Raw genomic sequence first — 54,655 nt, forward strand, 5'->3', positions numbered from 1 at the left:
GAGCCGCTCCTGCGGGAACCAGTTGATCAGCTCCTCGGCGAGGGGTGGCCCCAGCCGGGTGATCGCCAGGTCGGCGTCGATGTACGTCCCCGTCCGCTCGGACAGTGCGACGTAGCAGGCATGGATGCCTGGGCGGGAATCGATGAGGGTCATGTCCAGGTCGAAGCCGACGGTGGGCGGGGGCGGGGTTGTGTAGGCCATATGGGCCATTGTGCCCAGTAGCTCGATCCAAAGTGTTGTGTGGCGGCTGCGGGTTTGTGGGGGCTTGTCGCGCCGTTCCCCGCGCCCCTTTAGGGGCGCTTCTGTGAGCGCCAGGCGATGAAAAGGGCCGATGCCAGCGCCGCGCCCCGTACTACCCACGGCCAAGTCTGGGCGATCGCTTCGTTCATGTGGCCCTGGGCTATGGGGGTGCCCCAGCGGCCGTCGTTCCTGCCCCACAGCCAGACGAGCCCGCCTGTGATCGCGAGGCTCGGCATGCCGATGACCGCCCACTTCGACTCGTTCGGGGTCAGCCGGCGGGAGGCGTAGGCGATGAGCCAGCCGAGCAGCAGGGCGAACCAGTTCCCGAGGATCGCGCCGACGACGAGCAGTCCGGCGGCGATCAGGAGGAGCGGGTTGCTCCAGCCTCCGGTGGGGAGGGCGAGGCGGCGACGCCCGGCGGGGGCCTCGGGTACGGCCTCCTCCTCGGCTGCCGCGGCCTTCTCGATGGCCGGTGGCTGCTCCTGGTCCTTCTCCGGCTCCATCGGGCGCGGCGGCTTGAGCAGGTCCGGGATCTCCACGCCGCCGGTGAATCCCGGGACGCTTTCGCCGAAGGGGGTGCTGTCGACCCGCCACCAGTCGGGCTGGGTCGCGCTGTTGCCGAGTTCCTCGGCGCTCGCCATGTGCGGTGGGGAGGGGGCGGGCCTCTCGGGCCGGGCGGGCTGGGCGGGGCGTGGGCGCGGTACCACCCGGCGCAGGCTCTTCGGCAGCCGCCTGCTGTCCTCCGGCTCGTCGTCCCGCTGTACCGGCACATGGGCGGGGGGCACCTGCGGCGCGGCGGCGGTGCCTCCCCCGGAGGGGGCACTCCCGGCGGCCGCGACGACCTCGTCGGGGGTGCCGAGCCGGGAGAGGATGCGGCGGACCGCGGCGGGGCTGTCGACGGTCGCCTTCGCCCGGCGCCGGTCGATCTCGCCCCGCAGCTCCGACACCAGGCGCATGCGTGCGGCCGACGGCAGCTGCCGCTGCTGCGCCACGTCGCCGACGCGGCTCAGATACTCGTAGACGACCTTGTCGCTCTCGATACCCACGAAGTCCCCTTTGGGGCGGGTGCGTTGGATTCCCCGGTTTCCTCGGATTCCCGTGGTGACGACGGTAGCGCAGGCCGTGGGTCAGGTCGGTCGGCACACCAGCGGGTATTCGGTCTCCGAGCAGGGGCGGTTGCCGTACTCGCGCAGGATGTCCTTGCCGCCCTGGTCGGTGACGTAGCGCAGGAAGGCCGCGGCGATGGAGTCGGCGGGCGGTTCGCCGTAGGTGTAGGCGTACTCGGTCTGCCAGTACGGGTAGGTGCCGTTCTCGACGCCGTCGAGCGTGGGCGGCATGTCGTCGATGCGGAGCTTGACGAGGTCGCCGGAGGTGACGCTGCTCGCCTCGCTGTAGCCGAGGGCGCCGGGCAGTGTGGCGGTCCGGTCCAGGAGGGTGTCGGTGCTGTCGACCTCGCAGACACCGGGCTTGCCGTGGGCGAGTTGGGCGCAGTCGTTGACGTCGGCCTCCGGGACGGACCTGCCCTTGAGGACGCGCTTCTCGAGCGCGTTGCGGGTGCCGGAGTCGCGGTGGCGGTCGACGAGGTGGACGGGAATCTTCGCGCCGCCCACCTCGGACCAGTTGGTGATCTTCCTGGCGTAGATGGCGCGGATCTGCGCGAGGGAGAGGTTGCGGACCTTCGCGTCCTTGTTCACGACGAGGGTGAACAGGGCGTAGGAGACCGGCCGGGGCAGGATCTCGGGGTGGCCCTCGTCGGCCGGTCCGTCGGTGAAGGCGATGCGGTCGGCGAGCCCCTCGGTGCCCTTGAGGCCGGCGGCCGTGCCGGTCCGCTCCAGCGCGGCGATGCCTTCCCCGCTGCCCTGGAACGCGCCGTCGTCGGCGGCGATCTTCGCTCCCTTGGCCTCGCAGAGCTTCGCGTACTCCTTGGCGGCCGCCTGCACCGCGGGCGCGAAGGCCGTGGAGCCCTGTATGTGCAGGGTGCCGCCGACGCAGTCGAGCGGGGCGGGTTTGGTGGGCCAGAACAGGGTCAGGCCCGCCTGCAGGAGGACGGCCGTCGCCAGCAGGACCAGGCCGACCTTCGCCGGTCTGGAGGCGAAGGTGTGGCTCTCGGTGTGGGCCAGCTTGAGCCGGGCGAGCCAGCGGACCCAGGCGAAGGAACGGCTGGTGCCGCCGGTCACCTCGGCCTGGAACTCCGGTTCGGGAAAGGCGGCGCCCGGGCTCCCGGACCGGCGCTCCAGGACCGCCAGCACCTTGTAGTGGGCGCCGGGGTTCAGTGTCACCTTGGGCAGCCTGATGAGGCCGGAGCCGTCCTGCTCGTCGATGCCGAAGCCGTCGGTCTCCTGCGTGACGCCCTGGCGGGTGCTGACGAAGAAGTGGCGCAGCGCGGGCTGGCTGAGTTCGGTGACCGCCATGCCGACGACCCTGCGGTCCCGGAACAGGACACGTATACCGGTCCGGTCGTCGGGCGGGGTCAGGTAGTCCCCGGCGACGATCTCCCGCCAGCCGGCGTTCTCGATCCGCACCAGGACGAACGAGGGCTCCGTCAGCGGCCTGCCGTCGTCGTGCATGCGCGCCAGGACGTCGGCGCTCGGGGCGTGCGCGGTGTCCGTGGCGAGCGTGTCCATCTGGAGGCGGTAGCCGAGCCGCTTGCGGCGGATGACGACGAACTCCCACACGAACGCCAGCACCGGGATCGCGACGCTGACCATCGCGACGATGTTGTTGAAGTCGAACTCCACGCCGAAGATCCCCACCGTCGGCTCCCCGTTGTTGAACTGCCCTGTTGAATGGCGTAGTTGGCAGGGAGCCCAGGGTGACGAGTGCGTGCCGAGTGCTGCCAGGGTTGTCGCAGACCTCCGGATGAAGTTCATCCGCAGGCCAACTGGGAAACGCCCCGTTAGCCAAATCAGCCCGTCCGGCGTTTGAGGACGAGGCCCCTCGGGCCGATCGGGGGTCTGGGGGCAGAGCCCCCAGGGACGCGAGCCCACCCGCTACCGTGAGTCAGATGAGCACCCCGGCCAATCCGCCACGCTCCCTCGCTGAGGCGCTGCGCGTCAGGGACGACGCATCCCTCGCGGAGCTGCTGCGCGCCCGCCCCGACCTCATCACGCCCGTCCCCACCGACCTCACCCAGCTGGCGACCCGGGCCGGCACGCGCGCGTCCGTCGTACGGGCGCTGGAGCGGCTGGACCGTTTCGCGCTGCAGACGGCCGAGGCGCTGGCGGTGGCCGCTGATCCGGCCGGGTACGAGGAGCTGTCCGGGCTGATGAGCGGTGACGGGGGCGACCCGGCGGTCGCCGCGGCGCTCCCCCGTGCCCTCGGCACCCTGCGTGGGCAGGCCCTGGTGTGGGGCGGCGACGACCGGCTGCGGCTGGTGCGGACGGCCCGTGAGCTGCTCGCGCCGTCGCCGCAGCATCCGTCGCCGACAGGCCTCGGGCCGACGGTGCAGGAGGCGGCGGCGGGCATGTCGCCGGGGCGGATCCAGGAGATCGTCACCGCGGTCGGGCTGCCCTCGACGCACGACTCCGTCTCCGCCGTGGCCTCGCTGACAGCCCTGTACGGCGACCGCGCCCGCATGGCGGCGCTGCTGGCCGAGGCGTCCCCCGAGTCGCGGGAGGTGCTGGACCGGCTGGTGTGGGGGCCGCCGTACGGGCAGGTCACCGCCGATCCGGCCGCGCGCCTGCGCTGGCTGCTGGACCGGGGGCTGCTGCTGCCGACGGCGCCCGGGACGGTCGTACTCCCCCGTGAAGTGGCCCTGCACCTGCGCGGCGGCCGTGCGCATCGCGCCGCCGAGCCGCTGCCGCCCGCCCTGGAGGCGACGGCCACGCACCGTCCACAGGTTGTGGACGCGACGGCGGCCGGGCAGGCGTACACCGCGCTGGCGACGGTGGAGGAGCTGCTGAAGGACTGGGACGAGGGCGGGCCCACGGTGCTGCGGGCGGGCGGCCTGAGCGTGCGCGACCTCAAGCGCACCGCCGTCGCACTCGACGTGTCCGAACCCGTCGCCGCCTTCTGGGTCGAGCTCGCCTACACGGCCGGGCTGCTGGCGTCCGACGGGGAGGCCGACGAGCGGTATGCGGCGACCCCGGCCTACGACGAGTGGCTGGAGCTGCCGGCCGCCGAACGCTGGGCGCAGCTGGCTCAGGCGTGGCTGACGGCGACGCGGACGGCCGGGGTCGTCGGCGGGCGGGACGCGAAGGAACGCACGTTGTCGGCGCTGGGACCGGGACTCGACCGCTCCGCCGCCCCGGAGGTACGGCACCGGGTGCTGAGCCTGCTGGCCGGGCTGCCGGAGGGTGCCTCCCCGTCCGCGCAGTCGGTCCTCGCCCGGCTGCGCTGGGAACGGCCCCTGCGCGGCCCCCAGCAGAACGACGACCTGCGCGGACGGCTCGCCACCTGGGCGCTGTCGGAGGCGGAGATGCTGGGCGTGACGGGGCGGGGCGCGCTGTCGGCGCACGGCAGGGCGCTGCTCGGGGCGCCCGCGCCCGCACCGAAGACGGCCGATCCCGCACAGGAGGGCCCCGGCGACAAGCTCCCCGTCCACCACATGCCGGTCTCCCTGGAGCCCCTCTCACCCACCGAACAGGCCACTGCCTCCGCCGCGGCCGGCCGTCTCCTCGCCCCTCTCCTGCCCGAACCCCTGGACCACGTCCTGCTCCAGGCGGACCTGACGGCGGTCGCCCCGGGCCCGTTGAAGCGCCCGCTGGCCGACATGCTGGACGTGCTGGCGGACGTGGAGTCGAAGGGCGGGGCGACGGTCTACCGCTTCACTCCGGGTTCGGTACGGCGCGCTCTGGACGCTGGCCGCACCGCCACCGACCTGCACGCCTTCCTGACCGCGCACTCGCGCACGCCCGTCCCGCAGCCGCTGACGTACCTGATCGACGACGTGGCCCGCAAGCACGGGCACCTCCGGGTGGGCGCGGCCTCGGCGTACGTCCGCTGCGACGACGACGCACTGCTGAACGAGATCATGGCCGACAAGCGCGCCGCGGCCCTGCGCCTGCGCCGCCTGGCCCCCACCGTTCTCGCCACCCAGGCCGACCCGGCGGCCCTCCTCGACGGCCTGCGCGCGATGGGCTTCGCACCGGCCGCGGAGTCGGCGGAGGGCGACGTCCTGATCACCCGCGCCGACGCCCACCGCACCCCGCACCGCACCGCCCCCGAGCCGGTCCCGGACGGCCCGCCGACCCCGGACAGCACGCTCCTGGCCGCGGCGATCCGCGCGATCCGGGCCGGCGACCTGGCCTCCACGACCCCGCGCAAGCAGCCCCCTTCGGCGAGCGGCGCCCTCCCGCGCACCAGCTCCGCCGAGACCCTCGCCACCATGCAGGCCGCCGTCCTCACCGGCGAGGCCCTGTGGATCGGCTACGTCAACGCCGAGGGCGCCGCCAGCCAGCGCGTCATCGCCCCGATCCGCGTCGAGGGCGGCTTCGTGACGGCGTACGACCATACGGCGGACGAGGTGCGGACGTATCCGCTGCACCGGGTCACGGGCGTGGCGGAACTCGCGGAAGACTGATCAGGACCGGTCACGACTGGTTCACGACCGGCCGTGATCGTCCCCGTATGCGGCACACTGGACGTTTGGCCGAGACCTCTGGCCTAGGGAAAGGGTGCCCCGCGTGAATGGTCCACTCATCGTCCAGTCCGACAAGACCCTGCTCCTCGAAGTCGACCACGAGCAGGCCGACGAGTGCCGTCGGGCCATCGCGGCGTTCGCGGAGCTGGAGCGGGCGCCCGAGCACATCCACACGTACCGGGTGACGCCGCTGGGGCTGTGGAACGCGCGGGCGGCCGGGCACGACGCCGAGCAGGTCGTGGACGCACTGGTGAAGTACAGCCGGTACCCCGTGCCGCACGCGCTGCTCGTCGACGTCGCCGACACCATGGACCGGTACGGGCGGCTGACCCTCAGCAAGCACCCCACGCACGGCCTGGTCCTCACGACCACCGACCGGCCGGTGCTGGAGGAGATCCTGCGGTCGAAGCGGGTCGCTCCGCTGGTCGGGGCGCGGATCGACCCGGACACCGTCGCGGTGCATCCGTCCGAGCGCGGGCAGATCAAGCAGACGCTGCTGAAGCTGGGCTGGCCCGCCGAGGACCTCGCGGGGTACGTCGACGGCGAGGCGCATCCGATCGAGCTCGACGAGGACGGGTGGGCACTGCGGCCGTACCAGAAGCAAGCCGTGGAGAACTTCTGGCACGGCGGGAGCGGGGTCGTCGTGCTGCCTTGCGGGGCCGGGAAGACGCTGGTCGGCGCCGGGTCCATGGCCCAGGCCAAGTCGACCACCCTCATCCTCGTCACCAACACCGTCTCGGCGCGGCAGTGGAAGCACGAGCTGGTGAAGCGGACCTCGCTGACCGAGGACGAGATCGGTGAGTACAGCGGTACGCGCAAGGAGATCCGGCCGGTCACCATCGCCACGTACCAGGTGCTGACCACCAAGCGGAAGGGCATCTATCCGCATCTCGAGCTCTTCGACTCCCGCGACTGGGGGCTGATCGTCTACGACGAGGTGCATCTGCTGCCCGCGCCGGTCTTCAAGTTCACGGCGGACCTGCAGGCGCGGCGGCGGCTGGGTCTGACCGCGACCCTGGTGCGGGAGGACGGGCGCGAGTCCGACGTCTTCTCGCTCATCGGGCCCAAGCGGTTCGACGCGCCGTGGAAGGAGATCGAGGCGCAGGGGTACATCGCGCCCGCCGACTGCGTGGAGGTCCGGGTCAATCTCACCGACTCCGAGCGGCTCGCCTACGCCACCGCCGAGCAGGAGGAGAAGTACCGCTACTGCGCGACCACGGAGACGAAGCGGAAGGTGACCGAGGCGATCGTGCGGCGGTTCGCCGGGCAGCAGATCCTCGTCATCGGGCAGTACATCGACCAACTCGACGAGCTGGGCGAGCACTTGAACGCGCCCGTCATCAAGGGCGAGACCTCCAACGCCCAGCGCGAGAAGCTCTTCGACGCCTTCCGGGAGGGCGAGATCAGCGTGCTGGTGGTGTCCAAGGTCGCGAACTTCTCCATCGACCTGCCGGAGGCGACCGTCGCCGTCCAGGTGTCGGGCACGTTCGGGTCACGGCAGGAGGAGGCCCAGCGGCTGGGGCGGGTGCTGCGGCCCAAGGCCGACGGGCACCAGGCCCACTTCTACTCCGTCGTCGCCCGGGACACGATCGACCAGGACTTCGCCGCACATCGCCAGCGGTTCCTGGCGGAGCAGGGGTACGCGTACCGGATCGTGGACGCGGACGAGATCCTGGCGGGGGGCTGACCGGACGGGGTGCGGTACGTCACTTACGGCGTACGCCCGCTTCCTCGCCGTACTCACCGAGGATGACCACGTCGAACGCGGCGCCCACGAACACCTTCACGGCGCGCAGGGCGTCGCCGAGGCGGTGGCGGTGACTGCCGAGGACTGGGGTGGCGCCGGGCGGGCCCGGCCTGCCGGGGCCTGGGGTGATGGTTGCTGCGCTCATGTATCCATGGTGGATCGCCAGGCATAAGGAGAGCATCGGCCCGCGGGCCGAACCTGAGTCGTCGCCGCGTACGACTTCGGGCGCGGCCATCCCTCCCTGGTACTACGGGGAAATCCCCTAGGGGACCCCCGGGGCGATGGGGGATGGAAAACCGTTGGCCCCCGTCTCCCCCGTTCACCTAGAATCTCCGCTCTTGCCCGCCTCCCTCCATGGAGCGCCGCCGCCCGGACGGAAACCGGACGGCACATCGCAGACTTCAGCCCGCAGGTCCTTCGGAGGCACCCCCTTGTCCACGCCCGTCGACGACGACCCCCTCTCCCGTGAGCGCTCCCATCTCGCCGACTCACGCGCCGCCCTGCGCGCGATGCGCGAGGACGTCGAGTCGCTCGACATCCGCGATGTCACCGCGAACTGGGTCAACGCCGAGGTCCTGGCCCGCCAGATCGACGAGCGGATCAAGGCGCTGGCCGACCTGAGCGACACCCCGCTGTTCTTCGGCCGCCTCGACTATCTGCACTCCCCCGGCGCCGACCGGGCCGAGGGCGCGGAGGGCGAGCGCTTCTACATCGGGCGCCGGCACGTCCACGACCACGACGGCGATCCGATGGTCATCGACTGGCGGGCGCCGGTCTCGCAGCCGTTCTACCGGGCGTCCAAGAAGGACCCGCTGGACATCGCGCTGCGCCGCCGCTTCGGGTACACCCGCGGCGACATCACGGCGTACGAGGACGAGCACCTCTCCGACCCTGCCGAGGCGGCCCGCACCAGCAAACTGCTCCAGCAGGAGATCGAGCGCCCGCGCGTCGGCCCGATGCGGGACATCGTCGCGACCATCCAGCCCGAGCAGGACGAGATCGTGCGGAGCGGGCTGGGCGGGACGGTGTGCGTGCAGGGAGGGCCGGGGACCGGGAAGACGGCCGTCGGCCTGCACCGGGTCGCGTATCTGCTCTACGCCCACCGCGACCGTCTCGCCCGCACCGGCACGCTCGTCATCGGGCCGAACAAGTCCTTCCTGCACTACATCGAGCAAGTCCTGCCCGCGCTGGGCGAGTTGACGGTCCAGCAGGCCACCGTGGACGACCTCGTGGCAGGAGGCCTCGAGATCAGGGGCGCCGACGACGCGGCGGCCGCGGTCATCAAGGGCGACGCGAGGATGGCGGAGGTGCTGCGGCGGGCCGTCCACTCCCACGTCACCATGCCGACCGAACCGGTCGTCGTCGTGCGCGGCTCACGCCGCTGGCGTGTCCCGGCGTACGAACTCGAGGACATCGTCCGGGAGTTGCTTGACCGCGGCATCCGCTACGGCGCCGCCCGCGAGGCCCTTCCGCAGCGCATCGCGCACGCCGTGCTGGTGCAGATGGAGCGGTCGGGGGAGGCGCCGGACGACCGGGTGCAGGACGCGGTGGCCCGCAACGCGGCGGTGAAGGCCGCCGTCAAACAGATGTGGCCGCCGGTCGACCCGGCGAAGCTGGTCCTGCGCCTGCTCGCGGACGCGGACTTCCTCGCCGTACACGCGGACGGAATCCTCACCGAGGACGAGCAGAAGACGATCCTCTGGACGAAGCCGGCCCGGAGCGTGAAGTCCGCCAAGTGGTCCGCCACGGATGCGGTGTTGATCGACGAGGCGACGGACCTCGTGCAGCGCACGCACTCCCTCGGACACGTCGTCCTGGACGAGGCGCAGGACCTCTCCCCCATGCAGTACCGCGCGGTCGGCCGCCGCTGCACCACCGGCAGCGCGACCGTCCTGGGCGACCTGGCGCAGGGCACCACGCCCTGGGCGACGCGGAGTTGGGACGAGGCCCTGTCCCACCTCGGCAAGGCGGACGGCGTCATCGAGGAACTGACCGCCGGTTTCCGCGTCCCGACGGACGTCATCACGTACGCCTCCCGGCTGCTCCCGCACATCGCCCCCGGCCTCACCCCGGTCGCCTCGGTCCGCGAGAACCCCGGCTTCTTCGCCCTGCGCGAGATCACCGACCCCACCCAAGTGATCGCCGCCTGCGAGGAGTTGCTCCGGAACGAGGGCTCGACCGGCCTGATCGCGGCCGACGCCCGCATCCCGGAGCTGGCGGAGTGGCTCACAGCGGCCGGGATCCCGTACCTCGCCCCCGGCGAGGAGACGACGGCCGAGACCCGCCTCACCCTGGTCCCGGCGTCCCTCGCGAAGGGCCTGGAGTACGACTACGTGGTACTGGACGAGCCGCAGGCGGTGGTGGACGGCGAGCCGGACGAACGGACCGGCCTGCGCCGCCTGTACGTGGCGCTGACCCGAGCGGTGTCCGGGCTGATCGTGACGCATGCGGCGCCGCTGCCGCCGCAGCTGGCCGAGTAGGGTGCTCTTCCGTTCTGACATGTCCCCTTGGAAAGGCCCGAGTTGAGCACGCCGCCGCCCCCGCACCCTGCCTACCAGCCGATTCCGGGGCCGTATCAGCACCCTTCCGGGCCGTATCAGCAGGCGCCGGGCCCAGGTCCGTACGCGCAGCCCTCCGGGGCGCACCCGCCCGCTCCCTCCTGGCCGCAGCAGCACGGCGGCGGCCCCTGGGGACCGGTGGGCGGGCCGGGGGCGGCCTGCCAGGTGTGCGGCGCGATGCCCGCCGCGCCGGTGACGGTCCGCGGTCACCAGGGCATGGTGGTGATGATGCGGTTCCTGCGGCGGGAGGGGATGTTCTGCCGTACCTGCGCGCTGGCGAGCTTCCGGGACATGCAGGCGGACACCATGGTGATGGGCTGGTGGGGACCGCTGTCGGTGTTCATCACGCCCTTCACGCTGTTGGCCAATCTCAGCACCCTGTCCGGCATCCGGCGCATCCCGGAGCCGGCCACGGCGGGCTTCCGGCCGCCGCTGGATCCGGGCAAACCGGTGTTCCGGCGGCCGGCGGGCGTACTGGCGCTGATCCCGCTGTGCCTGGTCGGCCTCGTGATGGTCGCGATTCCGCTGCTTCTGATCATCGGCCTGGTGGTCGGGCCGAGTCACGGCAGCGACAGCGGCTACAGCACCGACAGCAGCGTCGGCTACCCGACCCTGACGGTCGGCTCGTGCGCGCGTAACGCCACGGACTGGCCCGCACAGGATCTCAGGCCCGAGTCCTGTGACTCCCCGAGCGCGGAGCTTCGCGTCTACGCCCCGGCGAACGACTCGTGCGCGTCCGGGGACTACGTGGCCTACATGGGGTACAGCAAGGACGACGACACGGGTCTGTGCCTGCGGCCTCTGAAGGGCCACACACTCCCGCACCGCTAGGGAGTCCCGCTCAACGCCCGTCCAGGACCTGCCGCCACTCCCGTACCGACTCCGCCGAGACCGGTGCCTCCCAGCCGCCCGGCCTCGCAGCCCCGCCGATGTGAAACGCGTCGATCCCGGCGGCCTTGAGCTGCGGCACATGGTCCAGCCGCAGCCCACCGCCGACCATGATCTGCGGCTCGTACCCGGGCTCCCCTCGCCGTCCCGCCTCGGCGAGCAGCGTGGGGAGGCCGTCGTCCACCCCCGCCGCCGACCCGGCCGTAAGGTACGTGTCCAGCCCCGGCAGATCCGCCAACTGCTTCCGCAGCCCATCCCGGTCCGCAGCGCGGTCGATCGCCCGGTGGAAAGTCCAGCGGCAGCCGTCCAGTTCCCCCACGAGCCGCTCCACGACCGCCAGATCCACCCATCCGTCCGTGTCGAGAAACCCGAACACGAACTCCTCGGCCCCGGCGGCCCGCATGTCCCGTGCGACCCGGACCAGCTGCGTGACGTCCTCGGCGCCTCCGGCGGCGAACCCGTCCGCCAACCGCAGCATCACGCGCAGGTCGATGTCGACGGCGGCGCGGATCCCGGCGAAGGTGCGGGCCGACGGGGTCAGCCCGTCGGCCGCCATGTCGGTGACCAGCTCTAGGCGGTCCGCGCCTCCGGCCTGGGCGGCGACCGCGTCCTCGACATCGAGTGCGATCACCTCCAGGACTGCATGCGCCTTCATAGGACCCCTTCCGTCGGTGTTTCCCTGGAGCGGCTACAGGTCTAGTCCAATCTCAGGGTACGACGGCGGGGTGGACGACCGCGAGATCACCCCCCGGGGCGGAGGAGATGTTCAGGCCGTCATCCGAACATGTTCAGCTCGGCCGCCTCCGCTCCCACCAGCTCGTACGACGTGCCCTCCGGCACCGAACGGCCCGCGTAGAGCCGTACGAGGGTTGCCGCGTCGCCGATGAACCGCGCCGGGTTCCGCTCCCCGCTCGCCTCCCCCAGCAGCAGCGGCTCGTCCATGTCGTCGAGGTCGGCGTGCAGCGGCAGGCGGCCCCTCTCCCGGGTGATCCGGGCGAGGAGGGTGAGGGCGTCCGGGAGGCCGGCGCCCGCGTATGCGCCCGGTTCGCCCCAGACGTCACGCACGTCGCCCGCGTGCACCCACTCCCCCAGCGCGACCCTGTCCAGCACCCCGCCCGCCTTGGCGATCACCGGGCCCGCCTCGGTCATCCCGCGCTCCAGCTCGTCCACGACCTGCTGATTGCTCCACTCCGCACGCTCGGCGATGTCCCGGTCGTTGGCGGCGGGCGAGAAGACTCCCTCCTCGAAACGGCTCTCCACCACCCGCAGCAGCGCGGACGAACAGTGCGCGAGAACATCCCGCACCGTCCACCCCGGACACGCGGTGGTCGGCAGCGTGAAGTCCGCGTCCGGGCGGGCGCGGAGGATCGGGATCAGGGCGTCGCGCTCCACGGTCAGGAGGCGTCCGGGCAGTTCGGGGTCGCGTACCTCGGCAGTAGTCATGGGCTCCACGCTAGGGGTCACCCCTTGATCGGCGGGAGAATGCGCACATGGCCGATCACGCACCGCTCGACGCCCTGCGCACCCGCTGGACCCGCACGCTGGAGGGGGCCCGGGGCTCCTCCACCGGCCCCGACCCGGCCCCGTACGCCGACAACCTGCTCGCCCGCTGGCAGGAACCGCAGCGCCACTACCACACGCTTGCGCACCTCACGGCGGTCCTCGACCACGTCGACGTGCTCGAGAAGTACGCGGCCGACCCGGACGTCGTCCGCCTCGCCGCCTGGTTCCACGACGCGGTCTACTTCCCCGACCGTTCCGAGAACGAGGAGCGTTCGGCCCGCCTCGCCGAGCGTGCCCTCCCGGAGGCGGGGGTCTCCGCCGCGAAGACCGCCGAGGTGGCCCGCCTGGTCCGCCTCACCGTCACCCACGACCCGGCCGACGACGACCTGGACGGCCAGGTCCTGTGCGACGCGGACCTCGCGATCCTCGCCTCGCCGCCGTCCGCGTACGCCGCCTACACGGCCGCCGTACGCGAGGAGTACCACTTCGTCCCGAGCGACGCCTTCCGCGAGGGCAGGGCGGCCATCCTGCGCCAACTCCTCGACCTGCCACGGCTGTTCAGGACGCCGTACGGACAGGAGAAGTGGGAGGCTACGGCCCGCTACAACCTGGGCGCCGAGCTGGAAATGCTGTCGCCCCCGACGGACCCGGCCGCATAGTCTGCGCCCCATGCATGCATGGGGCGGGGACCAGGTGGAAGAGGCCGTGGCGGGCTGCGTGGCGGCGCTGCGGCCGGCGGTGGACCGGGACTGGACGGAGGTGAAGGCGGCCGGGCTGGACTGGAACTGCCACGTGACGGCGTTCCACATCGCGGAGGACCTCATCGCGTACGCCGCCAACCTGGCAGGACGCGCGAAGGACGACTACGTCCCCTTCGAGCTCACCCTCGACGAGGGCACCGACAACACAGGCCTGCTGCATGTCATCGAGACGACCGGCGCCCTGCTCGCCGCAGCCGTCCGCACCGCACCGCGCGAGGCCCGCGGCTTCCACCCGTACCCGTTCCGCAGCGCGAACCGCGAGGGCTTCGCCGCGATGGGCATCGCCGAGGTCCTCGCCCACACCTACGACATCACGGGCGGCCTGGGCCTGGAGTACGAACCCCCCGCCGCACTGGCCGAGTCCGTCCTCACCCGCATCTTCCCGCACGTCCAGCCGGGCCCCGACCACTGGCGCACGTTCCTGTGGGCCACCGGCCGCGGCGAACTCCCCGGCCGCGCCCGCCTCACCGAGTGGCGCTGGAACAACAACCTCGTCATCCCGACCGACCGCCTCACCCTGCAGGGCCTCACGCCCGCGGCCGCACACGACCTGGTGGCGGGCGGCGACGGCGGCTTCGAGTGGCTCGACGGCGGCCCGTTCGAGGGCACCCGGGAGGCCTCGGGCTTCATGCTGAAGGCGTACGAAGGAGGCGTGCACCGCCCGGAGTTCGGCGTCTTCGCCCTCGTACGCCGCGAGGACGGCCGCGCGATCGGCGGCATCGGCTTCCACGGCGTCCCCGACGAGGAGGGCCGCACCGAGATCGGCTACGACCTCACCGAGGCCGCCCGCGGCAACGGCTACGCGACCGAGGCACTGCGCGCACTCTCCGAATGGGCGCTGGCACGGGCCGACGTCCACACCCTCTTCGCGACGATCGACCGGGCCAACCTCCCCTCCCAGGCGGTGGTCACCCGCGCGGGCTTCAGAAAGGCGGGCGAGGACGAGGAGGAGCTCGCCTACGAACTGGGTCGCTGAGCCCGCCCTCTACGAACTGGGCCGCTGAACCCGCCCCTTCGGCTGCCGCAACCCGGCCCGGGTCAGCAGCTGCACCACCTCACGGCTGCTGACCTGCACGGCCCCCGCCGCCACCGCATCCGCATACCGATGCGACGGAATGTCGTAGTGGTCCCGTTCGAAGGCGCGCGGCGGCACGCCCAACTTCTCGGCGAACACGTGCAGTTCGTCGTACGAGACGTCGCTGACGAGGTGTGACCACATGCGCCCGTGTCCGGGCCAGGTCGGCGGGTCGATGTACACGGTCACGAGGGCGCCGACCCGCCCCTGGCCGAGCCCAGCGTCCCCACCGCCGCGACCTTCACGCCCGCCTTGTGGCAGACCCAGTGCGGATCGGGGCCGAGCTCCGGCTCGACGTCGAGGGCGTGCGGGTCGCCCCCGCCGCAGACCGGGCACAGGGGCCAGCGGCCGTACGTCTCCAGCAGGGCGTCCTGGACGTCCTGCGCGACGAGCCCGGCGACGTACTCGACGCCCTCCGGCCACTGCTCCACCCACCAGCGCCGCTGTACGACGGACTCCTCGACCATGGACACCACGTCCGCCGCGGCGACCTCGCCCGCGGCCAGATCGGCGAGCACGAGGGCGCGTGCCGCGTGCAGCGCCTGCTCCAAGGGACTGATGGGGTGCATGCCCCCATTGTGCGCACTCTTGACCGGGACACCGAGCCGAAAATATCTTTCACAGGTGACCCAGAACGTGAAGGAAATTTTCTCCGGCTCGGCAGGCCGGGCGAGTGCGCCTCCCGCTCCCGCTGCCCTCGCCGCCAAGGTGCGCACCCTCGCGCCCTCCATGACCCGCTCCATGCAGCGCGTCGCCGAGGCCGTCGCGGGCGACCCGGCCGGCTGCGCGGCCCTCACGGTCACCGGTCTCGCCGAGCTCACGGGCACCAGCGAGGCGACGGTCGTACGGACGGCCCGGCTGCTCGGGTATCCGGGATATCGCGATCTGCGCCTCGCCCTCGCGGGGCTGGCGGCGCAGCAGCAGTCCGGGCGAGCGCCTGCCATCACCACCGACATCGCGGTCGACGATCCCATCGCCGATGTCGTCGCGAAACTCGCCTACGACGAGCAGCAGACGCTGGCCGATACGGCGGCGGGCCTGGACACGGTGCAGCTGGGGGCGGCCGTGGCCGCGGCGGCCGTGGCCCGGCGGATCGATGTGTACGGGGTCGGGGCGTCCGGTCTCGTCGCCCAGGACCTCACACAGAAGCTGTTGCGCATAGGGCTGATAGCCCAGGCGCACAGCGATCCGCACCTGGCCGTGACGAACGCGGTGCAGTTGCGGGCAGGGGATGTCGCCATCGCGATCACGCACTCCGGCTCCACGGGGGATGTCATCGAGCCGTTGCGGGTGGCCTTCGAGCACGGGGCGACGACGGTGGCGATCACCGGGCGGCCGGACGGGGCGGTCGCTCAGTACGCCGACCATGTGCTGACGACATCCACCGCGCGGGAGAGCGAGCTGCGCCCGGCGGCGATGTCGTCCCGGACCAGCCAACTCCTCGTCGTGGACTGCCTGTTCGTGGGGGTGGCGCAGAAGACGTACGAGACGGCGGCGCCTGCGCTGGCCGCTTCTTACGAGGCCCTGGCGCACCGGCATCGCAGGTAAGAGACCGCACCGCACACTTGAAAGAGCCGCCCCTCATGACCTCAACATCCAACCCCCGTGATCTCCGCGCCGAGTTGGAATCGCTCACCACCGAGGCCTTCCGGCCCGAGCTCGCCGACATCGACCGACTGCCCACTCTCGACATCGCCCGGCTCATGAACGGCGAGGACGCGACCGTCCCGACAGCCGTTGCCCGGCAGCTTCCTTCCATCGCCGCCGCCATCGACGCCGTGGCCGAGCGGATGGCGCGCGGCGGGCGGCTGATCTACGCCGGGGCCGGGACCGCCGGCCGGCTCGGCGTACTGGACGCTTCCGAATGTCCGCCGACCTTCAACACCGACCCCGAGCAGGTCGTGGGCCTGATCGCGGGCGGCCCCGACGCCATGGTCACCTCCGTCGAGGGCGCCGAGGACTCCGCGGAGCTCGCCCGCAGCGACCTCGACGCATTGCGCCTCCTCGCCGCCGACACGGTGGTCGGGGTCTCCGCCTCCGGCCGCACCCCGTACGCGATCGCCGCCGTGCAACACGCCCGCAGACATGGCGCGTTGACCATCGGTCTCGCCTGCAACGCCGACAGCGCGCTCGCCGCGGCCGCGGAGCACGGCATCGAGATCGTCGTCGGCCCCGAGCTTCTCACCGGCTCCACCCGCCTCAAGGCGGGCACGGCCCAGAAGCTCGTGCTCAACATGCTCTCCACGATCACGATGATCCGTCTCGGCAAGACCTACGGGAACCTGATGGTCGACGTACGCGCCTCGAACGAGAAGCTGCGCGCCCGCTCGCGGCGGATCGTCGCCCTCGCGACGGGAGCGTCGGACGACGAAATCGAGCGAGCCCTCGCGGCCACCGACGGCGAGGTGAAGAACGCGATCCTCACGATCCTGGCCGACGTCGACGGCCCGACGGCGGCCCGCCTGCTGGAGGACTCCGACGGCCATCTACGAGCGGCACTGGCTGCGGCGGCCCGCTGATACTCATGCACGCCAGACGAGCGTGTACCGCCAGAACAACCGCCGCCGCAGCCGAGCGCCGGGAAGGATGCGGCGCGCCTCCCGCACGATCTCGGCGAACGCGGCGTCCGCGGGCCGGGTCACGGCGGTCATGGAGGCGGGCCGGGCCGCCGTACGCCCGCGGTTCTTCACCCACCCCGTGACGGCGTTGAGCGGAATCGACGCGTACCCCAGCAGATGGTCGACGAACGCCTCCTCACGGGCGAGCCCGACGACCAACAGCGTCCCGCCGGGGGCGAGTTGCTGCCGGAAGCGGGTGAGGGTCTCGGCGAGCGGCAGATGATGAAGTACGGCAACGCAGGTGATGACGTCGTACGACCCAGGAGGCAGCCCGCCCGGTGCACCGGCGACGGAGAAGGTGACATGGGGATACCGGTCGCCGGCCAGCTCCCTTGCCCTGTCCACGATCCCCGGATCCGAGTCGACCCCGCACACCTCCTTCGCCCGCCCCGCGAGCAGCCGCACCAGGTCGCCGGTCCCGCAGCCGACGTCCAGGGCGCGATCGATGCGGCGGGGCAACTGCCGTAGCAGCCATGGGTGGTAGTGGGCGTTGTGGTCCCAGGGGTGGGCGGCGTTGAAGCGTTCCAGGGCTCGCAGGACGCGCGGCGTGAGGATCTTCATCAGGGCAGTTCACCAAACAACTGGTGGGCTCGCGCATGAAGTAGCGTGCGACGACAGGTCCCGGGTGACGAGGAGATACAGGGTTTATGGGCGGGTTGATCGGCGCGGGAGTTCCGCTGCTGCTCGGGACGGTGTTCATGACAGTCGGCGTCATGGTCGGGCGCCGGTCACGCAGACTGCGGCAGGAGGGGACGCAGACCAGCGCAACTGTCGTCGGCTTCAAGACCCACCGCGACTTCGATTCGAACCGCACGATGTACCAGCCGGTAGTCCAGTGGGTGACCGGTGACGGCCGGACGGTGGAGACCGTGTCCTCGGTCGCCAGCAGTTCGGTCGGCGACCTCCGCCGGGGCGCGGCGGTGACCGTCTTCTACGACCCGGACAACCCGAAGCGGATGCTCATCGACGGCCACGACGGCGGCGTGCTGGTTGTCGTCTTCTGCATTCTGGGCGCCGTGGGCCTGGCGGCCGGCCTGCTCGTCGCCTGGTTCACCGCCACCTGACGCCCTCACGAGAGCCGCGCCTCCCGGTTCCGGCTCCGCACCCGAGCCCGCAACACCTCCTCCGGCGGCGCAGCCCCCACCGCCTCCGCCGGGCACTCCCACTCCCGCCCGCCGCCGACCGGCCGCAACTGCACCCCGCCGCCGCCATGCCCCATGACCTCACCGATCCGCCCGTCCCGAGCATCGATTGCGTACGCACCGACCGCCGGCCGCTCCCCCCGCAGCACGGACGCCAGCCTCTCGGCGGTGCGGACATTGCAGCGACCGAGGTCGACCAGAGCGAACGGCTCCTCGCTTGCGCCGGTCACGGGATCGACGCACAGGGACGGCAGGGCGACACCGACGCCCGTGAGAGCCTCCCGCAGGGTTTCCACGACTTCTTCGGTCGACCGCACGTTGCTCATACCTCCACGCTGAGTTTGCTGTTCGCAACACAGCGTGGCCACAACGCCCCTAACCTGGCCATACGAAACGTTCCAACAACGCCCTCCGTCAGACAGGGAGTTGCACATGCCGGGACCGAAGGACCTCGATCCGTCGTCTTCGCCGCGGGCCCTGCTGGGTGCGGAGTTGCGGCACGCGCGCGAGAAGGCCGGGTTGAGCCAGGAGGAGCTGGGGCTACGGCTGTTCGTGAGCGGGTCGTTCATCGGGCAGTTGGAGGCGGGGACTCGGCGGATGCAGCCGGAGTACGCGCGGATGCTGGACGAAGTCCTGGAGACGGGGGGCTTCTTCTTGCGGAACTGCAAGGCTGCCAACAAGTCCAAGCACGCGGAGCACTTCGCAGAGGCGGCGGAAGCCGAGGCTCAAGCTACGGCGATCAGGCAGTACGCACCGCTGCTGATTCCCGGACTGCTGCAGACGCCCGCGTACGCATGGGCCGTGAACCGCGCCTACGACCCGACGGCGCCAGAGGAAACCGTCGAGGAGTGGACGGAAGGCAGGATGACGCGAACCCGCCTGCTCGACCATCCAACAAGGCCGATGTTGTGGGTAGTGCTCGAAGAGGCGGCGTTGCGTCGGGAGACAGGTGGCCGGGTGGTAATGGCGGAGGCCTTGCGTCACATCGCCGGACTAGCCCGCCGGAGCCGGGTCATCGTGCAGGTACTGCCATTCAGCGCGGGTGCGCACGCGGCGATGCAAGGCGCCATGAAATTGATGGAGTTCGAAGACGCCCCTCCGCTTGTCTACTACGAAGGGGTGCGCACCGGGCGGCTGGAGGATGACCCAGCCACGGTCGCCCAACTGAGGTTCACGTTCGATCTCCTCGTGGCCTCCGCACTCTCGCAGGGGAAGTCCCTGGCTCTGATCGAGGCGCTGGCGCAGGATTACGCCCATGAGGAACATTCCTGACTACGACCTGAGCACGACCGTATGGCACAAGTCGAGCTACAGCGGCGGTGGCGGCGGCAACTGCCTGGAAGTCGCCCGCTGGCGCAAGTCGACGTACAGCGGCGGCGGTGGCGACGACTGCCTCGAAGTAGCCGACGGCCACCCCGCCATCGTCCCCGTCCGCGACTCCAAGAACCCCCACGGCCCGAAGCTCGTGTTCCGGGCGCAGGCCTGGGCCGCGTTCGTCGATGACGTGAAGGCCCGGTAGGACGGCCCCTTCCCCAAGCCCAGCCCCGTTGTCAGTGGCGGCTGCGATGGTGTGGGTACGGAGATCGGCGGGCCGGGGAGGGGCACGGGATGACGGGCAGGGACGCCAACGGCTGGGCGGGCATGGACTATCGGGGCTGGGAGGACCACGCGGACGTGGCGCGGCGCCTCGATGCGGGAGCCGACCCGGAGAGGTGGGGCGGCGGCGGCTCACGCCCCCTGCACCGGGCGGCGGTGTTCGGCTCGCCCGAGACCGTCACTGAACTGGCCCGGCGCGTGGCAGACGTCGACGCGCTGGAGAACGGGACGACGGCACTGTGGGACGCGGTGGTGGCCGACCGTACGGAGAACGCGCGAGCGCTGGCCGCCGCCGGAGCCGACCCGGGGTGGGTCGGGCACGGCGGCTGGACGCCGGGGCGGCTGAGCCTCGCCGGGCCGGAGCCCGACCTGTTCGCCGCGCTGCCCGAGGCTCAGCCCGGCCTGACGGCGGCGGAGCGCGCGGTGGTGGAGGAGGGCCGACGGCTCATCACGGCGCTCGGCGACTTCTACGACGACGGCTTGGGGCTGGCGTGCGTGGCCGGGATCGACGCCGAGGAGGCGATACGCCGCCTGGAGGCGACGCCGGCCGACGCCGCGCTGATGGCCGACCTGCTGGCGGACCCGTACGCCTACGACCTGGACGAGACACTGCGGCTCGTCGGCGTGACGACCGTGCCGGGCGGCGCCGTCCTCACCCAGCCGTGGGGATACGGCCCTTCGATGGCCGGCGTCCACACCCGCCTCTCCGCGGACACCGTCTCCTACGGCCTGTACGCCAACCCGAAGAGCGGCAACCAGGGCAGCATCCACCGCGACGGCGTCTGCGAGGGCTGGGACCTGCACCCGGGAGGCGGTCCGTACGCGGAGGAAGGCCCGGCGGAGGTCCTGTTCTCATACGTCCACAGCCACAGCGCGGTGGCCTACTCGCTCGCGTACGCCGGTCTGCGCCCGACCGACGCCCGCCCGGTCCTCGGCCCGCCGGACCACTGGGTCGAACTCCCGGATCGCGACTACTGGACGATCTGACGAAGGCTCCCGAAGCTCAAGCCCCCAGCCCCGAGCCCTCTTTCTGTGGAATGGGTGGAGGTCTCAACCCACCCTCCCACCCGGCGAGTTGACTTGACGCGTTCGGCTTGCCACGCACAGTGACGATCGTCTAGCGTGCCCGCATAACGAACAGCCCCCGCCAGGTGCTACCAACACCTGCGGGGGCTTGACCTACAAGATCGAAGGAACAGTTCGATCCCATGGCTGAAGCCAACCTTAGTGCTACCTCCCTGCCCGCGCACGCGCTCCCGCACCCCATGGCCAATCCGGGCTACGGCAAGCGCTCCGCCCCGGACCAACACCCCCGCACCGCACACGACTTCGCCCACCTCCCGCCCCGCGAAGCCGCCATCGCCGCGTATGTCGACCGCCTCCCCGACGGCGCCGACATCTCCGTAAAGACGCTGGCCAAGACGCTGCCGTACGGACAGTGCGCCCTCCGCACCGCCCTCAACAACCTGCAACGCGCAGGGCACTTACGCCGAGGCCGCGAACACCTCGCCGAGCCGGGCGGCATCTGCGGCGCATGCCGGGGCGAACGCGCCCCCGGTCGCGACCACACGCCTCTTCCGGCCTCCGCAGTCCACACCCGCGCGGCAGAAATCCGTGCCGCAATGTCCCAACAACAACAGAGGACACACCCGTGACGGAACGCCCGCACTTGTACCTCGAAGATTTCGAGGAGTTGGCCGACGTGGCCCCGCAACATGTGCAGCTCGAATTCGTCGACGGGCAGCTTCACACGAAGCGCCCTCTCAACGTTGAGGACTTCGAGGAACTTGAACGCCGGGCTCCCGAGACCGTTCGACTCGAGTACATCAACGGCAAGCTAGAGCTCAAAGCCATGTCGGACGGCAACCACAGCTGCATCTTCATGTGGCTTCTGCGCCAGTGCATGCAACAGCGTCCTGATCTCAGTCTCTACACCGGATCAGGAGTCAAGACCGAGGCCAACCGCAAGGGCCGCGCCCGTACAGACGGGGTTCTCGCGCCTCGGGGCCATTTCAGGGGCCATGGTGAGTGGTCCGACCCTGGTGGCATCCTCATGATCGTCGAGATCACCTCCCGTCATCCCGACACCAACCGCCGAGACCGCGTCGACAAGCCCGTCGGCTACGCGGAAGCCGACATCCCCCTCTACCTCCTTGTCGACCGCGAGAACAGCACGACCACCGTGTACCGCAGGCCGACGGATGGCCGTTATGAGCAGGCGCTCTGCCAGCCGTGGGGTGCCACCGTCGAGCTGCCTTTCCCCGTCAATATCACCCTGAGCACCGAGAGGCTGAAGGACTATGCCGACTGATATCGACACGCATCGACTCAGAAGCAGCCAAATGAACCCACTGCACACACCCGCAGATGTGTACAGTTTTCCCATGGACACGTACCCGCTCGTGGAAGCCCGCAACCAGCTCGGCCAACTGGTCGGCCGTGTCCGGCACGGCCAGGAGCACATCCTGATCACCGAGTACGGCAAGCCCGCCGCCGCACTCATCCCGATAAGCGAGCTGGAAGAGCTGCAGCGACTGCGTGACGAAGCCGACGTCGCCGAAGCCCGAGCCCGTGAGGCGGCTCCGGCCGGCCCACCGGTGTCCCACGACGAGTTCATGGCACAGCTGGAGGCAGAGGACCGCCGAGAGGCCGCTTCGTGACATACGCGGTGGTGTGGGAACACCATGCCATGAACGAGTTCCGACGACTCCGTGCCATTGACCCCACAGGAGCCAAGGCGACTGCCGTGGCGGTACGAGCGCTCGCCGACGACCCCCGCCCGGAGGCGGCCCGCGCTCTGGGCGGCTCCGGGTACTACCGGCTGCACGCGGGAAGTTGGCGTGTGCTGTACCGGCCGGACGGCGACACCGTCACCGTCCACGTGCTGAAAGTCGGCCGCGCCAACTGACCGAGGCCCCCGCAAGAAACGGAGCCGCACCCGTGAACCACGCCCAGCTCAACGCCCTCGGCCGCGCCCTCCGCCTCCTAGGCGAGCACGGCGAGGCCCTCACCGCCGACACCCCGGACGCCAAACTCCACGAGGTCAAGGCCGACCTCCGCCGTGCCCTGGACCTGCTGAGCGAGAGTGTCACGGGCGCCGCCCCCGCCACCCGCTGCCCCGAGCACCCCAACGGGCCCGTCGACGAGAACGCCCACGACCTCTGCCTGCTCTGCGAGACCAGGCGCCGGGCGGCCCGCCGCGTCGAGTTCAACGGCGGCCCCGTGCCCCCGCACGCCACCGAGACCGCCCCCTCCCGCTACGGCGTCAGCGCCGACCGCCCGCAGCCCCAGCAGCGCTGGCTGCCGGAGGCGTGGAACGGCCAGGCATGGCAGCTGTGCGGCACCCCGCGCCGGGACCTGCGCGAGGCCGAGCTGTATCTCGCCGCCCAGCGCCGCGGCCCCCGCGCCGCCATGGCGTACCGACTCGTCCACGAGTTCACCGACTACGAGGTGCTGCGCGTCTGGGGCACGCCGGTGAAGGTCGACATCGAGCCGCTGGGCAACCTCTAGGCCCCTGCTTGCCCCTGCTTGCCCCTGCTTGCCCCTGCTTGCCCCTACTTGAGGAGCGGGAGCGGCGCGAACTCGTACCCCTCCCACAACCGCCGCGACGCCTCCTCCGGATACGGCACGACCTGCGACTTCGGCTCCGCATCCAGCACCTGGACCAGGCGTTCTGCCCCCTCGAACGCCGGCCAGCCCGGATCCCCGGTCCGCGCAAAGGCCGTCCACGAAGCCCGAAAACGCGCCGACAGCTCCTCCGCCTCCGCCGGAACCCCGCTCTCCGCGAACAACAGAAGCCCGAGGTCGGCCTCGAACGTGCCGAACAGCAGCGGAATGTCGAGCCCGTGGCACGCCCCGAGGACTCCACCGGCCCCGGGCGCCGGCCAGGTCAGCTCGTAGACGTGAGCGCGCCCGCCACCCGCGATCTGCGCCTCGGCCAGCTGCAGTGACGGCATGTTGAACAGCCAGTCCGTCTGGACGCGTTCGAACAGCTCACCCGGCCCGGCCTCCGGAAAGGCCGCGCGATACGACCGCTCCCCGTCCGGCCCCGGCCCGAACGTCCGCAGCGCCCAGCCCGCCTGCTCCTCCCCGATCTTGCCCAGCATCCCGCCGAGCACGAGGAACAGCCGGAACTCGTCCCGGTTGTGACCGACGAGAAGGTCGACGTCCCTCCCCGCGCCCGCCTTCAGCGCCTGCCAGGGAGTGCACGGCAGCACCTCGCCGTCGACCACCGGGGAGAAGGGCGTGGCCGTAGGGGCCACCTGCCCCCACCGGTCGGCGTACGACATCATCTTGGCGCTCAACGCCTCGCCCACCGAGGTCAGTTGACGGGGATCGACGGTCGCGAGATCGGCCGCGGTGGGCCGCAGCCCCGCCTCCTCCGCGATGGCGGACGCGATGTCACGGGCCAGCTCGGCGGAGAAGTAGGTCCCCGGAACGCTCTGCGCGATCGCCCGCCGGAAGAGCCCCCGCGCGCCGGGCATGGCCAGCAGCGAGGCCACCGACCCCGCGCCCGCCGACTCGCCGAAGACGGTCACCTGCCCGGGATCGCCACCGAACTCCGTGATGTTGTCCCGCACCCACTCCAGGGCAGCCACCTGATCGAGCAGCCCCCGATTGGCAGGCGCACCCTCAATCAGTGCGAAACCCTCGATCCCCACCCGGTAGTTGAGCGTCACGACGACCAAGTCGCCTTTGCCCGCGATGTGTTGGGCGTCGTAACCGGGGCTTCCGGAGTGGCCGAGCTTGTAGGCACCGCCGTAGATCCACACCATCACCGGCCGACGGGCCGCCGAATCCACTTCCGGCGTCCAGACGTTGACGGTCAGCCAGTCGTCCCCCTCGGGAGCGTTCAGTACGCCCTTACGGCCCTGGATGCCGGACTCCTGCGGGGGCGGCGGCCCGAAGTCGTACGCATCCCGGGTCCCCTCCCAGGCCCGCACCGGACGCGGCGCCCCGAACCGGGCTTCCCCGACGGGCGGTTCGGCGAACGGGATACCGCGGAACACCGTCAGCCCGCCCTCACGGCGGCCACGCACCGCTCCGGCGACGGTACGCACGACTGTCGTCGTCATCATTGACTCCTGGCTGGGGGGTTGTTTAGGGGTCGTTGGGGACTAGCCGTGCCGTTCGATCAGCGCCCGCGTCTGCCGCTCGTCGAGCTCGTACACGGTCTCGTGGGCCCGCGGATCACGCGCGTGGAAGGTATGGAACATCGGGCCCGACGCGCCGTCGCCCAGCTCCACCCACGAGGCCGACGCCCCGCGCACCGCACGCTCGGTACCGGGAGGTGTCGTCAGGTCGATGCGGTTGACCACGCCGGGAGTCACCCACACCGGGGTCGTCTCCAGAAGGCCGAACAGCTGGAGATGAAAGTGCCCGGTGAGAACGGCCCGGACATCGGTGCCACGGATCGCCTCCGCCAGCGCCGAGGGATTGCGGAGCCCGAACACGCGCTGTGTCTCGACGTCGAGAGCGATCGGCGGATGATGGAGCGCGAGGACCGTCCCCTTCGCCGCCGGGGTCGCCAACACACCCCGCAGCCAAGCCAGTTGCTCGGCCCCGAGCCACCCGTGCACCTTGCCCGGCACGAGCGAGTCCAGCGTGACGAAACGCCATCCGTCCACCGTGCTCACCGCGGCCCGCTCCCCCGCCGCGGACTCGAGCACCGCCTCCGCCCGCTCGGCACCGTCCGCCGCCAGGTGCCCGCTCCCCAGCACCTTGCCGAAGGCCTCGCGCTCGTCGTGATTGCCGGTCGTGCAGAACACGGGCGCGTCCAGTGGCAGCGCGAACTCGGTCAGCAGCTCTCGTACCGTCGTGTACGCCTCCACCGCCCCGTCGTTGGCGATGTCACCGGTGACGACGATCGCATCCACGCCCCGCTGGTGACGCAGTTCGTCCAGCATGAGGCGAAGCGAGCCGGTGGCGTTGACGCCGTGCCTGTTGGGGGCGTCGGTGCGCTCGATGTGGGTGTCGGAGAGGTGAAGGATCCTCATGCCCCAGAACGCTATCCGTAGTTGACCTCGGCAACCAGGGCGCCCCATCCAGCCCGTCCGGCGTTTGAGGACGAGGCCGAAGGCCGATGGGGGGTCTGGGGGCGCAGCCCCCAGGGACGCGCACCCCCACCGACCCGCACCAATCTCAGCTCAGCGAGCGCAGCGCCGCCGCGTCATACGGCTTCAGCTCCGAGACCCGGTCGGCCAGAACCTTCGCCGCCCACTCAGGATCCTGCAGCAGCGCCCGGCCGACCGCGACCATGTCGAACTCCTCGGCCTCCAGCCGGTCGAGAAGGTTGTCGATGCCCTTGACCGGCGCCCCTTCGCCCTGGAAGCCCTTGAGGAAGTCACCGTCGAGGCCGACCGAGCCGACGGTGATGACCGGCTTGCCGGTGAGCTTCTTCGTCCAGCCGGCCAGGTTCAGGTCCGAATCGTCGAACTCCGGCAGCCAGTAACGGCGGGTGGAGGCGTGGAAGACGTCGACACCGGCGGCGGCCAGCGGCGAGAGGATCGCCTCCAGCTCCTCCGGGGTCTCGGCGAGCCGCGCGGTGTACTCCTGCTGCTTCCACTGCGAGTAACGGAAGATGATCGGGAACTCGGGGGACACCGCCTCGCGGACCGCCGCGACGATCTCGGTCGCGAACGTGACGCGGCCGACGGCGTCACCGCCGTAAGCATCCGTACGGCGATTCGTGCCCGCCCACAGGAACTGGTCGAGGAGGTAGCCGTGGGCGCCGTGCAGCTCCACACCGTCGAAGCCGATGCGCTCGGCGGCGGCAGCGGCCTCGGCGAACGCGCCGATGACGTCGTCCACGTCCTGCTGGGTCATCGCCTTGCCGGTCGGCTCGGCGCCCGCGGTCACCAGGCCGGAGGGGCCGACGGCGGGGGCGTCGGCGTACGGCGCCTGCCCCTGCTCGCGCACCATGCCGATGTGCCACAGCTGCGGGACGATCTTGCCGCCGGCCGCGTGCACGTCCTCGGCGACCTTGGCCCAGCCCGCGAGCTGCTCCTCGCCGTGGAAGCGCGGTACGCGGTCGCTGTTGCCGGCCGAGTCGTGGCCGACGTACGTGCCCTCGGTGACGATGAGCCCGACGCCGGCGGCGGCGCGGCGCGCGTAGTAGGAGCGCACGTCCTCGCCGGGGATGCCACCCGGGGAGAACATGCGGGTCATCGGGGCCATCACGATCCGGTTCGGGACGGTGAGACCGCCCAGACTGATCGGGCGGGACAGGATCTGGGCCGCTCGGGAGGCGGGCGTGGTGACGGTCACCTGGGAGACTCCTCGCAAAGGACGGTGCTGAAAGTGTTAACCAGCTGGTATGTGCACACGCATTGTTGCACCCACTTAAGCAATCGCCTATGCGCTGCCCCACATTCCGGGCCGCACGAAGTCCGTACGTGACCCGGAACACGCCCGAGGGCGGCACCCCCTGTCTCCAGGGAGTGCCGCCCTCGGTACTGACGGACCGGGTCCGAGCCTCGTATCAGGCTCAGAAGTCCATGTCACCGCCCGGCATACCGCCACCGGCAGGCGCGGCGGCCTTCTCCGGCTTGTCGGCGATGACGGCCTCGGTGGTGAGGAAGAGCGCGGCGATGGAGGCGGCGTTCTGCAGGGCAGAGCGCGTGACCTTCGCCGGGTCGATGATGCCTTCCTTGACCAGGTCGACGTACTCGCCGGTCGCGGCGTTGAGGCCGTGACCCGGGGTGAGGTTGCGGACCTTCTCCACCACGACGCCACCCTCGAGGCCGGCGTTGACGGCGATCTGCTTCAGCGGGGCCTCGAGCGCGATGCGCACGGCGTTGGCGCCGGTCGCCTCGTCACCCTCGAGGTCCAGCTTCTCGAAGACGCTGGAGGCCTGGATGAGCGCGACGCCACCACCGGCGACGATGCCCTCCTCGACGGCCGCCTTGGCGTTGCGCACGGCGTCCTCGATGCGGTGCTTGCGCTCCTTGAGCTCCACCTCGGTGGCGGCACCGGCCTTGATGACCGCGACACCGCCGGCGAGCTTCGCCAGGCGCTCCTGCAGCTTCTCGCGGTCGTAGTCCGAGTCGCTGTTCTCGATCTCGGCGCGGATCTGGTTGACCCGGCCCTGGACCTGCTCGGAGGAGCCGGCACCGTCGACGATGGTGGTCTCGTCCTTGGTGATGACGACCTTGCGGGCCTTGCCCAGAAGGTCCAGGGAGGTGTTCTCGAGCTTGAGACCGACCTCCTCGGAGATGACCTCGCCACCGGTGAGGATGGCGATGTCGTTCAGCATCGCCTTGCGGCGGTCGCCGAAGCCCGGGGCCTTGACGGCGACGGACTTGAAGGTGCCGCGGATCTTGTTGACGACCAGGGTCGACAGGGCCTCGCCCTCGACATCCTCGGCGATGATCAGCAGCGGCTTGCCCGACTGCATGACCTTCTCCAGGAGCGGGAGCAGGTCCTTGACGGAGCCGATCTTGGAGTTGGCGATCAGGATGTACGGGTCGTCGAGCGACGCCTCCATCCGCTCCATGTCGGTGGCGAAGTACGCCGAGATGTAGCCCTTGTCGAAGCGCATACCCTCGGTGAGCTCGAGCTCCAGACCGAAGGTCTGGGACTCCTCGACGGTGATGACGCCTTCCTTGCCGACCTTGTCCATCGCCTCGGCGATGAGCTCGCCGATCTGGGTGTCGGCGGCGGAGATGGAGGCCGTCGAAGCGATCTGCTCCTTGGTCTCCACGTCCTTGGCCTGCTCGAGCAGGGCACCGGAGACGGCCTCGACGGCCTTCTCGATACCGCGCTTGAGGGCCATCGGGTTGGCGCCGGCGGCTACGTTGCGCAGGCCTTCCTTGACGAGGGCCTGGGCGAGAACGGTCGCGGTGGTCGTACCGTCACCGGCGACGTCGTCCGTCTTCTTGGCGACTTCCTTGACCAGCTCGGCGCCGATCTTCTCGAACGGGTCCTCGAGCTCGATCTCCTTGGCGATGGAGACACCATCGTTGGTGATCGTGGGGGCGCCCCACTTCTTCTCGAGGACGACGTTGCGGCCCTTGGGGCCGAGCGTCACCTTCACGGCGTCCGCGAGCTGGTTCATGCCGCGCTCGAGGCCGCGCCGCGCCTCCTCGTCGAACGCGATGATCTTGGCCATGTGAAGTGGTCCCTCCAGGACTGGGGGTGATTCCTTCGGACCGCGCCCGCGCCCGCGACGGACGGCTCGCATGCCTTGCAGGTTCCTTCCCCACCCGGCCTGCGGGCCTCACCGACCCGGTCCTTCGTTGTCACTCTCACCTTCAGAGTGCTAACGCCAATGATTAGCACTCGCCCCCTGCGAGTGCAAGCGCCTCTCGGAGGCTGGGCCCGCACACCCGACCCCGGCTCGAGCATGCCGAAGGGCCCGTACCCAGGAGGTACGAGCCCTTCGATCAAGAACAGAAGAACGTCGCTGCAGTTAACCCGGCGCGTGCTTCAGCTGGTCGCCAGTCGGACCATGTCCGCCTGCGGCCCCTTCTGGCCCTGCGAGATCTCGAAATCGACCCGCTGACCCTCTTCCAGGGTGCGGTAGCCGTCCATCTGAATCGCACTGTAGTGGACGAAAACATCCGCACCACCGTCGACCGCGATGAAGCCGTACCCCTTCTCCGCGTTGAACCACTTGACGGTGCCCTGAGCCATGCCTAACTCCCCTATTACTGGCCCTTGCACAGATCCACACTTCGCGGATCCGGGTCAGACCTCACCCCCCACGGTTGGGGGCGTGCGCCGGAACGCGTCGACCGCGGCTGAATGTATCTGTCCAACTGCCGTCTGCAACAGGTCAATCGGACGAGAATTCCGGGCACGACTGGTCGGGAATTTACGGAGAATTCGCCTGAATTCAGGGCAAGTCGGGCCCCATAAAAGGAGCATAAGACGCAAAAAACCTGCACACTTTGGCTACTTCTCGCTGCCTGAGAAGAGAGAACTCATATGCATCCGGCATGCGGAGTGGAGCAGGTTCCCCAACTGTACCGTGCTCAACCATGCAGAATTGCCCCCTCCGCTTCTCTCACGGAGGGGGCAATTCGGTGAACTCTTGGTAACCGGCGTTACCGACGGTAATAATCGGTCGTCCGACCTGTTTCGGTCAGCCTCCGGCGACGGCCGGGATGATCGAGACGCCGGCACCGTCCGGAGTCGCCGTCTCCAGCCCCTGCTCGAACCGCACGTCGTCGTCGTTCACGTACACGTTGACGAAACGGCGAAGCTTGCCCTGGTCGTCAAGAACGCGGGCGGCGATACCCGTGTGGTTCTTCTCCAGATCGGCGATGACCTCGCCGAGGGTCGCACCTTCGGCGGCGACCTCGGCCTGCCCGCCGGTGTAGGTGCGCAGGATGGTGGGGATGCGGACGTTGACGCTCACAATGTGCCTCCGGTCAGGGTTTTTTAAGGGGCGCGGGGCTGTGTTGGATTTGCGGCTGCCGCCGCGTGGGCGCGACCAGCCCCCACCGGCCCGCGGCCGAACAACTACCTCTTAGCCGAGCCCGGCCTCACGGAACGATTCGAGGCTGGGACGGATCGTCGCAGTAAGACCCGTACCCGCCACCGCATCCAGCGTCTTGAGCCCGTCACCGGTGTTGAGCACGACCGTGGTGAGGCTCGGGTCCAGCAGCCCGTTCTCGATCAGCTTCTTCGTCACACCGAGGGTCACGCCCCCGGCGGTCTCCGCGAAGATTCCCTCCGTGCGGGCGAGCAGCTTGATGGCGTCCACCACCTGCTCGTCGTTCACGTCCTCCACCGCACCCCCGGTGCGACGGGCAATGTCGAGAACGTAAGGACCATCCGCCGGGTTGCCGATGGCCAGCGACTTGGCGATGGTGTTCGGCTTCTGGGGCCGTACGACGTCGTGCCCCGCCTTGTACGCGACGGAAACGGGGCTGCACCCCTCGGCCTGCGCCCCGAAGATCTTGTACGGCTTGTCCTCGACGAGGCCAAGCTTGATCAGCTCCTGGAGACCCTTGTCGATCTTCGTGAGCTGCGAGCCGGAGGCGATCGGCACGACCAGCTGGTCCGGCAGCTGCCAGCCGAGCTGCTCGCAGATCTCGTACGCCAGGGTCTTGGAGCCCTCCGCGTAGTACGGCCGCAGGTTGACGTTGACGAAGCCCCAGCCCTCGCCGGCCGGGTCGCCGATCAGCTCGGAGCAGAAGCGGTTCACGTCGTCGTAGTTGCCGTCGATACCGACGAGCTCGCCGCCGTAGACGGCAGCCATGACGACCTTGCCCTGCTCCAGGTCGTGCGGGATGAACACGCAGGAACGGAACCCGGCGCGGGCCGCCGCGGCCCCCACCGCACCGGCGAGGTTGCCGGTGGACGAGCAGGACAGGGTGGTGAAGTCGAAGGCGCGGGCGGCCTCGATGGCCTGGGCGACCACGCGGTCCTTGAAGGAGTGCGTCGGGTTGCCCGAGTCGTCCTTGACGAACAGCTTGCCGGCGTCGACGCCGAGCTCACGCGCCAGGTTGTCGGCCTTGACGAGCTTGGTCCAGCCGGGGTTGATGTTGGGCTTGTCGGCCACGTCCGCCGGGACGGGCAGCAGGGGCGCGTAACGCCAGATGTTCGCGGGACCCGCCTCGATCTGCTTGCGGAGCTCCTCGGCGTCGTAGGCCGAGAAGTCGTAGGCGATCTCGAGCGGGCCGAAACACTCCTCGCACGCGAAAACCGGACCAAGGGGTACCCGGTGACCGCACTCGCGGCAGGAAAGAGCCGCGGCGGGACCCAGATCGACGGTGTTCACGGAGTTCGTGGTGCTTGCAACAGTCTGCGCAGCCATGTGAGGCGAGGCCCTTTCTCCTCATCTTCCTCACGACGCATCTCGCCGTGAGACGGATTTGGCACCTTCCCTAGCCGGGAGCCTCGCTGGATGATCAACACTGATCTACGAGAACCGACTGGAGGGTTGCCGGGGCTTCATCGGGCCGTATCCCTCTGCCCCTCTGGATGAGCGGTATTCGGTTGTCCCTCCGACGACCTCGGACATGCGATGGTCATCGTCGTTGTTCAAGACTGTAACCGAAGGCCAGGACAGTTGAGAGAGTCGTCCGAACCGCGAGACAAAAGTGAGGAGCCGCCTACGTGCTGGAAGAAGTCGAGCGCTGGCTGAGCACCCGCTCCTGGTCCCTGACCGATCGCCCTCTCCACAAGATCCTCGCTGCCAAGCAGCGCACGGGACAGTCGGTCAGTGTCGTGCTGCCCGCGCTCAACGAGGAGGAGACGGTCGGCGACATTGTCGCGATCATCCGTCATGACCTCATGCAGCAGGTCCCGCTCGTCGACGAGATCGTCGTCGTCGACTCCGGGTCCACCGACCGCACGTCCGAGGTCGCCGCGGCGGCCGGGGCCAGGGTCGTCCACCGTGACGACATCCTGCCGCGCATCCCGACCGTCCCCGGCAAGGGCGAGGTGCTGTGGCGCTCGCTCCTCGTCACCAGCGGGGACATTGTCTGCTTCATCGACGCCGACCTGAAGGAGTTCTCGTCGGACTTCGTCTCGGGGATCGTGGGCCCGCTGCTCACCGACCCGGGGATCGACCTGGTCAAGGGCATGTACGACCGCCCGCTGGGCGGCGCTGCAGGTCAGGGCGGCCGGGTCACCGAGCTGATGGCCCGCCCGCTGCTGAACATGCACTGGCCGCAGCTGGCCGGCTTCGTGCAGCCGCTCGGCGGCGAGTACGCGGCCCGGCGCAGCCTGCTGGAACAGCTGCCCTTCCCGGTCGGGTACGGCGTGGAGCTGGGCATGCTGGTCGACGCCCTGCATCTGGTGGGCCTCGACGCGCTCGCCCAGGTGGACGTCGGGGTGCGCAAGCACCGGCACCAGGACGGGCAGGCGCTGGGCCGGATGTCCGCCGCGATCTACCGCACGGCACAGCTGCGGCTGGCCCGCGGGCACCTGATCCGCCCCTCGCTCACCCAGTTCGAACGGGGCGAGGACGGCTTCGAGCCGCGCACCTACTCCGTGGACACGGAGGAGCGGCCGCCGATGGTGGAGATCACCGAGTACGCGTCGCGCAAGGTCGCCTGAGGCGGCGCGTTACGCGGTGTATACGGTCCACCCGCGAAGCCCAGCCGTACGTTTGAGCGTTTCCGGGCCGGGCTAGGTTGTGGCGTATGGCTTCCACGCACGGCGCAGGTCATCACGCTGCCGATGACGCAGGTCAGCACACTGGTCATCAGGTGCTGGTCGCGTCCAACCGCGGCCCGGTCTCGTACGAGGTACAGGAGGACGGCTCGCTGTCCGCCAGGCGCGGTGGCGGCGGGCTGGTCTCCGGCCTGTCCGCGATCGGGCCGGACGCGGACGCCCTGTGGGTGTGCTCGGCGCTGTCCGACGGCGACCGCGAGGCGGTCCGGCGCGGGGTCGGCGAGGACGGTGTGCGGATGCTGGACATCCCGGCCGGCGTGCACGCCGACGCTTACAACGGCATCGCCAACTCCGTGCTCTGGTTCGTCCATCACATGCTGTACCAGACGCCGCTGGAGCCGGTCTTCGACGCGGAGTTCCGGCGGCAGTGGGCGTCGTACGAGACCTACAACCGGGCGTTCGCCGAGGCGCTGGCCCAGGAGGCGGCCGAGGGGGCCGCGGTCCTCGTACAGGACTATCACCTGTGTCTGGTGCCGGGGATGCTGCGGGAGCTGCGGCCGGACCTCAGGATCGGGCACTTCTCGCACACGCCGTGGGCGCCGGTGGACTACTTCCGGATGCTGCCGGACGACATCGCCGAGCAGCTCCTGCGCGGGATGCTGGGCGCCGACCGGCTGGGTTTTCTGACCCGGCGCTGGGCGGACGCGTTCACGGCGTCCTGTACGGAGCTGGTGGGCGGGCTCGGCAATACCCGGATCGGGGTGCACGGGCTGGGCGCGGACGCCGACTTCCTGCGGCAGCGGTCGCACGAGGCGGACGTCGACGAGCGGATGGCCGCCCTGCGGGGGCAGATCGGCGCGGGCCGGAAGGCGATCGTGCGGGTCGACCGGACCGAGCTCTCGAAGAACATCGTGCGCGGCCTGCTGGCCTACCGGCAGCTCCTCGACGACCGTCCGGAGTGGCGCGAGCGGGTGGTGCATGTCGCCTTCGCGTACCCGTCCCGCCAGGACCTGGCCGTCTACCGCGACTACACGGCCGAGGTGCAGCGCCTGGCCGAGGAGATCAACTCCCGTTACGGCACGCCTGGTTGGACCCCGGTCGTGCTGCACGTCAAGGACGATTTCGCGCGCTCCCTGGCCGCGTACCGCCTGGCGGACGTGGCCCTCGTCAACCCGATCCGCGACGGCATGAACCTGGTCGCCAAGGAGGTCCCGGTCGTCTCCGACGAGGGCTGCGTACTGGTGCTGTCGCGGGAGGCGGGGGCGTACGAGGAGCTGGCCGAGGACGCGCTGACCGTGAACCCGTACGACGTGATCGGGACGGCGCGGGCGCTTCACGCTGCGTTGTGCCTGCCGGCGGCTGAGCGGGCCGAGCGTACGAAACGGCTTGCCGCCGCGGCTACGGCGTTGCCGCCGGCGCAGTGGTTTCTTGAGCAGTTGGAGGCTTTGCGGGGCTGAGGTCTGGGGGCTGCCGCCCTCAGGCCCCCGCTTTCGGCCCTTAAGGGGCCTCGTCCTCAAACGCCGGACGGGCTGGAGTTGCCGACCGGCGCTGGAAATGTGCCGCCAGCGCCCGCAGCAGTCGTACGACCCCCTCCGGGCCCTCCACCACCAAGTCCGCCCGCTCCCGCAGCTCCGTCACCTCGTCGCTGCCGCTGCACACCAGGAGGCCGGGGACGCCGTCGGAGCGGAGTTTGTCCACGGCGGCGAAGGCGGGGAGGTCGCCGAGGTCGTCGCCGGCGTAGAGGACTGCCGATGCGTCGATCTCGCGTACGTACTCCAGGAGGGCCACGCCCTTGTCGGTGCCCGGTGGGCGCAGTTCGAGGACGAGGCGGCCCGGTTCGACGATCAGGCCGTGGCGGGTGGCGAGGTCGGTGAGGGGTGCGCGCAGGGCCTCGAAGGCGGCCTGGGGGTCGGAGGCGCGGCGGGTGTGGACCGCGAGGGCGCGGCCCTTCTCCTCGATCCAGGTGCCCTGCCAGGCGCCGATGCGGTCGAGGAAGCCGGGGAGTTCGGCGCGGACGGCGGCGACGCCGGGGTGGGGGGCGGGCGCGCTGACGTTGCCGCTGACCGCGTCCCAGCGTTCGGCGCCGTAGTGGCCGAGGACGACCAGGTGCTCCAGGCCGGGGACGCCCGCGAAGCCGCCGTGCCGCACGGCGACGCCGGCCGGGCGGCCCGTGACCACCGCGACGGAGGCGATCCTCGGGGCGAGCGCGGCGAGCGCGGGCACCGCATCCGGGTGGGCGCGGGCCAGCTCGGGGTCCGGCACGATCGGGGCGAGGGTGCCGTCGAAGTCCAGGCCGACCACCGTTTTCGCGGGTTTCGCGAGGATCGCGGCGAGTCCGTCCCGGCCTGCCTGCGTGGCGGGTGTCGGCAGGGGGTCCATGGAGTGCGTCGAGTCCGTGTCCGTATGGGTGCCCATACGGTGACCATAACCGCGCGGGGCAGGGCGCACCCATGGCTCAGGGGAGCGCGGCAACGGGCGGTCAGCGTTCCGTTCGCCGCGTTTCCCGCACCCTGCGCAGCCTGTTCACCGTCACCGGGTCGTGGGCGAGGGCCCGCTCGTCGTCCAGCAGGGCGTTGAGCAGCTGGTAGTAGCGGACGGGAGCCAGGCCCAGCTCCTCGCGTATCGCGCGTTCCTTGGCGCCGGGGCCCGGAAAGCCCCGGCGTTCGAGGGCGAGGACGGCCTGCTCGCGCTCGCCCAACTGATGTTCCTCATCCATGTGACGAACCGTAGCGCCCGCCACTGACAGTCACATCCGACCGGCGGCGCCTACTGAGCGTTCTCCGCCATGGACGCCGTCGACTCGAGCTGCGCGAGGGTGGCCGCGGGGTTGCCGCTGGGGGCCACGGCGGTGCCTATGCGCTTCTTGACGGCAGCGGCGACCGCGGCCCAGGAGGTCTTGTCGACCGGGTAGAGCTCGGACAGCGGCAGCTGCTTCAGGAACGGTTCCAGGGCGGCGTCCTGCTTGTCCGTGCCCATGACGTCGGAGGCGGAGGTGGTGACCGGCAGCAGGTCGTACTCGCGGGAGAAGTCGAGCACGTTCTTCTCGCTGTAGACGAAGTCGAGGAACTTGCCGACCTGCTCGGCGTGGCCGTTCTTCTTGAAGGCCATCATCCAGTCGGCGACACCCATGGCGTTCTTGCTCTGGCCGTCCGCGCCGGGCATCGGCACCATGCCGTACTTCACGCCCTTCTTCGCGGCGATCTTCATCAGCGAGGGGTGCCCGTTGAGCATGCCGACCTCGCCGTTCGCGAAGGCGGCGAAGGCGGCGGCGCGGTTGAGGCTGCCGGGCGCGACGGGACCGGTGAGGCCCTTGCCGACCAGGTCGTTCTTGAGCCAGGTGAAGGTGTCGACGTTCTGCGCGGAGTCGATGCCGTAGGTGCCGACGGTGTCGGTGTAACCGCCGCCGCCGCTCAGCAGCCACTGCATCGTCTCGGCCTGCGCCTCCTCCGGGCCGAGCGGCAGCGCGTACGGGTACTTCACGCCCCTTGCCTTGAGCACCTTGGCGTCGGCGGCGAGCTCGTTCCAGGTTTTCGGCGCGGTGAGGCCGGCGTTCTTGAAGAGGGTCTTGTTGTAGAAGAGCAGCCGCGTGGAGGCGGCGAACGGCAGCCCGTACTGCACGCCCTTCACCTGCCCCGCGGTGGCCAGCTGTGAGGCGAAGTCGGCCTGGGTGCTGATGGACAGCATGTCGTCGGCCGAGTAGAGCAGGCCCTTGTTCGCGTAGTCGGCGTACGCGCCGATCTGCGCCATGTCGGGCGCCTGGCCCGCGTCGACCAGCTCCTTGACCTTGCGGTCGACGTCGTTCCAGGAGTAGACGGTGACGTCGATCTTCACGCCGGAGTGCTTGCTCTCGTACTCCTCGACCAGCCGGTCCCAGTACTTCTGGGAGCTGTTGGCCGCCGAGTCGCCGTAGTCCGCGGCGACCAGCTTCAGGGTGACGTCCCCCGATCCGCCGCCGGTCAGGCCGCAGCCGCCGAGGACCGCCGTCATGCCCAGTGCGGACACCGCCGCGATCGTTCCTGCCCTACGCCGCTGCACTGCCTGTGACCTCAACCCTGCTGTCTCGCCGTTCAACATGTGGACACAATAGGTCTACACCACGTAAGTGGACTAGACCTCTTGCGGGTCCTGGGGCCACACTGTCCCCCGTGAGACATGTCATCGCCCTGGATGTGGGCGGCACCGGGATGAAGGCCGCACTGGTCGCGGCCAACGGCGAGTTGCTGCACCAGGCCCGCCGGGCGACCGGCCGCGAGCGCGGGCCGGACGCGGTCGTCGAGGGCATCCTCGACTTCGCCGCCGAACTCAGCGCCCACGGCGCCGAGCACTTCGGCGAGCCCGCATCCGCCGCCGGTGTCGCGGTCCCCGGCATCGTCGACGCCGACCGGGGCATCGCCTCCTACGCGGCCAACCTCGGCTGGCGCGACGTCCCCCTGCGCGACCTGCTCGCCCAACGACTGGGCATCCCGGTCGCCCTCGGCCACGACGTCCGCACCGGCGGTCTCGCGGAGGGCCGGATCGGCGCCGGACAGGGCACCGACCGCTTCCTCTTCATCCCCCTCGGCACCGGCATCGCGGGCGCGATCGGCATCGGGGGCCGGGTGGAGGCGGGCGCGCACGGCTTCGCGGGCGAGATCGGCCACATCGTCGTACGGCCGGGAGGCAGCCCGTGTCCGTGCGGTCAGCGGGGCTGCCTGGAGCGATACGCCTCCGCGGCGGCGGTGAGCGAGGCATGGGCGACGGCCTGTGGGGACCCCGACGCGGACGCGGCCGACTGCGCGAAGGCCGTCGCGTCCGGCGACCCGAACGCCGTACGAGTCTGGCAGGACGCAGTGAACGCCCTGGCCGACGGCCTGGTCACCGCCCTCACCCTGCTGGACCCGCGCACGCTGATCATCGGCGGCGGCCTGGCGGAGGCGGGGGAAACCCTGTTCACACCGCTGAGGGAAGCCGTCCGCAAGCGGGTCACGTTCCAGAAACTGCCGACGATCGTCCCTGCGGCGCTGGGGGACAGCGCCGGATGTCTGGGCGCGGGACTCCTTGCCTGGGATCTCCTAGCCACTACCGACCGCACGGAGGTAACGCCCTGATGGCCACCCCCCAAGGGGCGCGGGTCCCTGTTGAATCTGCGGCTACCGCCGCGTGGGCGCGACAAGCCACAACGCACCTGCAGGTACTCACCGGCGCACGGGTGGTACTGCCCACCGGCACGGTGACCGACGGCCGCGTCATCATCGACGGCACGCGGATCGCCGGGTCGGCGCCCGAGAACGCCCAGGTGATCGACTTCAGCGGCCACTGGCTGGTGCCCGGCTTCGTCGACCTCCACAACCACGGCGGCGGCGGAGCCTCCTTCACATCCGGCACGGTCGAGGACGTACTGCACGGCATCCACACCCACCGCCTGCACGGCACGACCACCCTGGTCGCCTCGACGGTCACCGACGACATGGACTTCCTGACCCAACGGGCCGGCCTCCTGTCCGAACTCGCCGAGCAGGGCGATATCGCCGGCATCCACTTCGAGGGCCCGTTCATCTCGCCGTGCCGCAAGGGCGCGCACTCCGAGAAGCTGCTGCGCGACCCGGACCCGGCGGAGGTACGCAAGCTGATCGACGCGGCGCGCGGCAGGGCGAAGATGGTCACCCTGGCCACCGAACTCCCGGGCGGCATCGACTCCGTACGCCTGCTCGCCGAGCAAGGCGTCATCGCGGCGATCGGCCACACCGACGCGACGTACGAGCAGACGGTGGAGGCGATCGACGCGGGTGCGACGGTCGCGACCCACCTCTTCAACGCGATGCCGCAGATCGGCCACCGGTCCCCCGGCCCGATCACGGCCCTCCTCGAAGACGACCGCATCACCGTCGAGCTGATCAACGACGGGACGCATCTGCACCCGGCCGCCCTCCAGCTGGCGTTCCATCACGCCCGCGCGGACCGGGTCGCGTTCATCACGGACGCGATGGACGCGGCCGGCTTCGGCGACGGGCGCTACCTGCTCGGCCCCCTGGAGGTCGAGGTCACCGAGGGCGTGGCCCGCCTGGTGGAGGGCGGCTCCATCGCGGGGTCGACGCTCACGCTGGACCGGGCGTTCCAGCGGGCGGTGACGGTGGACCGGCTGCCGGTGGAGGACGTCGTGGCAGCAATCTCGGCCAATCCCGCCAAGCTGCTCGGCATGTACGACTCGATCGGCTCCCTGGAGCCCGGAAAGTACGCCGACCTGGTACTTCTTGACCATCAATTCGCCCTCAAGGGCGTGATGCGCCACGGTGAATGGGTGGTCGATCCCCAACTGGGGTGATGTGTCCGGCTGTTGAGGGCGGCGGTTGTCCTGCAAAACTGGGACGACCGCCGTCCGTTTGGCATGATCAGGCCTTCGGACGCATGGCACACACAGTCGTTCGGCACACACAGTCGATTCGGGGGAGGTCGGCCCAGGTGATCCTCACTGTCACGCTGAACACCGCTCTCGACCTCACGTACCGCATACCGGCACTCAAGCCGCACGCCTCGCACCGGATCACCGAGGTGACCGAACGCCCCGGCGGCAAGGGCGTGAACGTGGCCCGCGTGCTCGCGGCCCTCGGCCACGAGGTGACGGTCACGGGCTTCACGGGCGGTGCGACCGGAGCCGTCGTACAGAGTCAACTGACCGCCGTACCAGGAGTGATCGACGCCCTGATCCCGGTCGCCGCCCCGACTCGCCGCACGATCGCCGTCGTCGACGAGCAGACCGGCGACACCACCCAGCTCAATGAACCCGGCCCGACGATCACCCCCGCCGAGTGGTCCGCCTTCCAGGAGGCCTACGAGGACCTGCTGGCGTCGGCGTCCGCGGTGGCCCTGTGCGGGAGTCTGCCGCCCGGTGTGCCGGTGGGCGCGTACGCGGGCCTGATACGGCTCGCGAAGGCCGCCGAGGTGCCCGTACTCCTCGACACCAGCGGCGAGCCCCTGCGCCGCGGGGTCGCCGCCCGCCCGGACATGGTCAAACCGAACGCCGACGAACTGGCCGAACTCACCGGCTCCCACGACCCGTTGCGCGGCGCCCAGGACACACGCCGCCGAGGCGCCCGCTCGGTCGTCGCCTCCCTGGGCACGGACGGCCTCCTGGCGCTAACCCCCGAGGGCCGCTGGCGCGCCACCCCACCCGCCCGCATCCACGGCAACCCGACGGGCGCGGGCGACTCGGTGGTGGCGGGCCTGCTGTCGGGCTTGGAGCAACAACTCCCGTGGCCGGACCGCCTGTCCCGGGCGGTGGCGTTGTCGGCGGCGACTGTGCTGGCGCCGGTGGCGGGGGAGTTCGATCCCGCAGCCTACGAGGAACTACTGCCTCGGGTCGACACTCGGGGCGACATGAGCGCGTCGGCGTGATATTCGCCCGAAGAATGCCGAAGGCCGGACAGGTCCGTTACCCGCATCTCGGCCTTCTTTTTCGGGTGCCCGCAAGGGGCGGGAAGTACCGATGCACCAGCACAGGCGCGCAGTGCAACACGTGGACGCCTCTCAAGTGGGAGGGCAAGAAGCCGTGGGCCGCGGACAAGTGCGTACGCTTCGCCGCACCGCCTGATCTGAGGCCACGAGGAGGTCCGCCGGTCTTCCGGCGGACCGTTTTCTGCTGTCGAGGCCCTACTCACACCACTACTGGTCGGCGTTCTCCGTCACATAGAACTGGTCGAGCAAGGCGTTGCACTGGTTGCCCTGCTGACAGGAGAGCTGAATCGTGTTGGTGCCCTTGTTCAAGGAAACCTGACCCCAGGTGGTCTGCCAGCCGTTCTTGGGCAGCTTGCCGAAGTTCTTCATGTTCAGCGGCTGAGTGTTGGGCTTGGTGTTCACCGTCAGCGTCGCGTTGGCATCCGCATCGGGAAGGGCGTAACGGACGTAGAGTCGGTAGGTGCCGGCCTTCTCGATGCCGTTGACGGTCCAGGTCACCGAGGCGCCGACCTGGTTGAACCCCGTCACGTAGACGCCACCGTCCGCCTGCGCGCCCTTAACGTCCGACGCCGTCGTCACCCCGGTCCCGAGGGTCAGGGCCTTCGCATCCGTCTTCGGCAGATCCGCCGACGCACTGCTGCTAGCCGACTGGCTCGGCTCAGAGCTCTGCGAAGTGGACGGCGTACTGGAGGACCCGCCGCTCGCCTTGTTGTCCGAGTTGCCGTTCATCATCGCCACGCCGATGCCGATCACGACCGCGGCGACCACCGCGACGGCGCCGATCAGCAGGCCCTTGGTGTTGGGGCCGCGGCCCCGGCCGCCGCCGGCCGGCATCGGCTGCTGGGTGGTCGGCGCGCCGCCCGGGAAGGTCTCCGGCGCCTGGTAGGCGGCGTTCGGCTGGCCGTACACACCCTGCTGCTGCGGGACCTGGCCGTAGGCGGCCGTCTGCTGGGCCTGGGGCGGCTGCTGGCCGTACTGTCGCTGGCCGACGGCGCGCACGCGGTTGACGGAGCCCGGGTAGCCGTAGCCGCCGCCACCGGACGGGGGCTGCGCTCCGTTGGCCTGCCCGTCGGCGTAGAGGTAGCCGAACGGGTCGTCGTCCTCTGGCGTGCTGGCGCCGTTGTTGCCGGACGTCATCTCCGTGGTACTCCTCAGCGGTGCGGGTCGAACGCGATACGGGGGGTCAGAATGGCGAGCCTACCCGCTCCCGCTGCCCCAAACGGGTGACTCGGATCGCATCGGCTCGCGGACCAGGACGCTGACCTGGAGATCAACCCGCGCGTCTGTGCTGTTTGGGACGAGATCGTTTCTCTACGTACATCCGTTCGTCGGCAGACTTCAACACTTCGTCCGCAGTCATGCCGCAGTGTGCCCATCCGATGCCGAAGCTGGCGCCCACGCGGACGGCCCGTCCCTCGGCCCGGATCGGCTGGATGATCTCGTTGCGCAGGCGTACGGCGAGGTCCTGGGCGTCGGCCCGGCCGAGCCCGTCGGCGAGGATCACGAACTCGTCGCCGCCGAGCCGCGCGACCGTGTCGCCGTCGCGTACGGCCCGCGACAGCCGCCGGGCGACCTCGATGAGAACCGCGTCACCCGCGTTGTGCCCGAACCGGTCGTTGATCGACTTGAAGCCGTCGAGGTCGCAGAAGAGGACCGCCAGTCCCTTGGTGCCGTCGTCGTGGTCGCTCTCGGGTGCGGCGGTGTGCACATGGTGGTCGAAGCCGTCGTACACCTCGACGTCGCCGCCGGGCCGGAAGTCGAAGCCGTGGCCGCCCGCGTCGTAGACGGGATGGCCGTAGGCCGCGTCCAGGGACTCGAGGGCGCCGGGGTGGCCGGCGCGCTGGCAGAGCCGGGAGGAGAGGCGGGAGCGCAGCTCGGCGGAGTTCGGCAGGCCGGTGAGCGAGTCGTGGGAGGCGCGGTGGGCGAGCTGCAGCTCGCGGCGCTTGCGGTCCTCGATGTCCTCGACGTGGGTGAGCAGGAAGCGGGGTCCGTCGGCGGCGTCCGCGACGACGGAGTTCCTCAGGGACACCCAGACGTAGGTGCCGTCGCGGCGGCCGAGGCGGAGTTCCGCCCGCCCGCCTTCGGCGGAGGTCCGCAGCAGCGTGCCGATGTCCTCGGGGTGGACGAGGTCGGAGAAGGCGTAGCGGCGCATCGCGGAGGCGGGGCGGCCGAGCAGGCGGCACAGGGCGTCGTTGGTGCGCAGGATCCGGCCGTGCTGGTCGCCGCCCATCTCGGCGATGGCCATGCCGGAGGGGGCGTACTCGAAGGCCTGCCGGAAGCTTTCCTCGCTGGCGCGCAGGGCCTGCTGCTCCCTTTCGAGTCTGACCAGTGCCCGCTGCATATTCGCACGTAGACGCGCGTTGCTGATCGCGATGGCGGCCTGGAACGCATACATCTGGAGCGCTTCGCGACCCCATGCACCCGGCCGCCGGCCGTTGCGCGGCCGGTCCACGGACAGGACGCCGATCAGCTCACCGCAGGTGCCGTTCGGGCCGCCGGGCGTGTACATGGGGGCGAAGAGCCGGTCGGAGGGGTGCCACTCGTCCTCGAAGCGGGGCGCGGGGCCGTCGGTGTACCACTGCGGGACGTCGTCGTCGTCGAGGATCCAGCCCTCGGTGTGCGATATGAAGACCAGGTCGCCCCAGTGCTCGCCCATGCTCAGACGGCGCTCCCAGGACTCCCGGGAGCCGACCCGGCCGGTGATCAGCGCCTCTGCCGCCGGGTTGCCCGCGAAGGCGGCGACCACGAGGTCGCCGTCGGGGCGGACGAGGTTGACGCATGCCAGCTCGTACCCGAGGCCGTTGACCACTCCGTCGGCGACGGTCTGCAGTGTGTCCGCCAGGCTTCGGGCCGTGTTCATGTCAGCCATGACCTGGTGCAGTTGCCGCAGAGTCGCAAGACGGACGTACGGCTCCGACTCGGTCTCCATGCTCGCCCTCCCCCCGAGACCTCGCAGCGAATCAAGGGTTCTCATCGGCGTATCGTCATTGGCAGCTTCCCAGCCACTGAATCACAGCGCGCTGCCCACTCGGTACACAGGGTCAACAATTAGTGGCCCTTGTGACTCAAGTCACAGCTAAAGATGAACAATTGAGTGGTGTTTCTGCGTTTTCGCTGTGCGTTTACTGAACGCAAACTTTGTGGGTATGTGGAGATGCCGCACAAGGGTACGTCGGGGACCGGGAACGGTACTCCGGCGAACTCCGTCGGTGGTCCTAGGTCCGGTATCGGCCCGGGGCCCGATGCGGCCCGCGCAGGGCGGACACTAGCGTCTCCCGCGTGCCGAACACTCCCGCTGCCGCATTCCCGATCACTGCCCCACCCGCCTCCGGGCATGCTGAGGGGGTGAGCAACGACGAGTTCCGCGCCGCCATGTCCCGGCTGGCCGCGGGCGTGGTCCTGGTGACCGCACAGGAGCCGCCGCTGGACCCCGACGACCCGTCGGCGCCGGGCGGCGAGGACGTCGGCATGACGGCGACGGCCTTCATGTCCGTCTCTCTCGACCCGCCCCTCGTCCTGGTCAGCCTGCGCGAGGGCTCCCGCATGGACGACCTGCTCGACGAGCAGCCCCTGTGGGCGGTCTCGGTCCTCTCCGAGAGCCAGCGCCACATCGCCGGCCGCTTCGCCATGAAGGGCCGCATCAGCGACCGGTTGCTGTTCGAGGACATCCCGTACGTACGTGGAGAGGCGACCGGCGCTCCCCTGGTGGGCGGCGCTCTGGCCACCCTTGAGTGCCGCACGGAGCAGCGGGTACGGGCCGGGGACCACACGCTGGTGATCGGGCGGGTGCTGACGGCGGGGGTACCCAGCGCGGACGGCGGGCCGCTGGCGTATTTCCGGGGGCGGTACCGGCAGTTGGGCTGAGATTCCGCACGTAATTCCGTGGCCCGCCGCTGATCATCCGGCTTACGGTGCCCGGATGACATCGACCTCCGCGCTCCGCCTCGAAGAGATCACGCCCAGGAACTTCGAGGCCGCGACGGCCATACGGGTCCGCCCCGAACAGGAATTCGCGGTCTCCCCGGTGATGAAGTCCCTGGCCGAGGCGTACATCCATCCCGCCGGCGTCGCCTGGCCGCGCCTGATCGTCGACGGCGACCGCCCGGTCGGCTTCCTGATGGCCTTCCTCGACATCGACTGGCGCCAGGACGGCACCCTCCTCCGCTCCGGCCTGTGGCGGCTGAACATCGCGGCCGGGGAGCAGCGGCGCGGATACGGCCGGTTCGCGGTCGAGTCCGTGGCCGCCGAGATCCGCCGCCGCGGCGGCAAGCAGCTGTACGTCACCTGGCACCCCGGCCCGAACGGCCCCGAGGACTTCTACCTGGGTCTGGGCTTCCGCATCACCGGGGAGAAGAGCGAGGGCGAGACGGTCGGGGTTCTGGAACTCTCCTAGGGCGCCCTGGACGCCATAGCCGCCCTAGACGAGGCTGATGTCCTGCTCGGCCACGCGCGCGGCGTCCAGCACGATGTCGATGACGGCGATCCGGTCCCCCACGAACGTGAAGGCCAGCGTCCGGTCCAGGTGGCCGTCGATGAACACGGCGAGCCCCGTGGCGCCGTCGACCAGCGCGGGCCGCGACACGGCCGCGAAGTGCCGGAAGCTGGACGCGCCCTTGGCGACCGCCGCCGCGCCCGTGGTCACGCCGACGTCGGTGCGCGCGACGACATCCGGGTCCAGCAACTCGACCAGGGCGTCGAAGTCGCCCTCCCGCGCGGCCGCCAGGAACGCGTCCACAACCTCCCGCTGCCGCACCAGATCGGCATCGTGAGCCTCGGCGCCCTGCACCCGGCGCCGCGCCCGGCTGGCCAGCTGCCGCGCCGCCTCCGGACTGCGCCCCACGATGTCCGCGACCTCCTCGTACGGCACCGCGAACAGGTCGTGCAGCACGAACGCCAGCCGCTCGGCGGGCGTCAGCGTCTCGAGTACGACGAGCAGCGCGACGCCCACGGAGTCGGCGAGCAGCGCGTCCTGTTCGGGGTCGGCGGCGAAAACGTCCGCCACGCGCGCGGTGGTCGTGCCGTTCTCCAACGGCTCCTCCGCGCGCGATTTGCGGGAGCGCAGCATGTCCAGGCAGACCCGGCCGACCACGGTCGTGAGCCAGCCACCCAGGTTGTCCACCTGCCCGGCGTCGGTACGACTGAGCCGGAACCAGGCTTCCTGCACCGCGTCGTCGGCCTCGGCGCCCGAACCGAGCATTCGGTAGGCGACGGCGCGCAGATGAGGCCGATGCGATTCGAATCGCCGGGCAAGGAATTCGCCGTCCAACGGAAATTCGCTGTTGTTCATCGCCACAGTTCCCGCTTCCCGGTCCGTTAGTCGCTGTCACTCGGCTCTCAGTGACTTGGCTGTCAGTGACTTGACGGACCGGACGCCGGCGATGTGACAAAGGACGTTCTACCAATCCCGGCCTGACCGCCCCCGCTTTGTATCGGAGCGCTGCTTCTTCTCCCGCAACCGCCGCTCATTGATCCCGCGCGGAATACGGGTCGGCCGGCGCGGCTTGGGCGGCGGCGCGGTGGCCTCGGCGAGGAGGGCGGCGAGCCGTACGGCGGCGGTCTCGCGATTGCGCCACTGGGACCGGTGCTCGGAGGCACGGACGACGACGACGCCGTCGACGAGCCGCCCGGCCAGCCGCTCCAGCGCCCGCGCCTTCCACACCTCGGGCAGCGCCTCTGTCTTCGCCAGGTCGAAGCGCAGCTCCACCTGTGAGTCACTGGTGTTGACGTGCTGCCCGCCGGGCCCCGACGACCGCGAGAAACGCCACATGAGCTCGGCCTCGGGGAGCGAGACGGAGCCGCGGATGAGGTAGGGACCGGCCATGCCCACCATGGTCCCGCAGCTGACCGGCACACGTCACGCGAATATCGTTCACCCGAAGTTCGGTAAAGAAAGTAAAGACACGTGGAACCTTCGGTGCCCCTCTTGGCGTTGGTAGGGGTAGCTGTAGCTTCAAGCCCGTACGTCGTACCGCCGTACGCAAACGAGGGAAAGGACTCCCAACCATGGCTGTAAGCCTGTCCAAGGGTGGCAACGTCTCGCTCACCAAGGAGGCTCCGGGCCTGACCGCCGTCACCGTGGGCCTCGGCTGGGACGTTCGCACCACCACCGGCACGGACTTCGACCTCGACGCCTCCGCCATCGCGGTCAACACGCAGGGCAAGGTCTTCTCGGACGCCCACTTCGTCTTCTTCAACAACAAGCAGACCCCGGACAACACCATCGTCCACACCGGTGACAACCGCACCGGCGAGGGCGAGGGCGACGACGAGGCGATCAACGTCAACCTGGCGGGCCTCCCGGCCGACATCGACAAGATCGTCTTTCCGGTCTCCATCTACGACGCGGAGAACCGCTCGCAGAACTTCGGCCAGGTCCGCAACGCCTACATCCGCATCATCAACCAGGCCGGCGGCGCGGAGATCGCCCGCTACGACCTGTCCGAGGACGCGGCCACGGAGACGGCCATGGTCTTCGGCGAGCTGTACCGCAACGGCGCAGAGTGGAAGTTCCGCGCGGTCGGCCAGGGCTACGCCTCTGGTCTGGTGGGCATTGCGCAGGACTTCGGCGTCAACGTCTGACGGACGCGGCGCGCTGAGCTGAGCGGGAGCCCCTGGCTGCGGTTTGCTGCGGCCGGGGGCTCCGGCGTTCGCTCAGCTGCCGGAGGCGTGCGACACGAATGTTCGCTCAGGCGGTGGGGGCAAAGTGCAAGCGGGGGCCAGCGGTGTGCTTGGAGTCGCGGACGTGGATGGTGGCAGGGGTCGTGGCGATCTCGACGCAGGACTCGCCGTTGGTGCCACCGCTGCAGCTGCTCTTGAACCACGCCAGTTCGGAGGCGTCCCCGGCGAAGGCCTTGCGCATCATGTATCTCCCAGCAGTGACAACGACTGGGTCACCAAGCTGCGCGACTACCCCCTGATCGGCATCCCCATCTACGCGATCTTCGCCCCCCGCACCGCAACCGGCGCCGTCCTCACCGACATCCACCCCACCCCCGACGGCCCCCGCTACGCCACCCGCAAGGACTTCGTCCACGGCGAGGACGTCACCATCGGCGACTGGACGATCTCCACGGACAAGCTGCCGCGCTATCAGCCCATCGGCCGGTAATAGCCGAGCACAGCGGCCAATTGCGCGAACCACTGCCCCAACTGCGCCCTCGGCTTCGCCTCCACCACGCACTCGTAGAACCTGCCGTCCAGGTGGACCACCGCCATCATCAGGTCCTTGCCGGACGGGCTCGCCTTGTAGTGGACGCTGCGGATCTCCTGCCAGGGGAAGTCGGCCGATGCGCCGTTGAGCTCGAAGGCCACACCCTCTGCGTCGACCACGATCGAGTTGTGGCGGTCGACCGCCATGAACTCCGGGCCGGGGGCGGGTTGTTGGGGTGGCGTCGGAGCGTAGGCGTACTGAGGCGGCGGTGGGCCGAAGCCCGGCGGGGCGGTGGGCGGTGGGGACGGGGGCTGTTGGCCGTACGCGGGCTGGTTGCCGTACGGCGGTGGCTGGGTGGTCATCTGCTTCCGTCCCCGAATGTGATGTGGCTTCTGGGAAATCTACGTGGCCTGCCTGAGCCTGTTCCGGGTGACCTCCTTACTGCACACGAACGGGGCGGCGCACTCCGACCGTGTGTCGGTGTACGCCGCCCTCGGTTGGGACGAGTTGCGGGAAGTGACCCGCGCCGTCATGGCGGTTACTTCGGGTCGCCGTTGAACTTCGACGTCGACCAGAAGTAGCCGAGGACCGCGAGGCCGACGCACCAGGCGACGGCGAGCCATCCGTTGTGGCCGATGCCTGTGCCGAGGAGCAGGCCGCGCAGGGTCTCGATGGCGGGGGTGAAGGGCTGGTATTCGGCGATCGGCTGGAACCAGCCGGGCATGGAGTGCAGGGGTACGAACGCGCTGGAGATGAGCGGCAGCAGGATCAGCGGCATCGCGTTGTTGCTGGCGGCTTCGGCGTTCGGGCTGACCAGGCCCATGCCGACGGCGATCCAGGTGAGCGCCGTGGCGAAGAGCACGAGCAGCCCGAACGCGGCGAGCCACTCCAGGGCTGTCGCATCGGTGGAGCGGAAGCCGATGGCCACGGCGACGACGCCGACGAGGACCACGCTCATCACCGACTGAAGGACGCTGCCGATGACGTGTCCGATGAGGATGGAGCCTCGGTGGATGGCCATGGTGCGGAAGCGGGCGATGATGCCCTCGCTCATGTCGGTGGAGACGGAGACCGCGGTGCCGATCGTGGTGGAGCCGATGGTCATGAGCAGGATGCCCGGCACGAGGTAGGCGACGTACGCGTCACGGCCCGCGCCGGCGCTCATCGCGCCGCCGAAGATGTAGACGAACAGCAACAGCAGCATGACCGGGGTGAGCAGCAGGTTCAGGGTGAGGGAGGGGTAGCGGCGGGCGTGCAGGAGGTTGCGGCGCAGCATCGTGGACGAGTCGCGCACGGCGAGGGTGAAAGAGCTCATCGGACAGCCTCCTTCGGCTGGTCGGTGTCGCCGGTCAGGGCGAAGAAGACGTCGTCGAGGTCGGGGGTGTGCACGGTCAGCTCGTCGGCCTCGATACCGGCCGCCTCCAGCCAGTCGAGGATGGCGCGCAGTTCACGCTGGCTGCCGTCGCTGGGGATCTGCAACGCCAGCGCCTCGTCGTCCCGGGTGACCTCGCGCAGCGCCGTGGCGGCGTTCTGGTAGGCGGCCGGGGCGGTGAAGCGCAGCCGGATGTGGCCGCCGGGGACGATCCGCTTGAGCTCGTCGGCGGTGCCCTCGGCGGCGATCCTGCCGTCGTGCAAGACCGCGATGCGGTCGGCGAGTTCGTCGGCCTCGTCCAGGTACTGGGTGGTGAGGAAGACGGTGACGCCGTCGGAGACCAGCTCGCGGATGATCCCCCACATGGTGTGCCGGCTGCGCGGGTCGAGGCCGGTGGTCGGCTCGTCGAGGAAGATGATCCGCGGGCTTCCGACCAGCGTCATCGCGATGTCGAGGCGGCGCTTCATGCCGCCCGAGTAGGTGGAGGCGGGCTTCTTCGCGGCCTCCACCAGATCGAAGCGCTCGAGGAGTTGGGCGGTGACCCGCCGCCCTTCCTGCTTGGACAGGTGGTGCAGGTCCGCCATGAGCAGCATGTTCTCCTCGCCGGTGATCAGGCCGTCGACGGCGGAGAACTGCCCGGTGACGCCGATCGCGGCGCGTGCCGCCTGCGGGGCGGTGGCGAGGTCGTGGCCGCCGACGCTGATCCGGCCACTGGCGGGGTCGGGGGAGATGAGGGTGGAGAGGATCTTGACGGCGGTGGTCTTGCCGGCGCCGTTCGGGCCGAGCAGGGAGAAGATCGTGCCTTCCGGTACGGCGATGTCGACGCCGTCGAGGACGGTCTTGTCTCCGTAGGACTTGCGCAGCCCGTTCGCCGCGATGGCCAAGTCGGTCATGAGAAATAACCCCTGTTGATTGCTGGAAGCGGATTGGTGGCTGCGCATTCAAAGGCTGCGGGCGGTGATGTCGCCGTAGGAGGTGGTCGCCTGGATGTTCAGGCGAGCGGCGGCGCCTTCGGTGTTCTTGAGCGCGTTCTGGATCCGGCCGTAGGAGGTGCCGGCGTCCAGGGAGGCGGAGACTCCGGGGGCGGCGCCGACCGAGATGTCGCCCTTCTGGGTGGTCAGCACGACCGTGCCGCGTGCGGCCTCGGTGATCTCGGTGATCTGGATGTCGCCCCGCTGGGTGCTGATCTCCGCGGGGCCGCCCAGGCGGCCGACCGAGACGTCGCCGTCGAAGGCGGTGAGGCGGGCGCTTGCGGCCTCGTCGAGCTTGACCGAGCGGTAGCCGCCCGCGAGGGCGACGTCGCCGAGCCGTCCGACGCCGCGGAACTCGGCGCCCTCCGCCTTCACCTCGACCCGGGACCCGGCGGGCAACTGGACGGTCACGTCGACGGATCCGGTGGGGCCGAGGATCCGGTTGTTCGCCTCCCGGTCCTCGATCCGCAGGACGCCGTCGCCGTAGGCGACCTCGATCCGCTCGGCCGCCTTCGCGTCGCGGCTCTTGGACGCATTCGCCGGCAGGACTTCGACCGTGGTGTCGGCGCGGTCGGCAGCGATGAACTGGACGCGTCCGCCGGGGATGCCGAGGACGACCGAGACCGGGGCGGGGGTGTCGAACTTCTGCATCGTGCTCTCCTTGGTTCATTGTTTCCGTCGTCGTTTCTGACGTTGGAAACGCTACGTTGCATTCACAGATCCGGCAACGTGCTTGTTGCGTAGAGCATCAATAAGTGCAGGTGAGAGCTGGTAAATTGTTGCAATGGCCTGGAGGATAACGCAACACGCCTCACCTCGGTCGTTGCAATGAATTGAAGGCGAACGCTATGCTCGGGGGCGCCACGAACCACGAAGGAGACCGCGATGCCGGGAGGCCGACTCACCCAGCAGGAACGCCAGCAGATCGCGCTGGGACTGGCCGACGGACTCGCCTACGCCGAGATCGCCAGACGCCTCGACCGCCCGACCTCGACGATCACGCGCGAGGTGATGCGCAACGGCGGCCCCACCGCCTACCGCGCCGACCTGGCCCACCGCGCCACCGAACGGCGCGCCCACCGCCGCAGGCAGGCCGCCCCCCGGGATCCGAAGGCGTCCCCGCAGGCCTACGGGCGCGACGCGGAGGCCGTGCGCGAGTACGAGGAGACGCTCACCACCGTCTTCATACAGTCGGGCACGCCCAAGATGATGGCCCGGGTGATGGCAAGCATCATCATCAGCGACGCGGGCAGCCTCACCGCGGCCGAACTCGTCCAGCGCCTCCAGGTCAGCCCGGCGTCCGTCTCGAAAGCGATCACGTTCCTCGAGGAACAGGGCATGGTCCGCCGGGAACGCGACGAACGCCGCCGCGAGCGCTACGTCGTCGACGACGACATCATGTACCAGGCGATGATGGCCAGCGCCCGGGGCACCGCCCAGGTCGCCGAGACCGCACGGCAGGGCGTCGGCGTCCTCGGCCCAGGCACCCCGGCCGCCACCCGCCTCGAGAACATGTCCCGCTTCCTCGACTTCGTCTCCGAGAGCATCGCCCGCGCGGCGGACCAGGCCCGCGAAGTCCTGCACACGAAGCCCGAAACGACCTCGGGCGGCACCGCCGACCCCAGCTCAGATCGACTGTGACGATCCTGGCCCCAACTCCGCTTAGTAGACGTGGAGTTGACCGGGCCCCGTCCGTCCGCATAGCGGATCCGCTGCAACGGCTTTCGGATACAAACACGTAAAGTCTTGACGGCGGCCTGTCAAACAGGCCGGTCCGGGTGCCACCCTCTCCTCGCTCGCCGCAACTCTGTGCCCCACCTGTGCCCCAACCATGAGGCCAGCTCTAAGGAGACCGAGTGAGACAGCAGAACCGCGCCACCCGCAAGACGGCACTCCGCACCGCCGCCCTGATCGGCTCGGCGGCAATGGTCGTGCTCGCCCTGCAGAACGGCGCCGCCACCGCGGCCCCCACCCGCGCCGACGGCGCCACCGCCCTCCCTCTCAGCGCCTCGGCGCGCACCGCCGCCCTCAAGTCGGCCCAGGAGGCCGCCGGTTCGACAGCCCGGGAACTCGGGCTCGGCGCCCAGGAGAAGCTCGTCGTCCAGGACGTCGTCAAGGACGCGAACGGCACCGTCCACACCCGCTACCAGCGCACCTACGCCGGTCTGCCCGTCCTCGGCGGCGACCTGGTCACCCACATGACGAAGAGCGGCACCCTCAAGGGCGTCAGCAGGGCGACCAAGGCTCGAATATCCGTGGCCTCCACGGACGCGGCCGTCTCCGCCGCCACCGCGAGGAAGGCGGCTCTCGCGGGCAGCCGCTCCTCTACGGCCACCGCCCGCAAGGTCATCTGGGCCGCCGGCGCCAAGCCGGTCCTCGCCTACGAGTCCGTCGTCAAGGGCCTGCAGCACGACGGCACCCCGAGCGAACTGCACGTCATCACCGACGCCACCACCGGCAAGAAGATCTACTCCTACCAGGCCGTCGACACGGGCACGGGCACCAGCGAGTACAGCGGCACCGTCACCCTGGGCACCACGGCCTCCGCCTCCGGCGGCTACGACCTCATCGACGGCGGCCGCGGCGGCCACAAGACGCACGACCTGAACGGCGGTACGTCCGGCACCGGCACCCTCTTCCACGACGCCGACGACACCTGGGGCGACGGCACCCCGGCCAACCGCCAGACCGCCGGCGTCGACGCCGCCTACGGCGCCGCCGTCACCTGGGACTTCTACAAGTCCGCCTTCAACCGCAACGGCATCGCGGGCGACGGCAAGGCCGCCTACTCCCGGGTCCACTACGGCAACGCTTACGTCAACGCGTTCTGGGACGACAGCTGCTTCTGCATGACGTACGGCGACGGGCAGGGCAACGTCAAGCCGCTGACCTCGCTCGACGTGGCCGGGCACGAGATGAGCCACGGGCTCACCGCGGCCACGGCCGGCCTCAAGTACAGCCGGGAGTCGGGCGGCCTCAACGAGGCCACCTCCGACATCTTCGGCACCTCGGTGGAGTTCTTCGCGGGCAACTCCTCCGACCCCGGTGACTACCTCATCGGCGAGAAGATCGACATCAACGGCAACGGCACCCCGCTGCGCTACATGGACAAGCCCAGCAAGGACGGCAGCTCGGCCGACTACTGGTCGCGCAACGTCGGCCGCCTCGACGTGCACAACTCCTCGGGCGTCGCCAACCACTTCTTCTATCTGCTGAGCGAGGGCAGCGGCGCGAAGACCATCAACGGGGTCTCCTACAACTCCCCGACGTACGACGGCTCGACGGTCACCGGCATCGGCCGCGCCAAGGCCGACCAGATCTGGTACAAGGCCCTGACCACGTACTTCACCTCCTCGACGAACTACGCGGGCGCCCGCACCGCCACCCTCCAGGCGGCGAGCGACCTGTACGGCGCGGGCAGCACGGAGTACAACGCGGTGGCGGCGGCCTGGAAGGCCGTCAACGTCAACTGACCTACTTGCACGGGGAATTGAACCGCCGGACCACCCCTCACGGCCTCCTCGGCCTCCTCACGGGTGGTCCGGCTTTCCCTCCCCGTACAGCCAGTCCTTCCAGATCTCGTCGAAGTCCTTGTCCGGCGCCTTCTTCTCGACGTACGCCGTGAAGTCGTCGGTGTCGGCGTTCCCGTAGCGGTGAGCGGCGGCCCAGCCCTGGATGATGTCGTAGAAGGTGTCGTCGCCGACCTTCTGCCGGATCTTGTGCAGGACCATCGCGCCGCGTTCGTAGACGGGGCTGTCGGAGATGTGCGCCGCACTGCTCGGCTTCGCCGGCGGGTAGGCCCAGATGTCCTTGTCGCCGTTCTTGTAGCGGGATTCGAAGGTCTGCTGGCAGGTGTCGCCGCCGTGGTCCTCGTCCCACAGCCACTCCGCGTAAGTCGCGAAGCCCTCGTTGAGCCACATGTCCTGCCAGCTCTTCGGTGTGACGGAGTCGCCGTACCACTGGTGGGCGAGTTCGTGGACGAGGGTCCCGGTGTCGGGGGCGCCGGGGAAGACGGGCCGGTTCTGGGTCTCCAGGGCGTACCCGGCGTCGTCCGGGCGGTCGACGATCGCTCCGGTGGAGGAGAAGGGGTACGGCCCGAAGTTGATCTCCTCCCACTCGATGATCTCGGAGAGCTTTGCGAGCACCTTCCGGCTCGCCTTCGCCTGGGTCGGGTCGACGGCGACGTACACGGGCAGGTGCTTGCTGCCGATGGTGTACCGGCTGATGTCGTAGTGGCCGATGCCGACCATGGCGAGGTAGCTGGCCATCGGTTGGGCGGTGTGCCAGGTGAAGGTCGTACGGCCCCCACTGCTCGTCTCGCCCGTCAACTCCCCGTTGGACACGGCCTGCAGGCCCTTCGGCACGGTGACGGCTATGTCGTACGACGCCTTGTCCGAGGGGTGGTTGTTGCCGGGGAACCACGCCATGGAGCCGGTGGGTTCGCCGAGCGCGAGCGCGCCGTCGGCGGTGCGCAGCCAGCCCTCCTCGGAGCTGTCGGGGTCGGTGATGGTCACGGGGGTGCCGGAGTAGCGGACGGTGACGCGGAAGGTCTCGTCGCCGACGAGGTCGTCGTGCGGGCGGACGGTGAGCTCCTGCCCGGTGCGGTTCCAGCGGGCGCCTCTGCCCTCGACGGTGACCTCGTCGACGTCCAGCCCCTTGAGGTCGAGGTCGAAGGCGGAGAGGTCATGGGTGGCGCGGGCGGTGATGGTCGCGGTGCCGGTGAGGCGGTGTCCGCCGGGGTCGTAGGCGAGCTTCAGGTCGTAGTGGCTGACGTCGTATCCCCCGTTGCCCGCCTTCGGGAAGTACGGGTCGCGGAGGCCGGAGCCACCCGGTGTGCCGTGGACACCGGCGCTGCACGCGGTCAGCGCGAGGGCCAGGAGAACTGCGAGGGCACAGAGAACCGCGGGGGCGCGGAAGACTGTGGGGGCGCGGAGGACTGTGGGGGCAGCGGGTA

Annotated in this window: 55 protein-coding genes, 3 pseudogenes and 1 riboswitch (2 of these 59 running past the window's edge); of the genes and pseudogenes, 28 read left to right on the forward strand and 30 right to left on the reverse strand. The window is 70.1% G+C overall.

The window, feature by feature from the left end; genetic code table 11:
- The 3 genes from ACFY10_RS20855 to ACFY10_RS20865 all read right to left on the reverse strand — a co-directional run.
- Positions 1-210 carry the 5' portion of an HAD family hydrolase gene (locus tag ACFY10_RS20855; protein ID WP_390666634.1) on the reverse strand. 432 nt of this gene lie to the left of the window's left edge, so 210 of the gene's 642 nt are visible here — the first part of the coding sequence; it begins with the start codon at positions 208-210; its stop codon lies beyond the left edge, outside the window.
- A gap of 80 nt (positions 211-290) precedes the next feature.
- On the reverse strand, positions 291-1,286 hold the full coding sequence (locus ACFY10_RS20860) for a hypothetical protein (RefSeq protein ID WP_390666635.1): 996 nt from the start codon (positions 1,284-1,286) through the stop codon (positions 291-293).
- Positions 1,287-1,367: 81 nt separating this feature from the next.
- Positions 1,368-2,993, reverse strand: a complete 1,626-nt coding sequence (locus tag ACFY10_RS20865) for a substrate-binding domain-containing protein (protein ID WP_390666636.1) — start codon at positions 2,991-2,993, stop codon at positions 1,368-1,370.
- Positions 2,994-3,244: 251 nt separating this feature from the next.
- Between ACFY10_RS20865 and ACFY10_RS20870 the strand changes: the two genes are divergently transcribed.
- Both ACFY10_RS20870 and ACFY10_RS20875 read left to right on the forward strand, forming a co-directional pair.
- The gene (locus ACFY10_RS20870) at positions 3,245-5,761 is read left to right on the forward strand and encodes a helicase-associated domain-containing protein (RefSeq protein ID WP_390666637.1); all 2,517 of its coding nucleotides are present in this window, start codon (positions 3,245-3,247) and stop codon (positions 5,759-5,761) included.
- Positions 5,762-5,864: 103 nt separating this feature from the next.
- Positions 5,865-7,508: a DNA repair helicase XPB gene (locus ACFY10_RS20875; RefSeq protein WP_390666639.1), complete on the forward strand. Its 1,644-nt coding sequence runs from the start codon at positions 5,865-5,867 to the stop codon at positions 7,506-7,508.
- 19 nt (positions 7,509-7,527) lie between these two features.
- Here ACFY10_RS20875 and ACFY10_RS20880 read toward each other — a convergent pair whose 3' ends face one another.
- Entirely contained in the window at positions 7,528-7,713 is a 186-nt protein-coding gene (locus tag ACFY10_RS20880) for a hypothetical protein (RefSeq protein ID WP_390666640.1), read from the reverse strand.
- A gap of 286 nt (positions 7,714-7,999) precedes the next feature.
- Between ACFY10_RS20880 and ACFY10_RS20885 the strand changes: the two genes are divergently transcribed.
- Positions 8,000-10,048: a HelD family protein gene (locus ACFY10_RS20885; RefSeq protein WP_390666641.1), complete on the forward strand. Its 2,049-nt coding sequence runs from the start codon at positions 8,000-8,002 to the stop codon at positions 10,046-10,048.
- A gap of 255 nt (positions 10,049-10,303) precedes the next feature.
- Positions 10,304-10,957, forward strand: coding sequence for a hypothetical protein (locus ACFY10_RS20890; protein ID WP_390666642.1), 654 nt, complete (start codon positions 10,304-10,306; stop codon positions 10,955-10,957).
- A 10-nt stretch (positions 10,958-10,967) separates the two neighbouring features.
- On the opposite strand, the gene ACFY10_RS20895 is transcribed toward ACFY10_RS20890, so the two are convergent.
- Both ACFY10_RS20895 and ACFY10_RS20900 read right to left on the reverse strand, forming a co-directional pair.
- Positions 10,968-11,669, reverse strand: coding sequence for a copper homeostasis protein CutC (locus tag ACFY10_RS20895; RefSeq protein ID WP_390666643.1), 702 nt, complete (start codon positions 11,667-11,669; stop codon positions 10,968-10,970).
- A gap of 119 nt (positions 11,670-11,788) precedes the next feature.
- Positions 11,789-12,457, reverse strand: a complete 669-nt coding sequence (locus ACFY10_RS20900; protein WP_390666644.1) for a maleylpyruvate isomerase family mycothiol-dependent enzyme — start codon at positions 12,455-12,457, stop codon at positions 11,789-11,791.
- Between the two features lie 47 nt (positions 12,458-12,504).
- Here ACFY10_RS20900 and ACFY10_RS20905 point away from each other — a divergent pair, with 47 nt between their 5' ends.
- Together ACFY10_RS20905 and ACFY10_RS20910 are read left to right on the forward strand one after the other, a co-directional pair.
- Positions 12,505-13,176, forward strand: coding sequence for a hypothetical protein (locus tag ACFY10_RS20905; RefSeq protein WP_390666645.1), 672 nt, complete (start codon positions 12,505-12,507; stop codon positions 13,174-13,176).
- Positions 13,177-13,186: 10 nt separating this feature from the next.
- On the forward strand, positions 13,187-14,254 hold the full coding sequence (locus ACFY10_RS20910; protein ID WP_390666646.1) for a GNAT family N-acetyltransferase: 1,068 nt from the start codon (positions 13,187-13,189) through the stop codon (positions 14,252-14,254).
- A 9-nt stretch (positions 14,255-14,263) separates the two neighbouring features.
- Here ACFY10_RS20910 and ACFY10_RS20915 read toward each other — a convergent pair whose 3' ends face one another.
- Both ACFY10_RS20915 and ACFY10_RS20920 read right to left on the reverse strand, forming a co-directional pair.
- Positions 14,264-14,542 carry a DUF4031 domain-containing protein gene (locus ACFY10_RS20915; protein ID WP_390666647.1) on the reverse strand — a complete coding sequence of 93 codons (279 nt, stop codon included), beginning with the start codon at positions 14,540-14,542 and terminating at the stop codon, positions 14,264-14,266.
- On the reverse strand, positions 14,539-14,922 hold the full coding sequence (locus tag ACFY10_RS20920; protein ID WP_390666648.1) for a hypothetical protein: 384 nt from the start codon (positions 14,920-14,922) through the stop codon (positions 14,539-14,541). The genes ACFY10_RS20915 and ACFY10_RS20920 overlap by 4 nt, the downstream gene beginning before the upstream one ends.
- A gap of 55 nt (positions 14,923-14,977) precedes the next feature.
- On the opposite strand from ACFY10_RS20920, the gene ACFY10_RS20925 reads away from it, so the two are divergent.
- Entirely contained in the window at positions 14,978-15,901 is a 924-nt protein-coding gene (locus ACFY10_RS20925) for a MurR/RpiR family transcriptional regulator (protein WP_390666649.1), read from the forward strand.
- Between the two features lie 35 nt (positions 15,902-15,936).
- A complete protein-coding gene (gene murQ / locus ACFY10_RS20930) occupies positions 15,937-16,872 on the forward strand; it encodes an N-acetylmuramic acid 6-phosphate etherase (protein WP_390666650.1) in 936 nt (311 codons plus the stop codon).
- 3 nt (positions 16,873-16,875) lie between these two features.
- Here the strand turns inward: murQ and ACFY10_RS20935 are convergent, their stop codons facing one another.
- The gene (locus ACFY10_RS20935; protein ID WP_390666651.1) at positions 16,876-17,532 is read right to left on the reverse strand and encodes a class I SAM-dependent methyltransferase; all 657 of its coding nucleotides are present in this window, start codon (positions 17,530-17,532) and stop codon (positions 16,876-16,878) included.
- 86 nt (positions 17,533-17,618) lie between these two features.
- Here ACFY10_RS20935 and ACFY10_RS20940 point away from each other — a divergent pair, with 86 nt between their 5' ends.
- Positions 17,619-18,035, forward strand: coding sequence for a DUF3592 domain-containing protein (locus tag ACFY10_RS20940; protein ID WP_390666652.1), 417 nt, complete (start codon positions 17,619-17,621; stop codon positions 18,033-18,035).
- A 5-nt stretch (positions 18,036-18,040) separates the two neighbouring features.
- On the opposite strand, the gene ACFY10_RS20945 is transcribed toward ACFY10_RS20940, so the two are convergent.
- Positions 18,041-18,430 (reverse strand): hypothetical protein, encoded by a 390-nt coding sequence (locus tag ACFY10_RS20945; protein WP_390666744.1) that lies wholly within the window; start codon positions 18,428-18,430, stop codon positions 18,041-18,043.
- A 115-nt stretch (positions 18,431-18,545) separates the two neighbouring features.
- Between ACFY10_RS20945 and ACFY10_RS20950 the strand changes: the two genes are divergently transcribed.
- From ACFY10_RS20950 to ACFY10_RS20985, 8 genes and pseudogenes are all read left to right on the forward strand, one after another.
- Complete coding sequence (locus ACFY10_RS20950; RefSeq protein ID WP_390666653.1) at positions 18,546-19,385, forward strand: Scr1 family TA system antitoxin-like transcriptional regulator; 840 nt, start codon at positions 18,546-18,548, stop codon at positions 19,383-19,385.
- Positions 19,369-19,632, forward strand: a complete 264-nt coding sequence (locus tag ACFY10_RS20955) for a DUF397 domain-containing protein (protein WP_390666654.1) — start codon at positions 19,369-19,371, stop codon at positions 19,630-19,632. The genes ACFY10_RS20950 and ACFY10_RS20955 overlap by 17 nt, the downstream gene beginning before the upstream one ends.
- Positions 19,633-19,721: 89 nt before the next feature.
- A complete protein-coding gene (locus ACFY10_RS20960) occupies positions 19,722-20,696 on the forward strand; it encodes an ankyrin repeat domain-containing protein (RefSeq protein WP_390666655.1) in 975 nt (324 codons plus the stop codon).
- A 278-nt stretch (positions 20,697-20,974) separates the two neighbouring features.
- A pseudogene (locus ACFY10_RS20965) lies at positions 20,975-21,220 on the forward strand (hypothetical protein); the annotation flags it as partial.
- Between the two features lie 206 nt (positions 21,221-21,426).
- The gene (locus ACFY10_RS20970; protein WP_390666745.1) at positions 21,427-22,020 is read left to right on the forward strand and encodes a Uma2 family endonuclease; all 594 of its coding nucleotides are present in this window, start codon (positions 21,427-21,429) and stop codon (positions 22,018-22,020) included.
- Between the two features lie 73 nt (positions 22,021-22,093).
- Complete coding sequence (locus tag ACFY10_RS20975; protein ID WP_390666656.1) at positions 22,094-22,369, forward strand: type II toxin-antitoxin system Phd/YefM family antitoxin; 276 nt, start codon at positions 22,094-22,096, stop codon at positions 22,367-22,369.
- Between the two features lie 11 nt (positions 22,370-22,380).
- Entirely contained in the window at positions 22,381-22,617 is a 237-nt protein-coding gene (locus ACFY10_RS20980; RefSeq protein WP_390666746.1) for a type II toxin-antitoxin system RelE/ParE family toxin, read from the forward strand.
- Between the two features lie 32 nt (positions 22,618-22,649).
- Positions 22,650-23,219, forward strand: a complete 570-nt coding sequence (locus tag ACFY10_RS20985) for a hypothetical protein (RefSeq protein WP_390666657.1) — start codon at positions 22,650-22,652, stop codon at positions 23,217-23,219.
- A 44-nt stretch (positions 23,220-23,263) separates the two neighbouring features.
- On the opposite strand, the gene ACFY10_RS20990 is transcribed toward ACFY10_RS20985, so the two are convergent.
- The 7 genes from ACFY10_RS20990 to thrC form a co-directional block, all read right to left on the reverse strand.
- Entirely contained in the window at positions 23,264-24,784 is a 1,521-nt protein-coding gene (locus tag ACFY10_RS20990) for a carboxylesterase/lipase family protein (RefSeq protein ID WP_390666658.1), read from the reverse strand.
- Between the two features lie 42 nt (positions 24,785-24,826).
- Entirely contained in the window at positions 24,827-25,705 is an 879-nt protein-coding gene (locus tag ACFY10_RS20995) for a metallophosphoesterase family protein (protein ID WP_390666659.1), read from the reverse strand.
- A gap of 145 nt (positions 25,706-25,850) precedes the next feature.
- Positions 25,851-26,975: an NADH:flavin oxidoreductase gene (locus tag ACFY10_RS21000; protein WP_390666660.1), complete on the reverse strand. Its 1,125-nt coding sequence runs from the start codon at positions 26,973-26,975 to the stop codon at positions 25,851-25,853.
- A 220-nt stretch (positions 26,976-27,195) separates the two neighbouring features.
- Positions 27,196-28,818, reverse strand: coding sequence for a chaperonin GroEL (groL, locus tag ACFY10_RS21005; protein WP_275778693.1), 1,623 nt, complete (start codon positions 28,816-28,818; stop codon positions 27,196-27,198).
- A 317-nt stretch (positions 28,819-29,135) separates the two neighbouring features.
- A complete protein-coding gene (locus tag ACFY10_RS21010; RefSeq protein ID WP_019057200.1) occupies positions 29,136-29,342 on the reverse strand; it encodes a cold-shock protein in 207 nt (68 codons plus the stop codon).
- A 451-nt stretch (positions 29,343-29,793) separates the two neighbouring features.
- On the reverse strand, positions 29,794-30,069 hold the full coding sequence (locus ACFY10_RS21015) for a ubiquitin-like small modifier protein 1 (RefSeq protein WP_128432056.1): 276 nt from the start codon (positions 30,067-30,069) through the stop codon (positions 29,794-29,796).
- A gap of 111 nt (positions 30,070-30,180) precedes the next feature.
- Entirely contained in the window at positions 30,181-31,473 is a 1,293-nt protein-coding gene (gene thrC, locus ACFY10_RS21020; protein WP_390666661.1) for a threonine synthase, read from the reverse strand.
- Positions 31,474-31,491: 18 nt separating this feature from the next.
- Positions 31,492-31,647: riboswitch (SAM riboswitch) on the reverse strand.
- 128 nt (positions 31,648-31,775) lie between these two features.
- Here thrC and ACFY10_RS21025 point away from each other — a divergent pair.
- Together ACFY10_RS21025 and ACFY10_RS21030 are read left to right on the forward strand one after the other, a co-directional pair.
- A complete protein-coding gene (locus tag ACFY10_RS21025; protein WP_390666662.1) occupies positions 31,776-32,720 on the forward strand; it encodes a glucosyl-3-phosphoglycerate synthase in 945 nt (314 codons plus the stop codon).
- Positions 32,721-32,806: 86 nt separating this feature from the next.
- Positions 32,807-34,234, forward strand: a complete 1,428-nt coding sequence (locus ACFY10_RS21030; RefSeq protein WP_390666663.1) for a trehalose-6-phosphate synthase — start codon at positions 32,807-32,809, stop codon at positions 34,232-34,234.
- A 40-nt stretch (positions 34,235-34,274) separates the two neighbouring features.
- Here the strand turns inward: ACFY10_RS21030 and otsB are convergent, their stop codons facing one another.
- The 3 genes from otsB to ACFY10_RS21045 form a co-directional block, all read right to left on the reverse strand.
- Positions 34,275-35,192 carry a trehalose-phosphatase gene (gene otsB, locus ACFY10_RS21035; RefSeq protein ID WP_390666664.1) on the reverse strand — a complete coding sequence of 306 codons (918 nt, stop codon included), beginning with the start codon at positions 35,190-35,192 and terminating at the stop codon, positions 34,275-34,277.
- 64 nt (positions 35,193-35,256) lie between these two features.
- Positions 35,257-35,493: a DUF3263 domain-containing protein gene (locus ACFY10_RS21040; RefSeq protein WP_390666665.1), complete on the reverse strand. Its 237-nt coding sequence runs from the start codon at positions 35,491-35,493 to the stop codon at positions 35,257-35,259.
- 50 nt (positions 35,494-35,543) lie between these two features.
- On the reverse strand, positions 35,544-36,764 hold the full coding sequence (locus ACFY10_RS21045; RefSeq protein WP_390666747.1) for an ABC transporter substrate-binding protein: 1,221 nt from the start codon (positions 36,762-36,764) through the stop codon (positions 35,544-35,546).
- Between the two features lie 158 nt (positions 36,765-36,922).
- Between ACFY10_RS21045 and ACFY10_RS21050 the strand changes: the two genes are divergently transcribed.
- From ACFY10_RS21050 to ACFY10_RS21060, 3 genes are all read left to right on the forward strand, one after another.
- Positions 36,923-37,864: an ROK family protein gene (locus ACFY10_RS21050; RefSeq protein ID WP_390666666.1), complete on the forward strand. Its 942-nt coding sequence runs from the start codon at positions 36,923-36,925 to the stop codon at positions 37,862-37,864.
- Positions 37,864-39,078, forward strand: a complete 1,215-nt coding sequence (gene nagA, locus ACFY10_RS21055; RefSeq protein WP_390666667.1) for an N-acetylglucosamine-6-phosphate deacetylase — start codon at positions 37,864-37,866, stop codon at positions 39,076-39,078. The genes ACFY10_RS21050 and nagA overlap by 1 nt, the downstream gene beginning before the upstream one ends.
- A 137-nt stretch (positions 39,079-39,215) precedes the next feature.
- Positions 39,216-40,148: a 1-phosphofructokinase family hexose kinase gene (locus tag ACFY10_RS21060; RefSeq protein WP_390666668.1), complete on the forward strand. Its 933-nt coding sequence runs from the start codon at positions 39,216-39,218 to the stop codon at positions 40,146-40,148.
- A 267-nt stretch (positions 40,149-40,415) separates the two neighbouring features.
- Here the strand turns inward: ACFY10_RS21060 and ACFY10_RS21065 are convergent, their stop codons facing one another.
- Together ACFY10_RS21065 and cdgB are read right to left on the reverse strand one after the other, a co-directional pair.
- Positions 40,416-41,345 (reverse strand): CBM35 domain-containing protein, encoded by a 930-nt coding sequence (locus tag ACFY10_RS21065; RefSeq protein ID WP_390666669.1) that lies wholly within the window; start codon positions 41,343-41,345, stop codon positions 40,416-40,418.
- 133 nt (positions 41,346-41,478) lie between these two features.
- Positions 41,479-43,137 (reverse strand): diguanylate cyclase CdgB, encoded by a 1,659-nt coding sequence (gene cdgB, locus ACFY10_RS21070; RefSeq protein WP_390666670.1) that lies wholly within the window; start codon positions 43,135-43,137, stop codon positions 41,479-41,481.
- Positions 43,138-43,487: 350 nt separating this feature from the next.
- Between cdgB and ACFY10_RS21075 the strand changes: the two genes are divergently transcribed.
- Positions 43,488-44,072, forward strand: coding sequence for a flavin reductase family protein (locus ACFY10_RS21075; RefSeq protein WP_390666671.1), 585 nt, complete (start codon positions 43,488-43,490; stop codon positions 44,070-44,072).
- Positions 44,073-44,127: 55 nt separating this feature from the next.
- Entirely contained in the window at positions 44,128-44,601 is a 474-nt protein-coding gene (locus tag ACFY10_RS21080; RefSeq protein ID WP_390666672.1) for a GNAT family N-acetyltransferase, read from the forward strand.
- Positions 44,602-44,625: 24 nt separating this feature from the next.
- Here ACFY10_RS21080 and ACFY10_RS21085 read toward each other — a convergent pair whose 3' ends face one another.
- Both ACFY10_RS21085 and arfB read right to left on the reverse strand, forming a co-directional pair.
- Complete coding sequence (locus ACFY10_RS21085; RefSeq protein ID WP_390666673.1) at positions 44,626-45,495, reverse strand: sigma-70 family RNA polymerase sigma factor; 870 nt, start codon at positions 45,493-45,495, stop codon at positions 44,626-44,628.
- A 108-nt stretch (positions 45,496-45,603) separates the two neighbouring features.
- A complete protein-coding gene (arfB, locus tag ACFY10_RS21090; RefSeq protein WP_390666674.1) occupies positions 45,604-46,038 on the reverse strand; it encodes an alternative ribosome rescue aminoacyl-tRNA hydrolase ArfB in 435 nt (144 codons plus the stop codon).
- Between the two features lie 173 nt (positions 46,039-46,211).
- Here arfB and ACFY10_RS21095 point away from each other — a divergent pair, with 173 nt between their 5' ends.
- Positions 46,212-46,787: a TerD family protein gene (locus ACFY10_RS21095; RefSeq protein WP_030941300.1), complete on the forward strand. Its 576-nt coding sequence runs from the start codon at positions 46,212-46,214 to the stop codon at positions 46,785-46,787.
- A 72-nt stretch (positions 46,788-46,859) separates the two neighbouring features.
- Here ACFY10_RS21095 and ACFY10_RS21100 read toward each other — a convergent pair.
- A pseudogene (locus tag ACFY10_RS21100) lies at positions 46,860-47,070 on the reverse strand (DUF397 domain-containing protein).
- A gap of 15 nt (positions 47,071-47,085) precedes the next feature.
- Here ACFY10_RS21100 and ACFY10_RS21105 point away from each other — a divergent pair.
- Positions 47,086-47,316, forward strand: a pseudogene (locus tag ACFY10_RS21105) (Uma2 family endonuclease); the annotation flags it as partial.
- On the opposite strand, the gene ACFY10_RS21110 reads toward ACFY10_RS21105, so the two are convergent.
- The 4 genes from ACFY10_RS21110 to ACFY10_RS21125 all read right to left on the reverse strand — a co-directional run bounded on the left by ACFY10_RS21110 (position 47,298) and on the right by ACFY10_RS21125 (position 50,352).
- On the reverse strand, positions 47,298-47,720 hold the full coding sequence (locus ACFY10_RS21110) for a hypothetical protein (protein ID WP_390666675.1): 423 nt from the start codon (positions 47,718-47,720) through the stop codon (positions 47,298-47,300). The pseudogene ACFY10_RS21105 and the gene ACFY10_RS21110 overlap by 19 nt on opposite strands.
- Before the next feature lie 176 nt (positions 47,721-47,896).
- Positions 47,897-48,673 carry an ABC transporter permease gene (locus ACFY10_RS21115; RefSeq protein WP_390666676.1) on the reverse strand — a complete coding sequence of 259 codons (777 nt, stop codon included), beginning with the start codon at positions 48,671-48,673 and terminating at the stop codon, positions 47,897-47,899.
- A complete protein-coding gene (locus ACFY10_RS21120; RefSeq protein WP_390666677.1) occupies positions 48,670-49,623 on the reverse strand; it encodes an ATP-binding cassette domain-containing protein in 954 nt (317 codons plus the stop codon). Before ACFY10_RS21120 ends, ACFY10_RS21115 begins: the two co-directional genes overlap by 4 nt.
- 48 nt (positions 49,624-49,671) lie before the next feature.
- Complete coding sequence (locus ACFY10_RS21125; protein ID WP_390666678.1) at positions 49,672-50,352, reverse strand: DUF4097 family beta strand repeat-containing protein; 681 nt, start codon at positions 50,350-50,352, stop codon at positions 49,672-49,674.
- A 234-nt stretch (positions 50,353-50,586) separates the two neighbouring features.
- On the opposite strand from ACFY10_RS21125, the gene ACFY10_RS21130 reads away from it, so the two are divergent.
- Positions 50,587-51,342 (forward strand): helix-turn-helix domain-containing protein, encoded by a 756-nt coding sequence (locus tag ACFY10_RS21130; RefSeq protein WP_390666679.1) that lies wholly within the window; start codon positions 50,587-50,589, stop codon positions 51,340-51,342.
- A 215-nt stretch (positions 51,343-51,557) separates the two neighbouring features.
- The gene (locus tag ACFY10_RS21135; protein WP_390666680.1) at positions 51,558-53,174 is read left to right on the forward strand and encodes a M4 family metallopeptidase; all 1,617 of its coding nucleotides are present in this window, start codon (positions 51,558-51,560) and stop codon (positions 53,172-53,174) included.
- A 57-nt stretch (positions 53,175-53,231) separates the two neighbouring features.
- On the opposite strand, the gene ACFY10_RS21140 is transcribed toward ACFY10_RS21135, so the two are convergent.
- Positions 53,232-54,655, reverse strand: the 3' portion of a protein-coding gene (locus ACFY10_RS21140; protein ID WP_390666748.1) for a M1 family metallopeptidase. 43 nt of this gene lie beyond the right edge of the window; 1,424 of the gene's 1,467 nt are visible here — the last part of the coding sequence; its start codon lies beyond the right edge, outside the window; its stop codon occupies positions 53,232-53,234.

Origin of the sequence: Streptomyces sp. NPDC001401 (genome assembly GCF_042895385.1) — a bacterium.
GTDB lineage: Bacteria > Actinomycetota > Actinomycetes > Streptomycetales > Streptomycetaceae > Streptomyces.

Coding starts and splice junctions, on each gene's coding strand:
- otsB (WP_390666664.1), bottom strand. CDS start 35,192: ATGGGCACCCATACGGACACGGACTCGACGCACTCCATGGACCCCCTG.
- ACFY10_RS21095 (WP_030941300.1), top strand. CDS start 46,212: ATGGCTGTAAGCCTGTCCAAGGGTGGCAACGTCTCGCTCACCAAGGAG.
- ACFY10_RS21110 (WP_390666675.1), bottom strand. CDS start 47,720: ATGACCACCCAGCCACCGCCGTACGGCAACCAGCCCGCGTACGGCCAA.
- ACFY10_RS21030 (WP_390666663.1), top strand. CDS start 32,807: ATGGCTTCCACGCACGGCGCAGGTCATCACGCTGCCGATGACGCAGGT.
- ACFY10_RS20950 (WP_390666653.1), top strand. CDS start 18,546: ATGCCGGGACCGAAGGACCTCGATCCGTCGTCTTCGCCGCGGGCCCTG.
- ACFY10_RS20960 (WP_390666655.1), top strand. CDS start 19,722: ATGACGGGCAGGGACGCCAACGGCTGGGCGGGCATGGACTATCGGGGC.
- ACFY10_RS21085 (WP_390666673.1), bottom strand. CDS start 45,495: ATGAACAACAGCGAATTTCCGTTGGACGGCGAATTCCTTGCCCGGCGA.
- murQ (WP_390666650.1), top strand. CDS start 15,937: ATGACCTCAACATCCAACCCCCGTGATCTCCGCGCCGAGTTGGAATCG.
- thrC (WP_390666661.1), bottom strand. CDS start 31,473: ATGGCTGCGCAGACTGTTGCAAGCACCACGAACTCCGTGAACACCGTC.
- ACFY10_RS20995 (WP_390666659.1), bottom strand. CDS start 25,705: ATGAGGATCCTTCACCTCTCCGACACCCACATCGAGCGCACCGACGCC.
- ACFY10_RS21040 (WP_390666665.1), bottom strand. CDS start 35,493: ATGGATGAGGAACATCAGTTGGGCGAGCGCGAGCAGGCCGTCCTCGCC.
- arfB (WP_390666674.1), bottom strand. CDS start 46,038: ATGGTGGGCATGGCCGGTCCCTACCTCATCCGCGGCTCCGTCTCGCTC.
- cdgB (WP_390666670.1), bottom strand. CDS start 43,137: ATGGAGACCGAGTCGGAGCCGTACGTCCGTCTTGCGACTCTGCGGCAA.
- ACFY10_RS20900 (WP_390666644.1), bottom strand. CDS start 12,457: ATGACTACTGCCGAGGTACGCGACCCCGAACTGCCCGGACGCCTCCTG.
- groL (WP_275778693.1), bottom strand. CDS start 28,818: ATGGCCAAGATCATCGCGTTCGACGAGGAGGCGCGGCGCGGCCTCGAG.
- ACFY10_RS20990 (WP_390666658.1), bottom strand. CDS start 24,784: ATGACGACGACAGTCGTGCGTACCGTCGCCGGAGCGGTGCGTGGCCGC.
- ACFY10_RS21115 (WP_390666676.1), bottom strand. CDS start 48,673: ATGAGCTCTTTCACCCTCGCCGTGCGCGACTCGTCCACGATGCTGCGC.
- ACFY10_RS21080 (WP_390666672.1), top strand. CDS start 44,128: ATGACATCGACCTCCGCGCTCCGCCTCGAAGAGATCACGCCCAGGAAC.
- ACFY10_RS20890 (WP_390666642.1), top strand. CDS start 10,304: ATGCCCGCCGCGCCGGTGACGGTCCGCGGTCACCAGGGCATGGTGGTG.
- ACFY10_RS20920 (WP_390666648.1), bottom strand. CDS start 14,922: ATGCACCCCATCAGTCCCTTGGAGCAGGCGCTGCACGCGGCACGCGCC.
- ACFY10_RS20870 (WP_390666637.1), top strand. CDS start 3,245: ATGAGCACCCCGGCCAATCCGCCACGCTCCCTCGCTGAGGCGCTGCGC.
- ACFY10_RS21130 (WP_390666679.1), top strand. CDS start 50,587: ATGCCGGGAGGCCGACTCACCCAGCAGGAACGCCAGCAGATCGCGCTG.
- ACFY10_RS21065 (WP_390666669.1), bottom strand. CDS start 41,345: ATGACGTCCGGCAACAACGGCGCCAGCACGCCAGAGGACGACGACCCG.
- ACFY10_RS20955 (WP_390666654.1), top strand. CDS start 19,369: ATGAGGAACATTCCTGACTACGACCTGAGCACGACCGTATGGCACAAG.
- ACFY10_RS21125 (WP_390666678.1), bottom strand. CDS start 50,352: ATGCAGAAGTTCGACACCCCCGCCCCGGTCTCGGTCGTCCTCGGCATC.
- ACFY10_RS20910 (WP_390666646.1), top strand. CDS start 13,187: ATGCATGCATGGGGCGGGGACCAGGTGGAAGAGGCCGTGGCGGGCTGC.
- ACFY10_RS20935 (WP_390666651.1), bottom strand. CDS start 17,532: ATGAAGATCCTCACGCCGCGCGTCCTGCGAGCCCTGGAACGCTTCAAC.
- ACFY10_RS21120 (WP_390666677.1), bottom strand. CDS start 49,623: ATGACCGACTTGGCCATCGCGGCGAACGGGCTGCGCAAGTCCTACGGA.
- ACFY10_RS20975 (WP_390666656.1), top strand. CDS start 22,094: ATGGACACGTACCCGCTCGTGGAAGCCCGCAACCAGCTCGGCCAACTG.
- ACFY10_RS20895 (WP_390666643.1), bottom strand. CDS start 11,669: ATGAAGGCGCATGCAGTCCTGGAGGTGATCGCACTCGATGTCGAGGAC.
- ACFY10_RS21045 (WP_390666747.1), bottom strand. CDS start 36,764: ATGACGGCGGTCCTCGGCGGCTGCGGCCTGACCGGCGGCGGATCGGGG.
- ACFY10_RS20905 (WP_390666645.1), top strand. CDS start 12,505: ATGGCCGATCACGCACCGCTCGACGCCCTGCGCACCCGCTGGACCCGC.
- ACFY10_RS21010 (WP_019057200.1), bottom strand. CDS start 29,342: ATGGCTCAGGGCACCGTCAAGTGGTTCAACGCGGAGAAGGGGTACGGC.
- ACFY10_RS20880 (WP_390666640.1), bottom strand. CDS start 7,713: ATGAGCGCAGCAACCATCACCCCAGGCCCCGGCAGGCCGGGCCCGCCC.
- nagA (WP_390666667.1), top strand. CDS start 37,864: ATGGCCACCCCCCAAGGGGCGCGGGTCCCTGTTGAATCTGCGGCTACC.
- ACFY10_RS20940 (WP_390666652.1), top strand. CDS start 17,619: ATGGGCGGGTTGATCGGCGCGGGAGTTCCGCTGCTGCTCGGGACGGTG.